Source organism: Paraburkholderia sp. Cpub6 (assembly GCF_014201065.1).
In the GTDB taxonomy this organism is placed as follows: Bacteria; Pseudomonadota; Gammaproteobacteria; order Burkholderiales; family Burkholderiaceae; genus Paraburkholderia; species Paraburkholderia tuberum.
The window spans coordinates 112,908-170,578 of sequence record NZ_JACHDM010000001.1 but is presented as its reverse complement, the minus strand read 5'-3'; the positions used below and the strand labels follow the sequence as shown (position 1 = coordinate 170,578).

Genomic DNA, 57,671 nt, shown 5'->3' with positions numbered 1-57,671 from the left:
TTACCCAGGCCTGTGGCTGCCTGGGAAGTCCCTAAATCCATGAACAGGACGGCCTGCCAGCATGAGTGCTTACGCCGCTAGACCGGCCTCAAGAGAAATGGCTGGTGTTGAAATGGATACGCATCCTCTACCGCTGCTGGCCAGACTGGGACACGATACGACGAAAGCGTCTATCTAAACGCATTGAGGAAGCGAGGCTCGCCCCTTCTTGCAAACCTCATGCTTCCCCCTTCTAAAACCTTGACGGACCGCCTCAAGGCGTGAAGCGCTCGATCAGTGTCCGAAATCAAACGTCCGCTGTCGGTACGATTTCGACCCATCAACACAACCTCGTTGAACATTGCCTCCTGGCCGAACCTTGGCCGATGATGAACTGCATAGCGGCCCGGCATGAACAACCCGCCGCGCCTCGAAACCGTCGTGGCACGGTGTTCCTTTTGCGCAAAGGTGATTTCGATGTCCGGCACTTCCGGCGCCAACGCCCCGCGCCTAAAGTCAGGTCAGCCTTCGGATGCGGATCCTCACAAATGGAACCGCGCGAAGCCCCCTCAAAACTCAAAAGGAGCAAAACCATGCTGACCAGGACATCCTCCGCGCTTCTCACCAAACCGAATGTCGCCACGGAAGACGCGCAATACTTCGAATACACTTCGTCCGCCAATCCGATTGGTGCGAAGCTCATCTCGCGTGTGCCGTTCTGCAGCTTCTCGCCTTCGCTTTATGCAGACGGCGCAACCCGAGTCGTGCCGCTTGACCTGTCTGCGGAGTTGGGCTGCCCGGGTCCCGCGACCGGTCCCGGCTTGAGCGCCAACTTCCTGCGCATCAATGCGGGCGACGCGTTGACACTCGATCCCAATGCGACCTCGCAGGTCTGCTACGTCATTAGCGGAGCGGGTAGCGTGCAGCAGTCCGAAACGAGCTTCCCCTTTTCGATGGGCGATTTCTTCACGCTCCCAGGCGGCCATGCCACGGTGCTGTCCGCTGCTGCGACGGCCACGCTCTATTACGTCAATGACGCGCCACTGCTCACCTATCTTGGTACCACCGGGGTACATGCGCGCTTTGCGCCGACACGCTATCCGGCCGCCGAGGCGCAGGCAGCACTGCGCGCGGTCGCGGAACAAGCGAACGCGGATCGTCGCAACCGCATCAGCGTACTAATGGGCAACACCAACTTTCCGCAGACGCGCACGGTCACGCATGTGTTGTGGGCGATGTTCGGCATCGTGCCGCCCAACTCGGTGCAGAAGCCGCACCGGCACCAGTCGATTGCACTCGACTTCATCGCCAGCGGCAAGCCGGGTGTCTATACGCTGGTCGGAACGGAACTGGACAGGGATGGCAATATCGTGAACCCGACCCGCGTCGATTGGAAAACGGGGATGGCATTCGTCACGCCGCCGGGACACTGGCATGCGCATTTCAACGAAACGAACGAAAACGCCTATGTGATTCCGATCCAGGATGCAGGCTTGCAGACTTACCTGCGCACGCTAGACATCCGCTTCGCCCATCAAGGCTGACGCTCCAGTGCGAGTCCGTCGTCCCAGTACGGCGGCTCGCCAAACGCCTCGGCATAGAAATCCACGAAGGCGCGCACCTTCGACGAGACGATCTTCTTCGGTGGGTAGACCGCCCAGACCGCGGGTTCGGCTCGTCCGGTGCGTGCTTCCCATTCCGGTAGCACGTGCTGCAAGCGTCCTCCGCGCAGGGCCGTAGAGGCGAGCCATGTCGGCAGGAGCGCCACGCCACAACCGGCCACGGCGAGCGCGAGCACGGCTTCGGAGTCGTCAGCGCGCAAGCGCCCCTGCAACTCCACCAGCACCTGCTCCTGTTCTTGCGACGCCCGCGCGTCCGCGGTGACCAGCGTGAAATACCATTTGTCGTCCGGGACCAGGGACACGCGAAGCGCATCGCGCGCGGCCAGATCGCCAGGCACACGCGGTGTGCCGCTACGCGCGAAATACGCCGGGCTGCCACAGACGATACGACGATGCGGTGCCAGGCGCCTCGCCATCAATGACGAATCGGGCAGCACGCCGGTACGGATCGCCACATCAATGCCCGCATCGATCATGTTGAGCGTTTCGTCCGTAGAGACGATGTCGAGGTCGATATCAGGATAGCGCGCCATGAAGGCCGGCAGATGCGGCACGATGTGCAGGCGGCCGAATGCCGGTGGCATTGTCACGCGCAGCACGCCTTGTGGCGTGCGATTTAGCGACGACGTCACTTCGCGCGCGTCATCGAGTGCTTGCAACGCTAACAATGCGTGTTCACGAAACAGCCGGCCGCCTTCTGTCAGGACGAGGCCGCGCGTCGACCGGTTGAATAGGGCGATGCCCAGATCTCTTTCGAGTTCGCTTACGTAGCGGGAGACAGTCGAGGTCTTGACTGACAGTGCATTGGCCGTCTTGCTGAAGCTCTGCAGTTCCGCTGCGCAAACGAAGGCCCGTACTGCGGCGAAGTAGTCCATAAACTGTCTGACGTGGATGGGATTACCTGGCTTTTGCCGAGACCGGTAGTGTACTGCCCCGGCGCGGCCAGCGTGATGAGGAGTCGATCACGTCGTGAAAGCTACCGCGTTTAGATGCAAGGTCCGCTTCATGAGAACCGCGGTCGTTTGTTGCAGGTCCGCGAGTGTCGCTCGTTCCCCGGCTGCAGCCCGGCAGCGATTGGCAGCACTTATTGGCGGATCAGTCATACCTTGCCGGGATTTAACGGCATCGGGAGCACCCGTCAAAAAATGTTCATGGTCAAGCGGCCCAGATGGACTATATACAAACGAGGGGCGGCGAATGGCTGTACGTCCAACGAAAACCGCCCTTGACTCAGGTCCGCGAGAGCCGCAGTCAAGCCGAACGGAGATGTACGACGCCGAATAGTCGCGACCCGTCTTTTCCCACATAGACCGGTCAGTGGATCGCAGCGTTAGCGTCATTGCCGGGGGCGATGCGCTCCCGGCCAATCCACCGCTGCCCGATGTTCCCTGTTCGACCTCCTTAACCACCGTGTAGTAAACGCGACAAGGGGTGAAGTAATGAAACAGCTCGCGAACTGGGTAACGCTCTTGCAGGTCTGCCTGTAGACCAATTTATCAAGGAGGTAACGTACAGCTACCTGCTCTGCCCACTCGTCCATCCGACGTCACCCATTCGCTCGTCGCTCACGCAAGGAGTACGCCATGTCATTTATCACGTGCCGTTTAACGTTTCTATTGCGAATCATCGCGTTCGCGACGGCGTTAGGATTCGCTTCAATCAGCATTGCGCAAGCCGATTCGGAGGTCGATCCGCCAGGAGCGGTTTACGTTCTGTCAAACCAGCCGTCCGGGAACTCGGTTCTTGTCTATTCGCGCGCTGCCAACGGAATACTGAACTACGAGGCCACGTACTCAACTGGCGGTAAAGGAGCAGGCACGGGAGCCGATCCACTAGGCTCGCAGGGTTCCCTAACGTTGGCAGCGGGCTTTCTCTTCGCCGTGAATCCGGGCAGCAATGATGTTTCGCTGTTCGCGGTCGACGGCAGCAAACTGACGCTGCTCGACAGAAAACCATCGGGCGGTCAAATGCCCGTCAGCGTGACAGTGAAGGGGCCCATCGCGTATGTGCTCAATGCCGGAGGCACACCGAACATCAATGGCTTTATCGTCGACGCGCTCGGCAAGCGTCTCGTTCCATTACCAGGCTCACAACGACCACTTGCCGGCGGAAACTCCGCCCAGCCCGCGCAAGTGAAGTTTGCGCCGGAAGGCAACGAACTGCTCGTGACCGAAAAGGGCACACAACTCATTGACACGTATTATGTCGGCTTCACCGGCTACGCCTCGAAGACTCCAACCCCCCATGCGTCAAACGGCGTCACGCCGTTCGGGTTTTCCATCACGACCCGGGGTTACGCGATCGTCTCAGAGGCCGGGTCTGGTTCTGTTTCCTCATATGAGGTCGAGGACAGCAAACATCTGACTTCGATCAGTGCAGCAATTCCCTTGGGCCAGAGCGCCCCTTGCTGGCTTGTCACCACGGGCGATGGACGTTTTGCCTACACGGCCAATGCCGGGAGCGACTCGATCAGCAGTCTGCGGATCGCGGCGGACGGTACAGTGCGCTTGCTCAATCCGACTGCAGGCACACTCAGCGCTCCCCTTGACATGGCGCTCAGTGGTCACAGCAAATTCCTCTACGTTCGTGAAGGTAACGGCGCTGTAGGTGGCTTTCGCGTGATGCCAGACGGAACACTCGAGCCAGTTGGCTCAGTCACCGGCGTACCGCCGGGGGCACAAGGGATCGCGGCGCGCTAGACACATCTCCCCCCGCGCGGGGAGATGTGCACGCGGGATCATGCTTTCGTATCCCTGTATCGGCAGCCTTCGCGCAAGAACGTTGCCGGTACCGCTGAGCACCCGCCGTCCACCTTGATCCGATTGAAATCGAGGCTCCCGGTCAAGCAGGTGTTAGGTGAGTCCAAACGGGCGACGGTGCGCGAGTCGAATCCCATCACTTTCTTCAAGGCTTCCGGGAGTCACATTGACGCCCGGCCCTCCCATGGCGGAGCTCTGGGAAGTGGCCGCGTGGGCCGCGGCGCTGAGCAACCTTTGGCCGCCGTCCGCGACCGGCCGGTATGGCGAAATCAAAGGCGATTCGCCTGCGGTTCGCGACTGTCCCTTCATGGCCGAACCCGGTCCGATAGCTGAATTGAGAACCGCTTGCCGGCCCGCAGCGAATGATCGTCGCAAGTCGACCCCGATCCGGCCGGTTGGCACGGGTGCGGCCAAGAGGCCGCTTTTGAGTGCCCAACCGACGCTCGAACGCCATTGACCCGCTTTCGATCACGTTCATACGGGTAGCGACACGCTGCGTCTATCTGGCGGTCATCCTCCAGCCAGATCAGTACCATCCGATTCGGCGAGCGGCGCAACGCATCCTACACTTAAGTTGAACCGCGCAGGCTTGCACGTGGCTGCGCCACAAATTGGGCCGAACGCATATTGCGCTGATGGCCATCGATAGCGAGCATGGCGCGGTCGCGTTCGGCGGCGACCGAGGGATTGGTATCGCCTCCGGATATGTCTCAGAGGCTAACCACCAAGGAGGCGGTTTATGAACAGTAAGTTAGCCAACCCGGCGCCGCTCGGGCTCGCTGGATTCGCATTCACCACATGGATGCTCAGCATGGTGAACGCCGGCTGGTTCGACAAGGATGCCTTGGGGCTCGTGCTGGCGCTAGCGTTCGCTTTCGGCGGCACGGCGCAGATGATCGCGGGCGTGCTCGAATTTCCACGCGGCAATACGCTAGGCACAGTGGCGTTCCTCAGTTACGGCGCCTTCTGGTGGTCCTTTGCGCTGTTTGTCGCGTTCCTGGGCACCAAGGTGCCTGAGGCCTTCATCGGCTGGTATCTGTTTGTGTGGGGGGTCTTCACGTTCTACATGTGGTTCGGCTCGCTGCACACGAGTACGTCTGTGCAACTGGTGTTTCTCTCGCTGTGGATCACTTTTCTACTGTTGGCGATCGGCGCATGGACAGGTATGGGCGTTGCCACGCGGGCCGGCGGCTATGTAGGCTTGATTACCGCTCTACTGGCGTTCTATGCTTCGGCGGCGATGGTGATCAACGAAAGCTTCGGACACACCGTGCTTCCGACACACGACTGGGCACAAGCCCATCCGCGAGCGGCCTAGCCACTCGGCGCGGGTCGGCCGGCGTGCAGCAAGCGCGCCGGCCAGTCAGGCCTGCGGTGCTCCATGGAGACGGAGACCAAGTCTGAGTCGAGGCGATGGATCGCCGTTCGATGGAGGTACTCTGATGTTCGAACGAATACCCCTGACAATTCGCGCTATCGGCGGGCGTGATCACTGGCCGGCTCTACGACGTCGTAAACGTGTCAGGGCGCTGCTCTAATAGCGTCCCACGGCCGGCGCGGCACGCAAGCACTCCTTTTGGCAACGAAACGCAAAAGGTGCTAACACACAGCAAGATACCAGCGCTGGTATATCGGGGCCGGTGAACAAATTCGGGGCGTCGGCAGCATGTCGCCTTCGTCTTGTCTGAGAAGTGGGCCATGCCGAGCACACGGCATTGCGGCACCCGCTGCTGTCGCGGCGGCGCAACGTCCTACGCCTGCTGCAAAATCTCCATTGCACGAATCGTGTCGCCCAGCGCGTCCATTGCCAGGTAGGCAACGAACTGTGTGCCGATAGCGGCAGCCGAAACGCCGCGAAGGTTGATTCCCCCGGTAGCCAACTTTTGGGTCAACTCTGCAATGATGCCCGGCCGGTCGGGGCCCATCACCCGCACCGAGTGAAGACTCGGGAGGACGTTGAACCCCACCTGCGAGGCGGCACGAATTTCTCGGTCGTTCTGAAGCGGCGCGAGAAACACGACTGCCTTCCCCGGTGCTTCCTCAGTTCGACGGGAGATGATGAATTGCAGGTTCGCTCCGGCATCTCGCAGGACACTTAACACTTCGGCGAGACCGCCGGGCCTGTCCTCGATTGTGGCCGCCCATACATCGACACGTTCAACGAGCAGATCCATGGCGCCTCTCCCGTTTGATGAACCCCAATGAAAATTTAGTTCAGGGTTGACCGACCGGCAAGTCAACGCTCGTCGTCGCGCTAACACCATTGGCCCTCGGGATGCAGCTCTTTGACAGGGAATACGTTGCTTGGCATTGCATCCGCCCTGGCCTTAAATTCGTTATGCAGCGCACGGACTGTCGCGCCTGGTGTCCAGACCCATGAGACAAGTCGAAAGACGCGCTGCCGCGGGTAGCGTGGGACACTTCGTGTCCTTGGGCACCTAGAAGCAAGGAGGAACTGTCATGTCACGAGACAAGTCATCGCGCCGCGCTTCCGCAGAGCAACAAGCGGCCGAGGTTTCCGAGGCGCAAATCGCCGTGCACTGGCCTGAAGAGGAATATTTCCCGCCGCCCGCCTCGTTCATCGCCCAAGCCAATCTGACAGACGCGGGAGTGTTCGCACGTTTCTCTCTCGACAAATTCCCCGAGTGCTTCAAGGAGTTCGCGGACCTTCTCGACTGGTACAGGTACTGGGACACGATGTTCGACGCGAGCAATCCTCCGTTCTGGCGCTGGTTCGTCGGTGGTCGGATCAATGCCTGCTACAACTGCGTGGATCGTCACCTCGCCGCCTACCGGAACAAGGCCGCGATCCATTTCGTGCCAGAGCCCGAGGACGAGACGGTCCAGCATGTCACCTACCAGGAACTTTATGTCCGCGTAAGCGAGTTCGCGGCCATGCTACGCGACTTCTGCGGTCTAAAAGCCGGTGACCGGGTTACTCTCCATATGCCTATGGTGGCGGAGCTGCCCATCACGATGCTCGCCTGCGCCCGGCTCGGGGTGATTCACTCGCAGGTATTTAGCGGCTTCAGCGGCGCGGCCTGCGCCGACCGCATCCTGGATTCCGAGAGCCGTCTGCTGATTACGATGGACGCTTACTGGCGTGGCGGCAAGTTGATCGATCACAAGGAAAAAGCCGACACCGCGTTCGCCGAAGCTGCGGGGAAGGGTCACCAGGCCGAGAAGGTTCTGATCTGGCAGCGGTATCCGGGCAAGTATTCGAGTCCGACGCCGCTGGTGGAAGAACGCGATGTCATCGTCAACGACGCCCTCAAGGCGTTCCGCGGCAAACGTGTCGAGCCCGTGCAGATGCCCGCTGAGGCACCGCTATTCCTCATGTATTCGAGCGGTACCACGGGCCGCCCCAAGGGGTGCCAGCATTCCATTGGAGGCTATCTCGCCTACGTCGCCTGGACATCGAAATACATCCAGGACATCCACCCCGAGGACGTGTATTGGTGCATGGCCGACATCGGCTGGATTACCGGTCACTCCTACATTGTCTACGGCCCGCTCGCGCTCGCGGCCTCGTCGGTCGTGTACGAAGGCGTGCCCGTCTACCCCGATGCCGGGCGACCTTGGCGAATTGCCGAAAACCTCGGCGTCAATATCTTCCACACGTCGCCGACTGCGATCCGCGCACTGCGGCGCAGCGGACCGGACGAACCCGCGAAGTACAGCTATCACTTCAAGCACATGACGACCGTGGGCGAACCCATCGAGCCCGAAGTCTGGAAGTGGTATCACCGGTCTGTCGGGAAGGGCGAGGCCGTCATTGCCGACACGTGGTGGCAAACTGAAACGGGCGGGTTCCTTTGCAGCACGGTGCCGGCGTTGCACAAGATGAAGCCCGGCAGTACCGGTCCGGGAATACCTGGCATTCATCCGGTGATTTACGACGACGCCGGTAATGAACTTGCAAGCGGTTCCGGCAAGGCGGGCAACATCTGTATTCTCAATCCGTGGCCCGGCGCGTTTCAGACCATTTGGAGAGCCCCGGAGCGCTACGTGAAAACGTACTATGCCCGCTACTGCCGGGATCCCAAGAGCAAGGACTGGCGCGACTGGCCCTACATGGCGGGAGACGGTGCTGTCGACGCTGCGGACGGCTACTTCCGGATTCTCGGTCGTATCGACGACGTGATCAACGTCGCCGGCCATCGCCTCGGTACCAAAGAAATCGAGTCAGCCGCCCTGCTTGTCCCCGAAGTCGTCGAAGCGGCTGTCGTGCCGGTCGCCGACGAGATCAAGGGCAGAGTGCCCGAACTGTATGTTTCGTTAAAGCCCGGAGTGGAAGCTTCGGAGGAGCTTGCAAAGCGGGTCACAAACTCGGTGGTCGATCGGATCGGAGCCATCGCGAAGCCGCACCGGGTGGTCATTGTTCCGGACATGCCCAAGACCCGGTCGGGCAAGATCATGCGGCGCGTGCTCGCAGCACTTTCAAACCATCAAGACCCCGGAGACGTATCCACGCTGGCTAACCCGGAGGTCGTTGACAGTCTGCGGGAGCTCGTGAAGTAATGGGGGCTACGTCCATGATCATCACGCGACGCGCGCGGCGGGCGGGCGGCCATCGGGCGCCGCAGCCTTCGTCACCCATGTGACTCGACTCATAGGGAAAACTGGCCGGTCACCGCGGCCATTATCGATTGGTCCTGCGAAAACTCCCGCGTCAATCCTTTTCCGCCACCCGCCCCGGCTGCACAGCCGGCATCCTGCGATAGATCGTGTTCCGCGAGACCCCGAGCGCACGCGCCGCGGCAGACACGTTTCCGCCGTGGCGCGCCAGCGTCATCGCAACCACAGAGGTGGCAACCTCCTGCAGCCGAGCACCGTCGGGCAGCGACGCATCGCCAGCAGCAGGGGCATCCGCAGCCGAACCGGCCGAAATGGCTGAAGAGCTCGAAGCGGCCGACGCAGCAGAGTCGCCCTGTCCAACCTCGCCATCGCCGCAACCCGCGCCCCCCACATCATCCAAAAAATCATCCGGCAAATGCTCCCACCGAATCAGCCCATCCTCATCCACCATCGCCGCCGCAGTCCGCAGCAGATTAGCCAGTTGCCGACAGTTACCCGGCCACGCATGTCGCCCGAACACCGCCATCACATCAGCCGCAACGCTGAGCGCCTGGCGCCCCCCGCTTTCGACTGATTCCCACCGCAACATCTTTTGAACGACGACCGCGAGATCGCTCCGCTCACGCAACGCCGGCAACCGAACCGCAAGCCCGTTGATCCGATAGTAAAGATCCTCACGAAACTGGTTCTGCGCGATCATCTCGCGCAAGTTGCGGTGGGTCGCGCAAATAATGGAGACATCGACAGAAACCGCCCGCGTCGCCCCAAGCGGCGTCACAACCCGCTCCTGCAAAACACGCAGCAACCGCACCTGCAACGAATACGGCATATCCCCGATCTCATCGAGAAACAGCGTGCCTCCATTCGCCTGCATCAGCTTGCCGATCGCCCCTTTACGCCGCGCGCCGGTAAACGCACCCTCTTCATGCCCGAATAGCTCAGATTCGATCAGCGACTCCGGAATCGAAGCACAGTTAACCGCAACAAACGGCCCATCACCTCGCGGCGAATCGTTATGAATCGCCTGCGCGAGCAACTCCTTGCCGGTACCGGTCTCGCCGGTGATCAGAATCGGAATATCCTTGCCGAGCACCTTGCGAACCTTCGCGATCAGTGCGGACACACGAGCATCGCCAGTATCGAGATCGCTGAGCCGCGACAGTCCCGCAGCCGGCTGACGCGCGTTTGCACATACCGGTCGCGGTGCGGCGACACCTTGCACATCCACCGCCCCACGCCCCAGCCCAAACGACGCCCGCCTGAACTGCCCGCGCGCGCAAACCACCGCACCGTTGTGCAGATTCAGCATCAGATGCGGCGCGACGCCATGCGTCAACCGGTCGATCAATTGCGCATACGAGATCTGAAATAGCGACGACAGCGTATGCGCGCGCAACGCAGCAAGCGACAAGCCCAACTGAAACTGCGCACTCCGATTGGCAGACAGAAAGCGACCATCATCGGTAAACGCAATGATCCCTTCCATCAGCGTGCCGAGAAATTCCGGCCGGCCGTGGAAAGACACTTGCAGGACATCGCGAAACGCAGTCGAAAACAGATGGTTTTCGATCATCTGCACCGACATCTTCGCGAGTGCCGTCGTGTGCTGGTGATAGCTGCGGTGGTCGCCCGTCACGTCGAGCACGCCGATCAGATCGCCGTACGGATCGAGAATCGGCACACTCGAACAGGTCAGGAAGCGGTTCGCCGCCAGATAGTGCTGATCGCCATGAACGACCATCGCACACCCCTCGGCCAGCGAGGTACCGATCGCGTTGGTCCCCTGACGATCCTCGGCCCAGTTCGCGCCAGGCCGCAACGCCACTTTTTCCGCGCGATGCAGAAAGTCGTCGTCGCCGATCGAATGCAGGATCAACCCTTCGGCGTTGGTCAGCACGATCATGCTTTGCGTGTTGACGATCTGCTCGCGCAGCGTCTCCATGACCGGCATCGCATGCGCGCACAGCACCAGGTTCTGTTCGCGCTTCAGCGCGAGTCCCGTGTCGGACAGGATGTCGTAATCCGGCCGGATCGATGCGCGCAGGCCGAACGTCTCGGAGCGTTCGTGGGCTTTCTGGATCGCCGGTGCGGGCCAACCTTTGGAGCGGTTAGCCGCCGCCACGCTGAGCGGATGAACGTCGTCGCGCATTGTCTCCTCCTGAATGCGCCCGGGTCGTGCCGGACGCTTTGATGCGTGTCAACAGAATACTCCCTTTGCCAGTCCGCCCGACGCGTGCGGCGACCCCGCGCGGGCCCGCATCCTTGATCTGCGTCAGCGTCGGCCGGATCTGCGGCGTTTCTGAACACCGGCAGCCCGCGCAACTGTTCCGAAACTGAACACTTCCGCCATGCAGCTCACCGCAATCCCTGAAATATCCCACTTCGATGCATTGGTACGGTTCGTGCCTGATGTGGTCCCGCGCAGTCACCCGATCACCATCACAAAACGGAGACAAGTGATGAATCCATTTGACCTGAAAGCCCTCGGCATCGACATCGAGTATCCCTATCGCCAGCGTTACGAAAACTACATCGGCGGCAAGTGGGTACCGCCGGTCGGCGGCGACTATTTCGACAACGTGTCGCCGATCAACGGGCAGCCGTTTTGTCGCGTGCCTCGTTCGAACGCTGCCGATATCGACCTCGCCATCGACGCCGCGCACGCAGCGCGCCGCAAATGGGCGAAGACGTCGGTGACAGAGCGCGCGAACCTGCTGCTGGCGGTGGCCGAGCGCATGGAGAAGAATCTGAAGCTGCTAGCGGTGGCCGAGACGATCGACAACGGCAAGCCGCTGCGCGAAACGATGGCCGCGGACCTGCCGCTCGCCGTCGATCATTTCCGCTATTTCGCGGGCTGCATCCGCGCGCAGGAAGGCGGCATCTCGGAGATCGACGACAACACGGTCGCTTATCACTTTCACGAGCCGGCTGGGGTGGTCGGTCAGATCATCCCGTGGAATTTTCCGCTGCTGATGGCCGCATGGAAGCTCGCGCCCGCGCTCGCGGCCGGCTGCTGCGTCGTGATGAAGCCGGCCGAGCAGACGCCGGCTTCGATACTCGTGCTGATCGAACTGATCGGCGACCTGTTCCCCGCCGGGGTCATCAACATCGTCAACGGCTTCGGCAAGGAAGCGGGCGAAGCGCTCGCCACCAGCAAGCGCATCGCGAAGATCGCGTTCACCGGCTCGACGCCGGTCGGCAAGCGCATCCTGCACGCAGCCGCGGACAACCTGATCCCGTCGACGGTCGAACTCGGCGGCAAGAGCCCGAACATCTTCTTCGCCGACGTGCTCGATCGCGACGACGCGTTCCTCGACAAGGCGCTCGAAGGTCTCGCGATGTTCGCGCTGAATCAGGGCGAAGTGTGCACGTGCCCGTCGCGCGTGCTGGTTCAGGAGTCGATTTACGAGCGCTTCATCGAGAAGGCGATCGCCCGGGTGGAACGCATCAAGGCTGGCCATCCGCTGAACCTCGAAACGATGATCGGTGCGCAGGCATCGCAGCAGCAGCTCGACAAGATCCTGTCGTATATCGACATCGGCCGGGACGAAGGGGCGCGGTGCCTCGTCGGCGGCGAGCGCGCAACGCCTGGCGCCGGCCTCGGCGAGGGTTTCTACGTGAAGCCGACGATGCTGTTCGGCAACAACGATATGCGTGTGTTCCAGGAGGAGATCTTCGGGCCGGTCGCCTCGGTGATGACGTTCAAGGACGAACAGCAAGCGATCGAACTCGCGAACGAAACGTACTATGGCCTGGGCGCGGGCGTGTGGACTCGCGACGGTACCCGCGCTTACAAGATGGGACGCGAGATCGAGGCGGGACGCGTGTGGACCAACTGCTATCACCTGTATCCGGCGCATGCGGCCTTCGGTGGCTACAAGCAGTCGGGGATCGGGCGCGAAACACACAAGATGGCGTTGTCGAACTATCAGCAGACGAAGTGTCTGCTGGTCAGCTATCAGGCGGAGGCGCTGGGATTCTTTTAAGCGAAGGGCGCGTCGTCTATGGACGGCGCGTGCCGAAGAATGCAGCCGTGCGGCGTGGTGGCCGCTCCGGCTGCATCAATCGATGCGAAATCACGAAGTCCCCTCAGACCTCAGCCCGCCTCGACTTCTCCCCCAAAGCCGCATTCCGTCATCAGTCTTTCTAAAGCCGGAAGCATCCGCTCGCGAACCCACGAAAGCACTTCAACTAGCGACTCGCCTTTTGCGTCGTTCTCGGCGTCAATTGAATAGGAGTGCGTGTACATAGTGGGGATGCTTCTTCTGGAAGCTGTCAGATCTCGTTCGCCCGACAAATCAAACAAATTGCCTATATAGGCTAAAAATTCATCCAATTCCGAATGCTCCTGGTTGCCCCGCTCCCGATACTGTCGTTTGCACATAACAGGGGATGACCGATGAAGAACGGCAACGGCCAGCCGATGATCCGGCTCGCAGACAAGACGACGCACGACGGCACGGTCATCGAGGCCGCGACAGACCTCATGCACATGGGCATCCCGGTTGCACTCGATGGACACGGCGTCGAGTGTCCGAGGTGTGGCGGTGTCTATCCGATCATCGCGACCGGCCAGCGAACCCACAACGGCAAGCGGGTCAGCCAAGGCGGCGACAGGACGGGCTGCGGCGCGATCCTGATCGCTTCATGATCGCTTCCCGATTGCCACGAAACACCGAGCTCCTTGCACGCATGGTCGAACCCGCACAGGACCGCACGCTAGGTCTTTCCAGTGACGCACTACCCACGTGGGGCAATGAGCCTTTGCTGGCTCCGCTGCGCCTGCGCGGCACCGAATCCCTGGGCAAGCTCTATCGATACACGCTCGATGTGGCGACGATCGAAAGTCCGACGCTCGGATTGTGGCAAGCACAGGAACTGGTCGTACCCGATAACCTGATTGGCAAAGTCATCGACATTTCGATCGCGTTCGACGGGAACGGATTGTTCGGTCAACAGGAGTTGGAATCCGGTGACGTGGCACACGCGGGCGCGGGCCCCCGCACGATTTCGGGCCTCGTCACAGGCATGAAACAGACCGGCACCGACGACCGGCGCGCCCATTACCGCTTCGTCGTGCGCCCCTGGCTGTGGCTGGCCACGAAGAACCGCGAGAGCAGGATCTTTCAGGACGCGAGCGTGGTGGACATCACCGACCGGATACTCAAGGAGCGTTATCACTTTCCGGTCGTGATGGAGTTGGGCGCGACCGGTCTGTGCGAAGGCTACCCAAAGCGGGACCATGTCCGGCAGATGTGGGAATCCGATTTCGAATTCCTCACGCGGATCTGGAGAGAATGGGGAATCTACTATCTGTTCGACGGAATGACGCTGGTACTGTGCGATTCGCCCGGCTCGCACAAACAGCACGACAACGGCTACGACACTATCCGCTATCACGCGCCTGACAGCCGGCACGTCGACGAAGAACACATTCACACGCTCGAGGTCTCGCGTCGGATCACGACGGGCAAGGTCAGTCTGATCGACTACGACTACACGCGCCCCGGCATGCACTTCGAGGGCGAGTACGAGAGCTTCAGCGAACGGGCCTTCGACAACATCGAGCAACACGGCTGGGGCGACTACTCGCAACCGCTCGCCGGCGCGACGGGATTGTCGGGTAGGCGAAACAACTTCCGCAATGAAGCCGAACACCTCGCGAGCGTGCGCGTCGACGCAATGCGCTGCCACCGGCTACGTCTGAAGGGCCGAGGGAATCTGCGCGGCCTGACAAGCGGGAAGACATTCTGGCTCGACAACCATCCGCAATGCGACATCAACGCCGAGTACCTGGCGGTATCGACCACACTCGACATTCGCAACGCGCCGCAGAACACACAGCCGTCCGGTAACGACACGAACGACGCGTTGCGCCAGTGCGTGACCAGCTTCGTGCTTCAGCCTGCCAATACATTCTTCAGAAACCGCCCGAAGAAAAAGCCGCGCTGCGCGGCGGAAACGGCGATCGTGGTTGGGCCCGAGCACCAGCCGATCTGGGTCGATGGATACGCGCGCGCCAAGGTGCGTTTCGTGTGGGACCGGCTTGGCCCGAAAAACGAGAACGCCAGTTGCTGGGTGCGCGTGTCGTCGCCGTGGCAAGGCAATGGCTTCGGCGCGATCTATCCGCCGCGTGTCGGTCAGGAGGTCATGGTCAGCTACCACGAAGAGGACCCGGACAAGCCGTACGTATCGGGCCGGATGATCAATGGCTGGAACCAGCCGCCCTGGAAGCTACCGGATAACCAGGCACTTTCAGGCGTCTTGAGCAGTGAGCTCAAAGGTGGCTGCGACGGCCAGACCAATCACGTCGTACTGGATGACACGCCGGGCCAACTCCAGGCACAGCTCGCCAGCGATCACGCACGCTCGCGCCTCGTGCTGGGCTACAACACGCGGGTCGTGCGCGAGGCCGGCCGACAGCAGGCACGCGGCGAAGGCTGGGAACTGGCCACCGACGCATGGGGTGTCGCGCGCGCCAACAGAGGCATGCTGATCACCACGGAGGCGCGTCGCGGCGCGACCGAGCCGGCAAAGGATCTCGGCGAGACCGTGGCGCGCCTCACGCAGGCACGCGATATCCACGAGAACCTCGCGGGTCTCGCGCGGCAGTATGAGGCACAGGAGCAACAGACCAGTCAAAGCGACGTATCGCGAGCCATCAAGGCGCAGAACGAGGCGATACGCGGCGTCGCGGCGCGTGCGGACCTTCCCTTCCCGCAACTGGGCGCGCCCGACATGGTGCTGGCCAGCGCGGCGGGGGTCGGTCTCACCGCAGCGCAAAGCACGCACGTGGCGAGTATCGAACACATCGCGCTCACAGCGGGCGGTCACGTCAGCATGGCGGCGGCGAAATCGCTGCTGGCGTCGGCGGTCAACGGCGTGCGGGTGTTCACGCAGAATCTCGGCATCAGGCTCAAGGCCGCGTCAGGCAAGGTGCGAATCGACGCGCAGAGCGATGATGTCGAGGTCATCGCGCAGCGGGTCGTCAGCATCATCAGTAGAACCGATTCGATCAATCTGATGGCCAGCAAAGAGATCGTGCTCCATGCGGGAAGCACGAAGGTGGTCATCAATTCGGAGGGGTACCGGGTCTATACGGATGGAGAGCATCGGGTCCATGCGCGTGGTCATCAAACTGACAGGCCAGCGGCGCGGCCTGTCAATGTGCCGGTAACGCCCGGAAAGCCGGGCAAGCTGGCCGCGCATCATGTTCTGATCGAACACGATACGGGCTTTGCACTGCCGAACCAGCCGTACCGGATCACGCTCGACGATGGTCAGGTGATTCAGGGCGTGACCAATGCGCGTGGAGAAACGAGTCTCGTCACGAGCAATCTGCTTGCATTCGCGACGGTTGAACTGTTCGCCGCGAGTGAACCGGACAAGGTTATTGCGGTGAGCAGAGGCGCGGTGATCAGGGAGACGAACAAGCCGTTTGCGGGCGCAGTGCCCAACGCCGAGAAACGCACCGCCAGGGTCGCAGGAAAGGCCGTGGCCTCTCCCAATCAAAGCGCGACGACGGAAGACAAGCCGCCCGAATTCGTTTCATGCGATCCGATGAACTTCGGTCTGCGCTTTCATCACTTCATCAACGGTGCGACCGAGGCTGATGCGCCGGCTGGTATGTCGATGCGCAAGGATGTTGAATATCCGGTGACCAAGGCTTATACGGCTGCGATTAAAACCGCGTTGCAGGGAATCGATTGGGCCGGGGTAAGGTGGCCGTTGACTTCCAGTTCGATAGAGACGATTCAAAACGCGGTCACGCCGCAACTGGAAATCGCGCTTGGTGCCGGGCCCTTTGGATTGCCACGACGCGATGCCGCCAACTCGGAAAAAGGTGGTGCCATGCCAAAGCTTGTCATTGTCGATCCACAGCGGGCGACGGAGTACGCCTTACGACAGGATGTCAGCGCCGCGTTCATCGGGCAGTACTGGGTTATCGCCGTCAACGAGAGCGAGATCGCGCACATCGTCGAACTCAGGGACCAGCCGGCCTCGCTGGATAACCGTCTCAGGGCATTCGCCGACACGCTATATCACGAGTCTCGCCACTGCCAACAGTACTTCTGGATGGCTTCTTTGCTTCAGCACTTTCCGGACGACTACAGAGACCTGCCGAATATCCAAACGTTGTATCGGTCGACGATGCTGAGCGAAGTCTTTGAAGTGACAGGAATCACGCCGCTACCCGACGATCATCGCGTTCACATCGGTCTGCACAGGATGCTTGTATTCCATTACTACTGGCTGATTTCCTACATGCAGGACAAGCGGGGCTGGGAGTACGTCAGGCGAGATCTCCCGAGTGCTGAAAGGAAGGTATGTGAACTGCTGAACGTCTCTGCTGAAACAGCACAAAAAATGGCGCAATTCGAAACCGGCTATAGGAGCCAACTTCATGAGGAAGATGCCTACGCCTGTGCGGAAGTGGTTCAGGCCTACTGGCGCAATCCTGGTGATCCTCTCGTTCGCAACCCCGGTACATGCACGGCTCAGTACGCCGACGCTCTCAGGACCGTCGGGGCCAGGAGCTGAGATGAGACCGACTGTGACCGACGCCCAGCGCGACATGGCCTTCAGGATATTGACCACGGCAATGGCGATCCTGCGGGACGACCAGCCCTTCGATCCCGCGCATACGATTTTCGGCCGCATTCTTGCGGCGCGGCCTGAGCGCGGCGTGGTTGGTGTTACGGAGTATTCCTTCGAGAATTCGGCATTCCCACGGACTGACATCACCGTAGTTGTGATCCCCGATCCGCTCGACCCCTCGGTCGACCGCACGAAGGTCAAGCAAGTCGTGCTGAACTTCACGATCCGTTTCAGTCCGCTATTGACAGACATTAGCCGCTCGACGCTGGAAGATCTCCTCCAGGTCGATATCGGTTACTGGGTCGACGGCAACGGCGAGCGGTGGCCCGGCAATGATATGGGAACGGCGCCACCGCAGATTCGGCTGCATAGCTATCGCTATCGTGCTTCGAATCTGCCGACGAGCCGATTTCCGGTGGATGTCGAATTTGCTTTCGGCGACCCCGACCCGAAGAATCCAGCGCCGGACGAATCGAAAACGCCGGTCCTGATGGACGTTCTCCTCAAACGCGGCTATTCCGCGATGAAACGGCAACACCGTGAATAGAGCCCGACTTGAACAGCAGGTGGCAAAGCGCCACGGCGCGCGGAAGTGGTTCAGGCCTACTGGCGCAATCCTGGTGATCCTCTCGTTCGCAATCCCGGTACATGCACGGCCCAGTACGCCGACGCCCTCAGAACAGTCGGGGCCAGGAGCTGAGATGAGACCGACTGTGACCGATGCCCAGCGCGACATGGCCTTCAGAATATTGACCACGGCAATGACGATCCTGCGGGACGACCAGCCCTTCGATCCCGCACATACGATATTCGGCTGCATTCTTGCGGCGCGGCCTGAGCACGGCGTGGTAGGCGTTACGGAGTATTCCTTCGTGAATCCGGTGTTGCCGGACACGCAAATCATCGTAGTTGTGGTACCCGATCCGCTCGACCCCTCGGCCGACCGCACGAAAATCAAGCAGGTCGTGAGGCGCTTCACGATCCGCTTCAATCCACTATTGACGGACATCAACCGCTCGACGCTGGAAGATCTCCTCCAGGTCGATATCGGCTACTGGATCGACGGCAAAGGCGAGCGGCGGCCCGGCAATGATATGGGAACCGTGCCTCCACAGATTCGTCTGCATCACTATCGCTATCGTGCTTCGGATCTGCCAACGAGCCGATTTCCGGTGGATGTCGAATTTGCTTTCGGCGACCCCGGCCCAAAGAATCCAGCTCCGGACGAACCCAAAACGCCGGTCCTGATGGACGTTCGCCTCAATCGTGACTATTCCGCGTTGAAACGGCAACACCGTGAATGAAGCCCGTCTTGAACAGCAGGTGGCAAAGCGCCACGGCGCGCGGAAGTGGTTCAGGCCTACTGGCGCAATCCTGGTGATCCTCTCGTTCGCAATCCCGGTACATGCACGGCTCAGTACACCGACGCTCTCAGGACCGTCGGGGCCAGGAACTGAGATGAGACCGACTGTGACCGACGCCCAGCGCGACATGGCCTTCAGGATATTGACCACGGCAATGGCGATCCTGCGGGACGACCAGCCCTTCGATCCCGCACATACGATATTCGGCCGCATTCTTGCGGCTGATCCCCTGCGCGGTAAAGTTGGTGGTACCGAGTATTCCTTCGTGAATCCGGCTTTCCCGCGGACGGTCATCATCGTATTTGTGATACCCGATCCGCTCGACCCCTCCGCCGACCGCACGAAAGTCAAGCAAGTCGCGACGCACTTCACGATCCGTTTCAATCCACTATTTACAGACATTAGCCGCTCGACGCTGGAAGATCTCCTCCAGGTCGATATCGGCTACTGGGTCGACGGCAACGGCGAGCGGTGGCCCGGCAACGATATGGGAACGACGCCACCGCAGATTCGGCTGCATGGCTATCGCTATCGTGCTTCGAATCTGTCAACGAGCCGGTTTCCGGTGGACGTCGAATTTGCTTTCGGCGACCCCGACCCGAACGATCCGGCGCCGGACGAACCCAAAACGCCGGTCCTGATGGACGTTCTCCTCAAACGTGGCTACTCCGCATTGAAACGGCAACACCGTGAATAGAGCCCGTCTTGAACAGCAGGTGGCAAAGCGCCGCATGTACAGAGACGACATCCGCATTTTCAGCTTTGCATGGACTCGCTTGCCACCACCCTGTTTCGCCCACCCGCCTTCGCGGCGTACAGTCGCTGGTCCGCGACCGCAATCAACCCCTCGAGGTCAAAGCAGTTATCCGAAACACTCTCCGCCACCCCGATCGATATCGTGAACCATATCTCACGGCCCGGCGCGGTGCGGGTTAATTGCGTCTCCTGAAGGACGCAGGCGTTGCGGGCGACGGCCTCGCGCACGCGCTCCGCAATCCGGGCCGCGTCGTCCGCGGTCGTATCGGGCAGCAGCACACAGAACTCCTCGCCACCCAGACGTGCCATCAGATCCCCCGGGCGCACGGCAATCCTGACCACGTTGGCCAGGTGCTTCAGGGTCTCGTCGCCGGCAGTGTGCCCCCAGTTGTCGTTGATCACCTTGAAATGGTCGATATCGATCATCAGCAGCGCGATGCGGCGCTCGTCGTTGCGCCGTGAAAGTGCGTCGAATTCCTCATTCAAACGGCGGCGGTTCGCGAGACCGGTCAGGGGGTCCGCGAGCGACAATTCCCGCAGCCGCCCGTTGAGTGCCATCTGCGTGGAAAGAAGCTGGTCGACGACAAAAAGAGTGGCCCAGAGAAGCAATGCCATCAGTATCCACACCCCGGCAAACAGCGCGCTGCTCAAGCGAACGACCGAGAAGAATACGGTCGCAGCGGATACGTAATCGGTCAATACGAGATCCGCCGTATCCAGCTTTCTGAAGAGCAGGAAGTCCTGTCCCGCACTCAACGTTCCGCTGGGTGTCCGAAACAGCGTGGAAGCAGAGAGCGTGTTCCACTGCGCCGGCAGAGTCTTCAGCCAATTCTCATCATTGACCGAGAAAGTACTTCCGCTCGTTGCAATTGGCATCCCGCTCGGGTCTATCAGAGCGTGAGTTTCATCCGCTGTGGTGTTGTTCCACAGATAGTCCTGAACGATGCGTTGCGGGACCACGAAGAATATGAGGCCGCGAACCACGTCATTACTCATCACCGCTGTCCCAAACAGCAGGCGAGGTCCTGCCGGGTTCTTGCGCCCGCGAACCGGATCGAACGTGACGTCATAGTCGAGCGGGTTCTGGTTGGCCAGCTGTAACAGGCGCGAGCTGCCGTACATTTGCAACAGCCGGACTACCTCGTCGTCGTCAATGGTTGGGTGAGCGACCACGATACCGGTCGGCGAGACATATACCGCGCGTTCGAGACCCGTGCCCATCTGGAATTGCACAGCAAACAGCCGGCTCATCATTTGGGCGAGCCGCAGGTCCTCGACAAATGTGGGTTCGTCACGGTGCAAACCAGGAGTCACCGCGAGTTGCTGTGTGCCGATACCCCGAATGGGGGCGTCGATATCGCGGACTTGAAGATTCCAGACGCGCTCGTCCTGCGCCCGGAGTACTGCCTGGAGCGAGGCATCCGGTGTTCGATCGAGCTGTGCTGTCCGGTCCGCAAGGAGCCGCTCGGCACTCTCGCGAAGAAACTGCAAGTGCTGCCTGTTATTGCGGACCGCGACATCGAGAACCCTGGCCTGAATCTCGAGCCGATGCGAACGGTTATCGAGCTCCCGGGCACGTACGAGAAAATATTGGTGTACAGCAAGAATCAACGTGACAACGAATACCACGCCGAAACACAGGATCACGGTATGCCGCGGACGTGAACTGACGCGGTCCCAAACCGTTTTCGCAGGCGTTTTAGAAGCGGACGGCAGGCGCATGCCGGCTCTCCGGTGATCCAGCTCCAGGTCCAAATACTATTCCTTCCCAACCCCCTCGACATAGCTATCAACCGCACTGCTCACCGTCGGATGAAAGCACGCATCGCCAATCAGATCCGTCAACTCGAAGCGTCTGAGCTTGTCGCGAACCGGATCCTTCACCTCTGCAAAGTGCAGCGCAATCCCGCGCTCGTCGAGCGTGCGCGTCAGTTCCCGCAGCATGTCGGCGGAGGTGACGTCCACGCTCGTCACCGGTTCGGCCGCCACCACCACACGCCGCACCGGTGCCGGCGATTCGGCGACGGCTTCCAGCAGGCGCTCCTGAAACTGCTCGGCATTCGCAAAGAACAGCGGTGCATCCCAGCGAAACAGCACGAGCCCGGGGATTCGCTGGGCATGCGGATAGCGCTGCAAGTCGTGATAGCCGCGCAAACCTTCAACGCTTCCCAGCACCGCGTAGTGCGGTCGCCAGCCGTCCCACAGAAATTCGATGACCGCGATCACCACCGCGAAGCAGATGCCGGGAATCGCACCGAACACCGCGACGCCGGCAAAGCAGGCCATCGACAGCCAGAACTCCCATTGCTGGATGCGGAAAATCCGCTTCAGGTCCGTGATCTCGAACAGACCGATCGCCGCTGCGATGACGACCGCGGCGAGCGCACTGTTGGGCAGGTAGCGCATCAGATTGGGCGCGGCCATCAGCAGCGCCGCGACCGCCAGCGCGCCGACGACGCCCGTCAGTTGCGTCTTCGCACCCGCCGCCTCGGCGACCGGCGTGCGCGACGAACTGCTGCTGATCGGGAAGCCGTGGAACAGGCCGGCCGCAAGATTGGCCGCGCCGAGCCCGACCATCTCCTGATTGGGGTCGACGCGGCTGCGAAAACGTGCCGCGAAAGTTCGCGACAGCACGCTGGTATCCGCGAACGAGATCAGCGCGACCGCGCAGCCGCCGAGCAGAATCTTGACCAGATCGGCGTCGGTGACCCACGGCAGCGCAAAGGTCGGCAGGCCTTGAGGAATCTTGCCGAGCACTTTCACACCGAGGCTATCGAGGTGCAATGCGGTTACGCACAACGTCGCGACGATTACGGCGATCAGGATGCCCGGCAGCTTTTCGAAGCGCTTGAGAAACAGGATCAGCACGAGGCTTCCAGCGCCCACCGCGAAGCTATACCAGTTGGATTTGCCGTCGGCGATGGCCTGCACGAGGCTCACGATGTCCCGCAATGGCCCGCGCTCTTCGATTGAGATGGCAAACAGTTTGGGCAGCTGACTGATCAGCACGGCGAGCGCAATGCCGTTCATATAGCCGTATCGAATGGGTTTCGACAACAATTCAGTGATGAATCCCAGCCGCAGCAAGCCCATCACGATACAGAACAGGCCGGACACGATCGCCATCATGCTGGCCGCCGCAATCGCGCGCGACGGGTCGCCCGCAGCGATTTGCACCACGACCGCCAGAATCGGAGCGGCGAGCGCGGAGTCGGGACCGAGCACGAGAATCCGGCTCGGACCGAACAGCGCATAGGCCAACAGCGGAACGATCGTCGCGTAGAGGCCGTACACGCCAGGGACGCCGGATGCCGCCGCGTAAGCGATCCCAACCGGCACCAGCATCGTGGTCAGTACCAGTCCCGCCGTCAGATCGTTCGGCAACCAGCTCAGCCGGTACGTCTTGAGCACCGTCAGTCCCGGCAGCCAGCGCATCCAGCGGCGCGCGCTGCTTACAGCAGTCTGTTCTTTGTGAGGAACTGGCCTGTTCGCTTCCATTTTTGGAATGTTCGTAGTCGAGGACGCCGCACCACGGTTTGTGGGCGGTACCGTCATTCGAAGGATAGTCCAGACATCCCGTCGGCGACAGGGATGAGGCCCACCGGCCGCGCATCAGGGGCGCTTGCGCCTCAGCAGCCACGCGACGCCCCCCGCCAGCGCCATCACTGCTGCGCCGTACACCGCATTGCGATGCCGATCGGTGAACATCTGCCCGCAGTACGCACGCGCTTCATCATCGAATCGACCATGCGAAGTGTAGTGGCCCGGCACCGGCTCGTAGAGATTCGCGGGCGCATCGGCGGGCAACGGTTCATCGGTCAATTGACCGTCGTAACCCGCCCGCGCGAGATAGCGATCGAGCAGCGCCGGCGCGATCCGGTTCGCGAGGATCGCCTTGACCGTCGACCACCCGACCCACACCTGCCGCCGTCGATGGGTGGCCGCAAAGTAGATCGCCCGTGCCGCCACTTCCGGCTGAAACACCGGCGCCACCGGCCGTGCCCTGCGCCCCGTGCGATTGAGCGCCCAGTCGAATTGCGGCGTATTGACCGCGGGCAGATCGACCATCGTCAGATGGATATCGACTCCGTCGTGCAGCAACTCGGAACGCAACGAATCGGTGAAGCCGCGCACGGCAAACTTCGCGCCGCAATAGATCGCCTGCAACGGCACCGACCGGTACCCGAGCGCCGAGCCGACATTGACGATCGTCCCGTGCCCGCACGCGCGCATCACGGGGAGCGCCGCCAGCATGCCGTTGACCTGCCCCAGATAGGTCACCTGCGTGCCGCGCTCGACATCGCGCGCGCTGAGCGCCGACACCGGCGCAAACGCGGTCGCCATCGCGACGTTGACCCAGACGTCGATGCCGCCCCACTCGCGCTTCACGCGCTGCGCCGCGCGCTCGATCGCGTCGGCATCGGCGACATCGGCCGGAATGGCGAGTGCGCGCACGCCATAGGACGCGGCGATCTCCTCGGCGGCACGAGCGAGCCGTCGCGGCTCGCGCGCGATGAGCCCAACGTCATAGCCCTGCCGCGCGAATTCGGACGCGCTCGCGCGCCCCACGCCGGCACTTGCCCCTGTAATGACGACGACGCCCTTGCGCTCGACGTCGCCGCTGCGGGTCTCGGTTTGCACCGTCACAGCGTCGCTGGCCACTTTGAACACCTCCGAGGTTGCACATCCAGTGAGGTGGTGAAGCAAAGCGCAGTCCCGACGATTCGAGCTGGGGATCTACGAATTGCGCGCGAGTCCAGCGCACGCTCGGCCGCCGGAAAAACAAATGGCCGCAGCGCGGGCTGCGGCCATCAGGTAGCGGTTTCCGAGGCTTGCGCGCATTAGCGCATGGCCGAAAACGCCGAACTCAAGTCACGTTCATCGCCAACGCACTCTCGCGATAGTGCTGGCTCGCCTTGTCGGTATCGCCCAGCTGCTCGTGCAGACGCGCGAGCGCGCGATGCGAGCGGATCTTCAGCGTCTCGTTGTCGGCAAGCTTCAGCGCGCGTTCGAGGAACGACTGCGCCTTGCCCCACAACTGCTGATGCAGACATAGACGCCCCAGCGCGAACATCAGGTCCGCGTCTTCCGGCCGATCCTTCTGCCACGCCTCGGCCTTCTGGATCAGCGGCAACGCGTCGCCGCCGGCCGTGTCCGGATAGCGTCGCAACAGGCGCGCATCCCAGTTCTGCGCGAGCGCCTCCTCGACGATCTTGCGCGCCTCCTGCGGCCGGTTCAGCGCGACCAGCAGTTCGGCGGCGGTGTCGGCGAGGCGCGGCGAATGACGCTCGGTCGCCGACAGCGAGTTCCACAGTTCGAGCAGCGCGTCCGCATTGTGGCGACGATCGCGCAGCAGATTTTCCGCCGCCAGTTGACGCAGCCGCACCGCGACCGCCGGATGGATCGCCTCGCGCTTCTCCAGCGTCTTCACGAGCTTCAGCACTTCGCCCCAGTTCTTCAGCTGCTGCTGCGCACGCAGCATGATTTGCTGCGCGTGAATGCGCCGCGCGCCCTGCGATTGCATCTCGGTCAGCGCATTGAGCGCGCCGTCGGCATCGCGGCCGTCGGCGCGCATGTCGGCGGTGGCCATCAGGCGCGCGTCCTGCCAGTCGGCTTCGTCGATCTGCGCGAGCCATTCGTCGCGCCGCGCGTACTCATGCATGCGATGCGCGGCGGTCGCCGCGATCAAACCGGCCGCGCCCTTGTTGTCGCCATTCGTGAGCGCGTCCTTGGCGGCCTTTTCCGCGCGCGAGAAACGCCCCGCGTACAGGTTGCCGATCGCATCGCGCAACGCCGCGTGCGCCTTCGCGACACGCGCGCGTGCGCGGTACGCGGAGACGCGCTGCGGCATGCGCCAGATATTGCGGATGATGCGCAACAGCGCATAGAGCAGGATGAACAGCACCACCAGCCCGACGACGAACAGGTTCAGCGACATGTCGACGCGGTACGGCGGATAGATCAGCAGCACTTGCCCAGCGTCGAAGCGCCCGCCCACCGCGAGCACGACCGCGACGGCGAACAGCGCCGCGAGCCATAGGAGTCCCCGGATCGCCATGATTAACCCCGGTTCCGGTATTGATTGACGGCCTGCAGGCTCGTATCGAGGTTCGGCAGCTCGACCGCGGCCGAACCGGCGTCCACCTGCTTGACCAGATCGATGACCGTCTGCGTGTCTTTCGACGACGCGTCGAAGTAGCGCGTCAACGCGGACTGCGCCGCCTGCAGGTCGGACTTCAGCGTGGTCTGGTTGCGCGACAGCAGCGCGAGACGCGCCGACAGCAGACGCAGCTTCAGGTTCTCGCGCACGAAGTAGCCTTGATCCGGCGTGACCAGCATCGCGTCGGCGTTGTCGATACGGCGCACCTGCACAAGGCTCGTCAGCTGTTCGGCGATGCCGTGCGTGACCTCGTCGATCCACACTTCCCAGCGCGGCTTGCCGGTGGCCGCGGCCACCTTCGCGGTGTCGGCCCACGTGGCCGCATGCGGCGTGGCACGCGGAATCGGTGCTTCACCCGACAGCGGCAGGCCGTTCACGTGATCGATCGCGTTGTCGAGCTTGATCGCGAGGCCGGTCAGATCGGTGGACGGCGCGGCCTTCAGCTTGTCGATGTCCTGCGCGATCGCCTTGCGCACCGCGACCGCCTGCGGACTGTCCGACGCCGCGAGGCGCGTATCGGCGCTTTGCAACGCGAACAGCGCGAGCTGCGTATTGCCGGTCAGCTGCAACTGCTGGCTCGCCGCCGACAGCATCTGCCCGACTTCGGCGAGCGTCCAGTCGTCGCGATTGCGCGCGAGATCCGCGTATTGCTGTTGCAGCGCCTGCTGCGCGGCCTGCGCATCGGCGAGCTTGCCTTCGAGCTGCGCGACCTGCGAGTCCGATTGATGCACGGTGGCGAGCGCCTGGTCGATCTTGATGCGCAGCTCGTTGGTCTGCGTGTCGTTGGCCTGCTGACGCTGCGCGAGTTCCTGCTCGGTGCGCACCAGCTTGCGGTTCATCGCGAAGCCGCCCACGCCCGCCGCGCACGCGATGACCACGATGACCAACCACAGCAGCGGTCCGCTCGCGCTGCGGCGCTTTTGCGCTTCGTACGGCGTGAAGGGTGGGTTCGGCGGCAAGGCGGCGCTTGCTGGCGGCTGAGGTGAGGCGTTCGTGGATGCGTTCGTTTCAGTCATGCGTGGTTGAGCCGGGTTGGACGATACCGGTTGGACAACGGGAGGCACGGCGGCCGCGGCAACGAGGGCTCGGACTATGCGCTCGTCGCCCGCGCCGGACACCGTAATCCTATCAAAACCCAATGCCCGCGCGGTCTGCGCGATGCGCGGATGCGGCGTGACGAGGGGCGCGTGTTTGAGCTGCTCGATCTCGCCGGCGGTCAGATGTTCGTGCGCGAGTTCGTGCAGATTGCGTACGCCTTCGGAGCTGGTCAGAAGCCATGCGTGCGGCGTGCCCGCGAGCAGTTCGTGCACGCGCGCCCATGCGCCGATCGACGGCTCCGGCACGATGCGCCGGTAAGCGGCCACCGCGTCGACTTCGGCGCCGGCTTCACGCAGGCGCTCGCTCAGCCATTCGCGGCCGCCGTCGCCGCGCACGATCAGCACGCGCTTGCCTTCGAGGCCCGCGGCACCGAGTTGCGCCTCCAGCGCGGCAAACAGGCTCTCGGAGTCGAAGCTCGTCGATTCGTCGTCGGCGCCCGCCGCGGGGCTGATCACGCGATGCTCGGGCGCGCTGACGCCGTGGCGCGCGAGCGCTTGCACGCTGCCCGGGCCGACCACGCCGATCGGCAGCGCATGCGGCCAGATATCGTCCTGGCGCGCGAACGCGTGATCGACTGCGTTCGGCGACACGAACACGACGAGCGCGTAGCGTTCGAGCGACGCGAGCGCGGCGCACAACGGCGCGTCGTCGATGACGGGCGCGATGTCGATCAGCGGGAAGTCGAGCGACGCGAGTCCGGCTGCTTCGAGCTGTTCGACGAGTTCGCTCGACTGGCCGGCCGGCCGCGTGATCACGACCGTGAAGGGCGCCTTCTCGGGCGAGACGGCGGCCATCACTCGCTGGCCGCCGCGCCGGGCGCGGCCGCGGGACCGCTCGCCGTACTGAGCGCGCGGACGATGTCGAGGGCGCCCTGCTGCACGAGCGAGTGCGCCACTTCCTCGCCGAGCGCGAGCGCGCGCTCGACGGTGGGCGCCGGCGCCGACGCCTGCGCGCTCAGCACGCGCTGGCCGTCCGGCGTCGCGACGATGCCGCGCAGATGCAGCGCGCCATCGCCCCAGGTTGCGTAGGCGGCGAGCGGCACCTCGCAGCTGCCGCCGAGCACGCGCGATACCATGCGCTCCGCTTCGACGGCCGCCGCCGTGTGCGGATGATGCAGCGGCGTGAGCCATGCGGCGAGGTCCGCGCGATCGGAGCGAATCTCGATGCCGAGTGCGCCCTGGCCCGCCGCGGGCAGACTGTCCTCGGGATCGAGCAGCGCGCGGATGCGATCGGCGAGACCCAGCCGCTTCAGCCCGGCCGCGGCCAGAATGATCGCCGCGTAATCGCCGCGATCGAGCTTGGCGAGTCGGGTATCGAGATTGCCGCGCAACGGCCGCACGTCGAGATGCGCATAGCGCATGCGCAGCATCGCCTCACGCCGCAGACTCGAGGTGCCGACCACGGCACCGGCCGGCAGCGCGGCGAGCGAGTCGTACTGATTGGACACGAACGCGTCGCGTGGGTCCTCGCGCTCCATGATGGTGGACAGCGCGAAACCGGCGGGCAACTCCATCGGCACGTCTTTCAGTGAATGCACCGCGAGGTCGGCGCGGCCATCGGCGAGCGCGGCTTCGAGCTCCTTCACGAAGAGCCCCTTGCCGCCCACCTTCGACAGCGTGCGATCGAGAATCTGATCACCGCGTGTCGTCATTCCGAGGATTTTTACGTCACAAGATGGATATAATTTGTGCAGCGCACATCGCACATGCTCGGCTTGCCACATGGCAAGGCGGCTCTCTCGCGACGCAATCACAAGCGTGTGGGGTGGCGTGGAAAACGTCTCGGTGTTCATTAGCTTGCTGCTGGATGTCGGGATGGAATAACAATCAATGTTAGCACGCGCCCTCGTTCGCGCCCTTTGGTTCCAAGGCACGGCGAAGCGCCGTGCGCAAGCGGCATCGACGGAGGAGACGGGCTTCGCGTCATGCGCGAAGGCCCCCATTGCGCGTTGTCACGTACGGTCGTTCGCGCACTGCGCGGCGGCTTGCGGGATGATGCAATGCGGCGAACATGCTGAGGCGATGCCTGACGCGTGTTCGGTCCCAGCGCGGGCTGGCAGCCCGTGGCTCCTCTCTCCCTCGTCGGCGTCGCGCGATTCGGCAGCGCTCGTGTCGTTCCGCGTACGCGGTGCGGCACGCGCGGGCCCCGCTTCCAGTGGGTCGAGCAATCGCCGTGTACAGTCGCCGTTTCAAGTCTCCGTTGCAGTTGCACTAGCAGTCCGTCTTGTAGTCCGTTGCGTAGTCCCTGTTGCACGCAGTTCACGTTGCACTTGCTGGTTGCAGTTCCGCAGTCGCAGTTCATCAATCAACAGACCCTGGCTTCCCCGAGGAAACTCATCGTGACGTCTTCCGGATCGGCGCGCCCCGCCCGCCGCAACACTGCCTCGCCCACCGCTCGCCCGGCCGACGCCGCGGCGCCTGACGCCCTGTCCGACGTTGCCGCGCACGCCATCTCGTCGAGCGTCGGTCAACATGGCGACACGCGCGCCGACCAGCGCGCCAGGCGCCGCGCCCTCGCCGCTCGCGCCACCAAAGCCCCGAAGGCCGCGCAGACCTCGGTGCCCGTCAAGCAGGACAAGGCGCAAAAAGCGTCGAAAGCCGGCAAGGCCAGCAAGGCTGAACAGGCCGCGACGTCGGCCACCGCGCGCAAGCCGGCCAAGGCCAAGGTCGATGGCGACGCAACACCCCCGCGCGCCGCGAAACCGTTGAAACCGAAGGACCTGCCGCCGGCTGAGTCCGCCGCCGCGACCACCGCGAAGAGCGGCGGCCGCACGCGCGAGGACAAGGACCACCCGCTGTTCCAGGACATCCGCTATCTCGGGCGTCTGCTCGGCGACGTGCTGCGCGAGCAGGAAGGCGAGGCGGTGTTCGACATCGTCGAGACGATCCGGCAGACGGCAGTGCGTTTCCGTCGCGAGGACGACAGCGCCGCCGCGCAGACGCTCGACAAGAAGCTGCGCACGCTGACGCCCGAGCAGACCGTCAGCGTCGTGCGCGCGTTCAGCTACTTTTCGCATCTCGCGAACATCGCCGAGGACCGTCACCGCAACCGCCGTCACCGAATTCACGCGCTCGCGGGCTCGGCCTCGCAGCCGGGCACGATCGCCCATGCGCTCGAGCGGCTCGCCGCGGCTGGTGCCGCCGCGACACCGGTGCTGCAGCGGTTTTTCGACGACGCGCTGATCATGCCGGTGCTGACCGCGCACCCGACCGAAGTGCAGCGCAAGAGCATTCTCGACGCGCAGCACGACATCGCGCGGCTGCTCGCCGAGCGCGACCAGCCGCTGACGAACCGCGAGCGCGCGCACAACGAAGCGATGCTGCGCGCGCGCGTCACGTCGCTGTGGCAAACGCGCATGCTGCGCGACTCGCGTCTGACGGTCGCCGACGAAATCGAAAACGCGCTGTCGTACTACCGCAGCACCTTCCTCGAAGAACTGCCGGCGCTGTACGCCGACATCGAGGAGGCGCTGAAGGAGCATGGTCTCGAAGCGCGCCTGCCGCCGTTCTTCCAGATGGGCAGCTGGATCGGCGGCGATCGCGACGGCAATCCGAACGTCACCGCCGAAACGCTCGAAAACGCGATCACGCGTCAGGCCGCGGTGATCTTCGAGCACTACCTGGAGCAGGTGCACAAGCTCGGCGAGGAGCTATCGATGTCGAATGTGCTCGTCGGCGCGAGCGATGCGCTGAATGAGCTCGCGGCCATCTCGCCCGACCATTCGCCGCATCGCACCGACGAGCCGTATCGTCGCGCGCTGATCGGCATCTACACGCGGCTCGCGGCAAGCGCGCGCGTGCGCCTCGGCGAAGGCAGCGTGCCGCTGCGCAGCGCCGGCCGCGGCGTCGCGCCGGTCCGCGCGATCCCCTACGACGACGCCGCCGAGTTCGTGCGCGACCTCCACGTGCTGATGGATTCGCTCGCCGAGCATCACGGCGCGCCGCTCGCCGCGCCGCGTCTCGCGCCGCTCGCGCGCGCGGCCGAAGTGTTCGGCTTCCATCTCGCGAGCATCGATCTGCGGCAAAGCTCCGACATCCACGAAGCGGTGATCGCCGAGCTGCTCAAGCGCGCCGGTGTCGAGGACGATTACGCGGCGTTGCCGGAAGCCGACAAGCTGAACGTGCTGCTCGCCGAGCTCGCGCAGCCGCGCGCGCTGCGCGTGCCCTCCGCCGACTACTCCGAGCTCGTGAAAAGCGAACTCGCGGTGCTCGAGGAAGCGCGCATGACGCGCGAGAAGTTCGGCGCGCGCGCGGTGCGCAACTACATCATTTCGCACACGGAGACCGTCACCGATCTGGTCGAGGTGATGCTGCTGCAGAAGGAAACCGGCCTGTTGCGCGGACGCCTCGGCGACGAGCACGACCCCGCGCGCGCCGGCCTGATGGTGATCCCGCTGTTCGAGACGATCCCCGACCTGCGCAACGCGCCGCACATCATGCGCGATCTGATCGCGCTGCCGGGCATTAGCGCGCTGATCGAACATCAGGGCAACGAGCAGGAAGTGATGCTCGGCTACTCGGACAGCAACAAGGACGGCGGCTTCCTGACGTCGAACTGGGAGCTGTATCGCGCGGAGCTTGCGCTCGTGTCGCTGTTCAACGAACGCGGCGTGACGCTGCGTCTGTTCCATGGGCGCGGCGGCACCGTCGGGCGCGGCGGCGGCCCGACCTACCAGGCGATCCTGTCGCAGCCGCCGGGCACCGTCGACGGTCAGATCCGTTTGACCGAGCAGGGCGAAGTGATCGCGAGCAAGTTCGCGAATCCGGAAATCGGCCGGCGCAATCTGGAAACCGTCGTGGCCGCGACGCTCGAAGCGTCGCTGCTGCCGCACGACCACACGTTGGCCGAGCTGCCGGTGTACGAGGAAACGATGCAGCAGCTGTCCGATACGGCGATGGCCGCGTATCGCGCGCTCGTCTACGAAACGCCGGGCTTCAAGGAGTATTTCTTCGAGTCCACACCGATCGCGGAGATCGCCGAGCTGAACATCGGCAGCCGCCCCGCGTCGCGCAAGCTGCAGGATCCGAAGCAACGCAAGATCGAGGATCTGCGCGCGATTCCGTGGGGCTTCTCGTGGGGTCAATGCCGGCTGCTGCTGACCGGCTGGTACGGCTTCGGCAGCGCGGTCGCCGAGCACCTCGACAGCGCGCCGTCCGACGCCGAACGCGCGCGCCGTCTCGCGCTGCTGCAGAAGATGCACAAGAGCTGGCCGTTCTTTTCGAACCTGATGTCGAACATGGACATGGTCATCGCGAAGACCGACCTCGCGGTCGCGTCGCGTTATGCCGCGCTCGTGACCGACAAGAAGCTGCGCAAGCATGTGTTCGAGCGCATCGTCGCCGAGTGGGAGCGCACGTCGAAGGTGTTGTCGGAGATCACCGGCAAGAGCGACCGGCTCGCCGAGAATCCGCTGCTCGCGCGCTCGATCAAGAATCGCTTCCCGTACCTCGATCCGCTCAATCACCTGCAGGTCGAACTGCTCAAACGCTATCGCGCGGGCGACACGAATGCGCGCGTGCGGCGCGGCATTCATTTGAGCATCAACGGGATCGCGGCGGGGTTGCGCAATACCGGTTGAGGTTGCCGCATTGGCAGACAAAAGCCGGGGGTGGCCGACGCAGGTCACACCCGGCTTTTCTCATTGCGCGAACCCTGCCGCTACAATAGAGCCCGCCATGTACCAGTACAAGTCCGGCAATTATTCTGGTATCTCTATTACCCCCTCCACGCGCAGCCGATAGCATGACGACGCCGTCTTCCGCCGATCACCCGCCGCCGCTCGACGCCACCCCGGCCCGCGCGCTCGGCGACTTCATCCGCGCCCATCGCGAGCGGCTGTCGCCGCAGGCGGTCGGGTTGCCGCCGGGGCCGCGTCGCCGCACGCCCGGTCTGCGGCGCGAGGAAGTCGCGCAGCTGTGCGGCGTGAGCCCGACCTGGTACACGTGGATCGAGCAGGGCCGGCCAGTGTCCGCTTCCGCCGATGCGCTCGCGCGCATCGCGGTCGCGTTGCAGCTGTCGCGCGCCGAGCGCGCGTATCTGTTCGAGCTGGCCGCGCAACGCGATCCGGCCGAGCCCGACCCGGCCGCCGCCGATGCGCCCGCTACGCTGCTGCAAACCGTGCAGCTCATCGACACGCCCGCCTACGTGCTCGACCGGCAGTGGAATGCGCTTGCGTGGAACGAGCGCGCGGCCGATCTGTTCGTCGGCTGGCTCGACGGCGCGCACGACCGCAACCTGCTGCGCTACACGTTCACCGAGCCGGCCGCGCGCGCGTTGATCGTCGATTGGGAAACGCGCGCGCGGCGGCTCGCCGCCGAATTCCGCGCCGACTCGATCCGCCATCTGAACGATGCGCCCACACGTGGGCTGATCGATTCGCTGTCGGCCGCGAGCGACGAGTTCGCACGCTACTGGGCCTCCCAGGACGTCGGCGGGCGCGAAGGTGGCAGGCGCGAGTTCAACCATCCGCGCGACGGGCGCATCGTGTGTGACCAGATCACGTTCAAGCCCGCGCATCGCGAGGATCTGAAGCTCGTGGTGCTGGTGCGCGAATAGGCCCGCGATGGGCGGCAGCGCTTTGGCCGCCCTCACCCGGTGTTAAAATCTTCGTCTTTCTTCGCTGCGGCGGCGCTCTTGCACGATTCGCGCACTCGCGTTGCCAGCCTCTTCACCGCTCGTTTTTACCGCCCAACACCATGACGTCCCAACTGCACAAAAAAGGCGAAGCCTGGTCGGCCCGCTTCTCGGAGCCGATGTCGGAACTCGTCAAACGCTACACGTCGTCGGTTTTCTTCGACAAGCGTCTGGCGTTCGTCGACATCGAAGGGTCGCTCGCGCACGCGTCGATGCTCGCCGCGCAGAAGATCATTTCCGCCGACGACCTCGCCGCGATCCAGCGCGGCATGGCGCAGATCAAAGGTGAAATCGAGCGCGGCGAGTTCGAATGGCAGCTCGATCTCGAAGACGTGCACCTGAACATCGAAGCGCGCCTGACCGCGCTGATCGGCGACGCCGGCAAGCGCCTGCACACCGGCCGCTCACGCAACGACCAGGTCGCGACCGACATCCGCCTGTGGCTGCGCGGCGAGATCGACCGCATCGGCGAGCTGCTCACCGAACTGCGCGTGGCGCTGCTCGAGATCGCGGAGAAGAACGCCGCGACCATCATGCCGGGCTTCACGCACCTGCAGGTCGCCCAGCCCGTCACGTTCGGCCACCATCTGCTCGCGTACGTCGAAATGTTCTCGCGCGACGCCGAGCGCATGATCGACTGCCGCAAGCGCGTGAACCGTCTGCCGCTCGGCGCGGCCGCGCTCGCCGGCACCAGCTATCCGATCGACCGTCACGCCGTGGCGAAGACGCTCGGCTTCGACGGCATCTGCGCGAACTCGCTCGACGCAGTCTCCGACCGCGACTTCGCGATCGAATTCACGGCCGCCTCCGCGCTCGTCATGACGCACGTGTCGCGCTTCTCCGAAGAACTGGTGCTGTGGATGAGCCCGCGCGTCGGCTTCATCGATCTGGCCGACCGTTTCTGCACCGGCTCGTCGATCATGCCGCAGAAGAAGAACCCGGACGTGCCCGAACTCGCGCGCGGCAAGACCGGCCGCGTGAACGGCCATCTGATGGCGCTGCTCACGCTGATGAAGGGCCAACCGCTCGCGTACAACAAGGACAACCAGGAAGACAAGGAGCCGCTGTTCGACACCGTCGATACGGTCGCCGACACGCTGCGCATCTTCGCCGAAATGGTCGCCGGCATCACGGTCAAGCCGCAGGCGATGCGCGACGCCGCGCTGCAAGGCTTCTCGACCGCGACGGACCTCGCCGACTATCTCGTCAAGCGCGGCCTGCCGTTCCGCGACGCGCACGAAGCAGTCGCGCTCGCGGTGCGCGTGTGCGCCGATCGCGGCTGCGATCTCGCGGACCTGACGCTCGACGAAATGCGCGGCGAACTGCCGAACGTCGCGCATCTGATCGGCGACGACGTGTTCTCGTATCTGACGCTCGAGGGCTCGGTGGCGAGCCGCAATCATCCGGGCGGCACCGCGCCCGAGCAGGTGCTGGCCGCGGTGAAAGCGGCGCGTGCGACGTTGAAGTAATCGACGCCCGGGCAGCGCCGTGAGCCTCAGCTTGCGGCGTGGCTGGTTGAACCGGATCGAAAAGGCGGACCCGTTTGGCGGGTTCGCCTTTTTTATTGCCGCGTTTGAATGGCGAATCGAAGGCAAAAGAAAGCCCGCCAGAAGCGGGCTGAAAAGACTTCCACCGATACCTCAGCAAGAGGCCATCAAAGTGTAGGCGGGTTTCGCTCGCCGACCAATGCGCGCACATTTCCGGCCATTACAGCGGAAAGCAAAGCGCCTCAGCGGGGCACGCACGATGACATCCGGCGGGCGAACGCCAATTGAATCCCGGCAGTTTTTGACTACCATTCAATCAGGTTCTCCTCGCGGTTCGTCGACGATGCTCTCTCGCACTTCTCCCCCTCCTGTTTCTCACCGTGTGGCTCTGCGCTCCTTCACGGCCGCTCGCATGCATCGGCTATCGCTCGCCGCGCTCGGTGTTGTCGCCGTGGCCGGTTGCACGATCACACCGCTGACGCCGCACGAAACCGTCAGCACACCGGTGGCCGCGATCAACAGCGCGACGCTCGATCAATATCGCGACGCGGTCGCACGACGGATCGTCGAGCGCAATCCGTCGTATGTGCTCCAGGGCAGGCCTCAGCCGATGCTGCGCTCGCTGGTGGTGGTGTCGTTCACGGTCGATCGTTATGGACACATCGTCGAGTCGTCGGTGTATCGCACGAACGGCGACGACGAAGCCGAAAGCACCGCGCTCGCGACGCTGCGCCGCTCGGCGCCGCTGCCGCTACCGCCCGGCAAGCTGCTGAACGGCCGCGGCCAGCTCGAGCTGTTCGAAGACTGGCTGTTCAACGACAACGGCAAATTCCAGCTGCGCGAGCTCGCTTCGCCGCAAGCGGAAACGTACGACTGAGCGCGGTTGGCGCGTGCGCTGACACGCACCGCCCAGCGCATCCGCGCATGGGTCGGCCACGCGCGAGCTACCCGAGTCATCGCGCATAACTCATAAAGCCGCCCTCGTTGCCGCGCAAACTTACGCCGCCATTGCTGCGCGACGAGCGCGCTCGCTATAATTTTCCGATTCCCCGCGCCGGAGCCTTCCGGCATGGCTCACGCCGTCCGCACACCCGCCGGCGCGGCGCATGAGCCGACTGCAGTGCCGCGCCGCCACCCCGCGTGCGGCGCCCAAACCTATACCTCAACGAGAATGCCGCCCTTGCGCGCCGCCTGTCTGCGAAGCACGGCTCAGCGCGCCGCGGCCTCATACAATTGGAGACCCTGCATGTCCACTTCGCCGATTTCCGCCGCTCAGCCCGCAAGCGGGCAAAACAGTAGGGCGCGGATCATCTTCGCGAGCTTCATCGGCACCGCGATCGAGTTCTACGATTTCTATGTCTACGCGACCGCCGCGGCGCTCGTGATCGGACCGGTATTCTTCCCGCATGGTTCGGCCACCGCGCAGGCGCTGTCGGCGTTCGTCACGTTTGGCATCGCGTTCGTCGCGCGACCGATCGGCTCGTTCCTGTTCGGCCACTTCGGCGACCGCATCGGCCGCAAATCGACTCTGGTTGCGTCGCTGCTCGTGATGGGCCTGTCGACCACGCTGATCGGCTTCGTGCCGGGCTACGACGCGATCGGCAGCGTCGCGCCGATCCTGCTGTGCGTGCTGCGTTTCGGCCAGGGTATCGGCCTCGGCGGCGAATGGGGCGGCGCCGCACTGCTCGCCACCGAAAACGCGCCGGCCGGCAAACGCGGCTGGTTCGGCATGTTCCCGCAGCTCGGGCCCTCGATCGGCTTTCTCGCGGCCAACGGTCTGTTCTTCGCGCTCGCAATGTCGCTCTCCGACGAGCAGTTCCGCAGCTGGGGCTGGCGCGTGCCGTTCATCGTCAGCTCGGTGCTCGTCGCGCTCGGGCTGTACGTGCGGCTGAAGATTGCCGAAACGCCCGCGTTCCAGGTAGCGATCGAGCGCAAGGAGCGCGTGCGCGTGCCGATCGCGACGCTGTTCTCGCAGCACTGGCGGCCAACCGTGCTCGGCGCGCTCGCGATGGTGGTCTGCTACACGCTGTTCTACAACGCGACGACGTTCTCGCTGTCGTACGGCGTCGGGTCGCTGCATATTCCGCGGCAGACGTTCCTCGGCCTGCTATGCATCGCGGTCGTGTTCATGGCAATCGCGACGCCGCTGTCGGCCCGTGCGAGCGATCGCTTCGGGCGTAAGCCGGTGCTGATCGTCGGCATCATCGCGGCGATCCTGTCGGGCTTCACGATGGCGCCGCTGCTCGGCAGCGGCGAGCCGTTGCTCGTGCTGCTGTTTCTCGTGATCCAGCTGTTCCTGATGGGCGTGACGTTCGCGCCGATGGGCGCGCTGCTGCCGGAACTGTTTCCGACCAACGTGCGCTATACGGGCGCCGGCGTCGCGTACAACCTCGGCGGGATTCTCGGCGCGTCGGTCGCACCGTATATCGCGCAGGTGCTCGCCGCGCACGGCGGCTTGGCGTGGGTCGGCGCGTACGTGTCGGTCGCCGCGGCCGTGAGCCTTGTCGGCGTGCTGTGCATGCGCGAGACGCGTGATGAGAGTTTGATGAAATGACGCAACGCGCATCGACGGAACAACGCTTTCGTCGATGCGCGTTTGCCGAGATTCGATCGATGCTGCACCCGCGCAGTTTTTACGCGTCTGCGGCAGCATGCAGAGAGCATTATTTCCTCGCTGTTTCCGCGGCCCGGCCCGGGTAAAACCCCCGCCTTGCGGGTCCTTTTGACTTGCCTATACTCCCTGACATAACCCTATAAAAAACGGGGAGATCCGCATGAACGTCCATCTTCACAATGCCGATATCGTGACGATCATCGCGCTGGCCTTGCTCGGCTCGCTGCTGCTCGCGCTGCGCTTCCGGCCGACGACATGGAGATCCATCGTCGTCGAGGCGCTGGCCGCGAACGCCGCGGCCATTGCCGCGGTGGTCGCGTTCGAAATGCTGGTCGCCTGAGGCTGGTGCTCCGGGCCTGAGCACGGCGCGCGGCTTAGCGGTAGTAGTAGCCGTGATGGTAGTAGCCACCGCCGCCGTAGTAATAGCCCGGCGCCGGCGCGATAACGCAGCCGCCGAGTGCCGATGCGAGCAGCGTGCCGGCCACGAGAGTCAGGATCAAGCGTTTCATGTTGTTCTCCATCGAGTCAGATTGATTCGAGCGCAAACCCCGAATGACCCGATTGGACACGATGCGCGCCGCAGCGAACGTTGCCATTTGTAAGGGAACATCACCGAGCTGTTACAGGACCGGCGCGCTGGATCGGCGCGTTCGATCGACCGCCCCGCTGCCGCCAGATCGCGCCACCATGGCGGAAAACACCGGCTATACTCCGTTGAGCGCACTGTCGCGATAGAAACCTTGCTGGCCGCGCCAGCGTCGCCGCAATCGAGCGGTTCGACGCGCGCCGTGCGAGCCTCGACGCACCGCGGCGTATCAGCTTGCCGCCCAGGCGCCCGCGCATCGGACGCTTCGGCGTCCAACGAAAAGCGACAGTTTTAACAGACATGTAATCGATTCCTCTCCGCCCGCTGTTCCCCGACACGGGCGTTCTTTGAGGCGCGACGATGCAGTCCCCGCCAGCAAGGGTGGACTACGCATCGCGCCTCTTTTCTTTTGCGCAAACGATTGCGCGAGCGCGCGAACGAACTCAGGCGGCGGCTGATCCTTGCTGCATCGCGAGCACCGGCTCTGCCGCGTACACGTAGTCGATCGCTTCGAGCGCCGCGCTGATGGGCGGCACCGAGTCGCCGTCGCCGATCGAGGTCGAGCGATACGGCGCCTCGACGCCGCAATGCGATGGCGACGTCGCGACGAAGATCATCACGGTGCGCTTCTGCAGCGCATGCGCGAGGTGCACGAAACCCGTATCGGTACCGACCACGAGCGCGCACGCGCCGATCATCTGCGCAACTTCGGTCACACTCAATGGCGGCAGCACGGTCGCGCCTGGCACCTGCGCGGCGATCTGCCCGGCTTCGGCAAGCTCACCGTCCGAACCCCACGGCAGCACCACACGGAAACCGCGCTCGCTCAACTCGCGTCCAAGCGCCGCCCAGTGCGTGAGCGGCCATTTCTTGTCGGCTTTCGAGGTGGCGTGAAAAAGCGCCGCGACAGGCGCGTCCTGCGTCGCGAACGGCTGCGGGACGGTTTCGGGTAGCTGCAGGTCGTAGATGGGCGGCCCTTCCACTTCGTAGCCGAGCGCCTCGCTGGCGCTGATGCGCATGCCGTGCCACGCGCTGCCTTGCGGACGTGGGCCGAAACGCCCGGTGTAGGCGAACGCCGCGCCACGCTCGCCCAGATCCAGGGATTGATAGCCGATGCGCCGCGACGAGCGCGCGAGGAAGGCGATGATCGCGCTCTTGTAGACGCCGTGAATGTCGATGATGTAGTCGTAGCGATACGCGCGCAGCTCGGCGATGGATGCCCAGATCGCCTTCAGATCACTCCAGCGACGCGCCTTCTTGAAGCGGCGCAGCGGCGCGCACAGCACGCGATCGACGCCCTGGCTCCAATGCACGACCTGCGCGAATGCTTCGTCCGCCGCCCAATCCACCTGAACGCCAGGAAATGCGCGTTTGATGTCGGCGACGACTGGCAACGCCTGCACGATATCGCCTAGTGACGTGACCTTGACGATAAGTATTCGCTTCATTGAGGGTCTGTTCGTTGTTCGAAGTTGAACTATTCTAGCTGACGTCTTTACCGATCCCCGGCCAAACGGCCGTTGCGCGCGGTGCGATTCTCAATACGGCACGTTACAGCAAAAAATATCCGCCTGATGATTCACTTCACTTCATTATTTCAAACATCTTTCACGTATTCTTGTCGGTCCCGCGCGCTTTATACTTGCCCCTTTGCACGAATCTAATTCATGTCCCGGCCCTTCCCTTCCCGTTCGCCAGCTGTCATGCGTCGCGCGAAACGCCTGTGGCGGCAATACGGCATCTTCTGGCTCGGTGCCATCGCCGTCGGCCTGGTCGCGGTGCTGTACGCGCGTCTGATCGACTGGGGGTATGACGCGTTTCTCGATGTCCGGCAGCGGTATGTGTGGGCGCCGCTCGTGATCACGCCCGCGGTTGCCGCACTCGCGGTCTGGCTCACGCGCAAGTTCTTTCGCGGCTCCGAGGGCAGCGGCATCCCGCAGGTCATCGCAACGCTGCACACGAAACAGCGCGGATACGGCACGCGGCTGCTGTCGCTGCGAATTCTGCTCGGCAAAATCGGCGTGTCGTTTCTCGCGATTCTCGGCGGCTTTACGATCGGCCGTGAAGGACCGACCGTGCAGGTCGGCGCCGCGCTGATGTTCAATCTGCGCCGGTTCTATCCGCGCTCGAATGCGCAGATCGAACGGCAGCTCGCGTTGGCGGGCGCGGCAGCGGGTTTGTCGGCGGCGTTCAATACACCGCTCGCGGGCGTCGTATTCGCAATCGAGGAATTGACGCGCAGCTTCGAGGCGCGCACGAGTGGCGTGCTGATCACGGCGATCATCATCGCGGGTGTCGTCGCACTGGGCCTGAACGGCAACTACACGTATTTCGGCACGATCCAGATCGGCGCGCATTTTCCTGATCTGCTCGCCGTCGCGGTGGTGCTCACCGCGATCGTCACGGGAATCGCAGGCGGTATCTTCTGCTGGCTGCTGCTCAATACCGCGCGCTGGATTCCGGAGCCGCTGCGTCAGTTGCACGGCGAGCGGCCGGTCGCGTTCGCCGCGCTGTGCGGCTTCGCGATCGCGGTGGTCGGCGTGATCTCGGGCGGCACGACGTTCGGCAGCGGCTATACGGAAGCGCGCGGCCTGCTCGAGGGACACGAGCAGTTGTCGGTGTTCTATCCGTTCCTGAAGATGATCGCGATGGTCGGCTCATACCTGCCGGGCATTCCGGGCGGCATCTTCGCGCCGTCGCTGTCGATCGGCGCGGGCTTCGGCAATCTGCTGCACATGGTGTTCGATTCGATGCAATTGCCGATGCTGATCGCGCTCGCGATGGTCGGCTATCTGGCCGCGGTCACGCAGTCGCCGATCACTTCGTTCGTAATCGTGATGGAGATGATCGACGGCCACGCTCTCGTGATTTCGCTGATGGCCACCGCGTTGATCGCGAGCCGAGTGTCCCGCCTGTTCGCGCCGCCGCTCTATGAGTCGCTCGCCGAGCGCTACGTGGCGCCGCTGCCGCAGCCCACGCCTGCGCCAGTGCCGGAAGTGCCCGAGGTCGAGGTGCCGGAAGTGGAAAGCGAGGACGGCGAGCCGAGCGCCGACGATGCCGCAGACGACATCACGACGGATACCTCCGACTCGCCGCGTCAGTAGATGCGCGAGGGCGACGCGAGGCTGACGTTGCGCGGGTAACGGCACCGCTGGAGTGCAACGGTTCATTTCGACCGGGAAATGGCGAGCGCCGTGGAGATGCGAAGAGACGGCTTCAGACAGAAGCCAGACGACGAGCCGAACGTCGCACCGCATCACGTCGCTGCGACGCGACGCCCTGCGACGTCCTGCACATGATGCGAGATGGACCGCGGTCCATCCGAAGCTCAGGCCTGGGGTATTTCGATCTTGACTTCGAGCACTTCGAGATCGTCCTGACGCTCGAGACTCACGCGTATGTCGTCGTCGGAAATCTTCACGTACTTCGAGATCACGGCCACCAGTTCGCGTTGCAACGCAGGCAGATAATCGGCGGGCGCATGGCCGCCGGCGCGCTCGTGCGCGATGATCAACTGCAGGCGTTCCTTCGCTACCGACGCGGACTTCTTTTTCTCGCCCAGCAAAAACGAAAGAATCGACATTACGTGCGCTCCCCTTACTTGGTGCCGAAGAGGCGCTGCAGCAGCCCGGGCTTCTGGTAATCGACAAAGCGAAGCGATTTCTGCTCGCCGAGGAAACGCGACACGACGTCCTTATAGGCTTCGGCCACATCGGTGCCGTCCATATGCACGGCCGGCAGACCCTGGTTCGACGCGTGCAGCACCGCTTCCGATTCCGGAATCACGCCGATCAGATCGATGCGCAGAATTTCCTGGATGTCGGTCAGCGACAACATTTCGCCTTCGCTGACGCGCTTCGGGTTGTAGCGGGTGATCAGCAGGTGCTCCTTGATCGGCTCCTTGCTTTCGATCGCGCGCTTGGTCTTCGACGACAGGATGCCGAGAATGCGATCGGAGTCGCGCACCGACGACACTTCCGGGTTCGTCACGATCAGCGCTTCGTCGGCGAAGTGCATCGCAAGCAGCGCGCCCGACTCGATACCGGCCGGCGAATCGCAGACGATGTATTCGAAGTCCATCGCGATCAGATCGTTGATGACCTTCTCGACACCTTCCATCGTCAGCGCGTCTTTATCGCGCGTTTGCGAGGCCGGGAGGATGAACAGGTTCTCGCATTTCTTGTCTTTGATCAGCGCCTGATTCAGATTCGCTTCGCCCTGGATCACGTTGATCAGGTCGTACACGACGCGGCGCTCGCAGCCCATGATGAGGTCGAGGTTGCGCAGGCCGACGTCGAAGTCGATCACGGCGGTCTTGCTGCCGCGCAACGCGAGGGCCGACGCAAAGCTCGCGCTCGTGGTCGTCTTGCCCACGCCACCCTTGCCCGAAGTCACCACAATGATTTTTGCCATTACCCTTACCTTGTGTTCGTCAAATGCGTCAATTGGTGCGCGGCCCGCCTCGCCGTGAAACGCCGCGTGCCGCAATCGCTCGGGGCAGCGCGCGTTTCGCGGCGCTTTACGTGAGCCGCAGCGGTTCGATCATCAGCTTTTCTTCTTCGAGCCAGATCTGCACCGGCTTGCCGAGCACGTCGGCCGGCAGCGGGTTCTCGGTCGTTCGATAGATGCCCGCGATCGAGATCAGTTCCGGTTCGAGACACGTGCAGAAGATGCGCGCGTCGTGATTGCCCTGCACGCCGGCCAACGCCCGGCCGCGCAGCGGCGCGTAAATGTGGATGTTGCCTTCCGCGATCACCTCGGCGCCATAGCTGACCAGACCGAGCACGACCAGATCGCCTTTTGCGTAAATACGCTGACCCGAGCGCAACGGCTTGTCGACCACCGTCGTTTGCGGCGACGTGGCAAGACGCACCGGCTCGGCGGCGGGCGTGGGTTCGACGGCGGAGGCAGCGGCCGTGCCCGTGGCCGCGCTGGCGGTTGCGGATGCAGAGCTGGCGGCCGCGCTCGTGCCCGCGCTTGCCTCGGTGCCTGCTGCCGCGTTTGCCGTGCTGTCCTCATCGGCCTGCTTCGCCGGCGCGCCGCGGCGATCGCGCGCTTCGAGCAACGGCAATCCCGACTCCGTCACCCACTGTTGCTCCGCATTCGCGACCACGCCGACCGGACGCATGCGCACGCTGTCGAGCAGTTGCGCGATGTCGGCGAGCGGCACGCGCTCGTTGCCGGCGAGACGCCGCACGTCGATCGCGACGACGTCGTTAGCGAAGAATTCGGGGGTCGCCTCGAAGCGTCGCGTCAGCTCGGCACGCATCGCATCGAGGTCGGTCGTTTTGACCACGAACATCAGCGTGTCGACAGAGCCGCTGCGCAGTTCGAAAAAGGGCGATTTCTTGGGCGACATAGCGTTCGGCGAAAAATTTTGCGTATTTTACAGGCGTACAAGCGCGCGGCCACTATTTTTCCCGGGAGAATCGGTGCTCGCGCGCGCGAGCGCAACGCGTGTCGTCGATGCGATCGACGCGCGACGGTGCGAAAGAAACGTTGGCGGGAAAAAGACCGTGATGAAGGGACGGCGAAGACGAGCGGCGCGCGCGACGCGCCGCTTGGGCGATCACTGCTGTAACACCTGCGAAGTAGTCGGCACGTGCCGCACCAGCAGACTTTCGACCTGCTCGGGTGCGCGCTCGACGCGCCGGTGCTCGCCGGTCGGGCCAAAGCCGAGCGCTTCGTAAAAGCGCATCGCGTTGCGGTTCGCGTCGGCCACCCACGCGTAGATTTCCGTGGCGCCCGCATTCGCGAGCCAGCTGCTCGCGGTATCGACGAGCAGCTCGCCGCCGCGCAGATGGCGCACGGCCGGCGCCACCCACAACTCGCAGACGAACGCGCGGCGCGCCGCGGTGTCGTCGAAATGCGCCTCGATCAGCCCGGCCGGATGACCCTCGGTATAGAGCAGGAATGCACCGACGGACTGCGAAACCGCGTGATTCGCCGCGGTCGCGTCGAAACTGGCGGCATCGGCCGACAACGCGTCCTCGAGCGTCGCGCCGAAGGCGTACGGCGCCTCCCGCAGCGAGGCAGTGCGGAGTTCGCGAAAAACGGCGCCCTGATCAGCAGTGATGCGGCGAACGGTCAATGACGGACTCATGCAGACGAAACCCCTGGAAACCCTAACGCGTAGCTTTAACCGAACCGGCCGGCGAGTCAAATTTATTATTGACCGGAATATGCGGTCCCGCTCACGGCGCGTCGTAGTCGCCCGTGCCGTCCGGCCACGGCGTCAGCAGTTCATAGCCGTCGTCGGTCACGGCGACCATGTGCTCCCATTGCGCCGACAGCGAGCGGTCCTTCGTGATCACGGTCCAGCCGTCGCGCTGTACCGACGTGCCGGCGCGGCCCGCGTTGATCATCGGCTCGATCGTGAAGACCATGCCCGGCTTCAGGCGCACCCCCTGCCCCGGCTGCCCATAGTGCAGCACCTGCGGGTCCTCGTGATAGACCTTGCCGATGCCGTGCCCGCAGTAGTCGCGCACGATCGAGAAGCCCTCGCGCTGCGCGACCTTCTGGATCGCGTGGCCGACGTCGCCGAGCGCCGCGCCCGGCTTCACCTCGCGGATGCCGGCCACCATCGCCTCGTAGGTCGTGTCGATCAGCGCACGCGCGACCGTGCTCGACTGGCCGACGCAGTACATGCGGCTCGTGTCGCCGAAATAGCCGTCCTTGATGATCGCGACGTCGATGTTGATGATGTCGCCGTCCTTCAGGATCTCGTTGCGATTCGGGATGCCGTGACACACGACATGATTGACCGACGTGCAGACGGTCTTCGGAAAGCCCAGATAGCCGACATTGGCCGGAATCGCTTTCTGCGTGTGGACAATGTAGTCGTTGCACAGCGCGTCGAGGTCGTCGGTGGAGACGCCTGCCTTGACGTGCTCGCCGATCATTGCCAGCACATCGGCCGCGAGGCGGCCCGCAATGCGCAGCTTCGCGATATCGTCGGGAGTCTTGTAGGTAATGGCCATGAATTCAGTCGATGTAAGTCGCGGGTCAAGCGCGAGATGACCCGCCGCGCCCGAAAGCCCGGCGGCCCGCAACCGCCGCTCGATTGGGCGATTTCGGGCAATTGTACAGAGGATCGCGGATGGACCCCGCGCAAATCGGCTGAAGCGGTGCGCGGGAGAAGGCGGTGGCGCTAGCGGAGCTATGCCGTGGCGCGCGCCCGAATCATAATGACGGGCTTTTGCTCGGCCAGCTTGCGGGCCTGCTCGTTCAGATGGACTGGCGGCAAAGGGACTCGAACGATCATCGAGCCGGACATCGTGATCGTTCAGTTTCCCGAACTAAAATTCGGGCGTCCCGTCATGCCGCCCGCTCCGTTTCGCCCCTCGCCATATCGTACGGATCACGCTGATTGCGGGCGTACTGCTTCGGCGCCATTGCCGACCAGCGCCGGAACGCGCGAATGAATGCCTTCTCCGACGCATAACCGACGCTCTCGGCGATTTCGATCAGACGCCGCCGCGGATCGCGCAGCGCGACGCTCGCAAGGTACATGCGATAGAAGGTCAGATGCCCGATCGGCGTATCGCCGACCAGCTCGACGATTGGCGCGCTGATCGCCGATTCGACGTCAAGCGTCGAACGCGGCGCGGGACTCGTCGAAGACGCGGGCGGCACGATGCAGCAGATCGAAGCGGCGATCGCGCGCGTGACCAGCATCGTCGGTGACATTGCGCAGGCGTCGCGTGAGCGGAGCGATGCGATTCAGCAGGTGGGCATCGCGATCACGCAGATGGACGAGGTCGCGCAGCAGCATGCGGCGCTCGTCGAGGAAAGCGCGGCGGCCGCCGCGTCGCTCGCGGAACAGGCGCGGGCGTTGAGGGAGGTGATGGAAGGGTTTCAGGTGGGATGAGACGCCCGTCCCCTCGCCTCGATACGCTGAAGGCAAGGGTTGGGCGCCGCTGTCAGGCCCGGCGACGTGCTGCCCTTGACACCGGGCGGCATCGACCACAGACGTGCGGGCCTGCTTACGTCGATATCCGCGGCTCAGTTGTCGGGATGGGCCGCCGTGAAGCTTTGGAACGCACTGTACGACGGATTCAACGGCGAGCCGTTCATCATGATGCCGAAGGTCTCGTTGCCGCTATCGAGCACGTAATACATGACGGCCTGGATATTGTGCGTCTTGCGGTTCTGATAGAACTCGCCGAGCTTCGTCGTGATGTAGTTCCCACGATAGGTCTCGTTTTGCTCCGGTCCGGTGTTCCACTCGGTGATGATGAACGGCACGCCATACCGGGCCTTGCAATAGATCGGCAGATCGAAGCCAGGTTGGGCGCCGTCCGCACCGAGGGAGAACACATCGCCATACACCTCGTAGTTGTGCCACGTGGTGATGTCCCAGCGCACGGTCGGGTGACCGCCGCTGCCATCCGGCTGATTACCGTCCCACAGCGCGTCCGCCGCGCCGACATCGTTCACGCAGAAATTGATGCCGCACTTCGCGTTCGACTGAACCGCTTTCACGCCGTCGATCATCCCGCGCATCACGCCGCGCATCACCGGCCAGTTCGCGTTGTTGAAGTCCGCTGCCTTCGTGCCCGCAGCGTTGAAGTCGAGCACGGTGGCGTTCGTGCGCGTCAACTCGTTGCCGCATTCGTAAATGGTCACGCCATAAGGTTTCAGTGCGTTCGCGACCGACTGCGCTACCGCGTAACCCTGGCTGTAAGCGGCATTCTCGCCAGCCAGCAGGTTGCCGCTGGAGTCGTAGACGCCCTGGTCGATCAGCGCGACCAACGTCATGCCCGCCGCCTGGAAAGCCTGTGCGAGCCCGATCGCCGCGTTCAGCTGGGTCGCATTGTTGTTGACGCCGACGCGATAGCTCGTGCAGCCCATGCCCTTCAGGATCGAGACGATCTGCTGGGGCGTGTACGTGTAGTCGAAGTGGCCGTTCATGCCATAGAACATGCCGGCCTGCGGTGTGATCGCGATGCGCGGATCGTTGCAATGCAGCCATAGGTTGGGGACGTCCGCAGTGACGTAGAACTCGCCCCCCGTGCCGCAATGCCAGATCTTGCCGCCGTAGAACAACACGAGCGACACGTTGTACGTGATGCCGAACGTCGCGCCGTTGCGATAGATGACGCCGTTGGAGAGCGTCCACGTCGCGCCGAACTGGTCGATGATGTACGGCGCGGAAGGCAGTGAGGTGCCATCGGGCGACATGTTCGGGACACTCGCCTTCGCGACCGGCGACGTATTGTCCGCGGTGCTGGAGGTAGCGGACGCACCCGAAGCTGCCGCGGCACCGGAAGCACCGGTCGCAGCGGCTGCCTTGCCACTCGCGTTCGATGACCCACTGCCCCCACCACACGCGGTCAAAAGATAACTTGCGCTCAGGGCCGTCAGGCCCCCAATGAATTGACGTCGTTTTATCATCGCGGAGTAATTCCAAATGTCGGGAAAATTCCCGATAAAAAGACCAAAAGGTGGATTCGCTGTGATTCGACGGACAATGAATAAGGATTCGATGCAAATGAATTTGCAGGCCTTAAAGACTATTGTCCCGAAGTGCTTTGAACGCACGTCTGTGTTGTCCGATTGAACCGAGGCGCGCGAAGGTGCTCCTCGCGGTGGTTCAGATTGACAGGGCTGGGTGCGCGTTGGTTCGCAAACGTTTGCGGTGCAAACGTCTTACTGATCAATTGCCGAAGCTTTCATTTTCAGGAAAATTCTTCCTGTAAAAGCTTCTGACGGCGTAAATCGTACCCTGAACGAATGACCGAGCCCAACCAAAAATCGTATTTATTTGTAAAAAAGGGCAGATCTTGCGGAGATCCGTGGGGTCGGCGAAGATTCGCACTTTCAGAAGTCGATCGGGGGGCGGGTCGCCCGCAAATTTTCTGACTTCGACCCCTTATAGCGTGCAATAGCCACGCCCCGAATATGTCCCGTATATGAATTAGGGGACAGTGCAGCACGGATGACTTAAGATATTTGTATGGAAATGAGATGAAAAAGACCACGAGCAACGAATGGCTTATGTAAAAAATTGAAACAAAGGATTTCGCCAAAATAGAAATGATGCTTGAATAATTTCGAATTGCCTTGGCAAAGCCATTCGAGAACTCAAAGCAAAAACCCCTTGATCTCGGTGAAATCAAGGGGTTTCAGAATTTGGCGGAAAGGGTGGGATTCGAACCCACGGTACGGGGAAACCGTACGCCTGATTTCGAGTCAGGTACATTCGACCACTCTGCCACCTTTCCGGGTATTCCAACTCGCTACTGCATCGTCGGATCCAAGCGGGCCGTTGCTTGGGAGAAAAAGATTATAGAACAGCTCGAATCAGTTTTCCAAGCCCCCTCGTCCAAAAAATTTCTAAAAAATTTTCGCGGGACCTCGATGCCGTTCGCGGCATCCATCGTCAGACACGCGACGACACCGCGCCTGCGCGCGCATCGGCGACGCTCATCAGGCCCCCGGCACTTGCAGCCGCTCGACGCCGCCGAGGTAAGGCCGTAGTGCCGTAGGCACCGTCACCGAGCCATCGGCGTTCTGGAAGTTCTCGAGCACCGCGACGAGCGTGCGGCCCACCGCGAGACCCGAGCCGTTGAGCGTATGCACGAGCTCCGGCTTGCCCTGCGCGTTGCGGAAGCGTGCCTGCATGCGTCGCGCCTGGAACGACTCGGTATTCGAGCAACTCGAAATCTCACGATAGGTGTTCTGCGCGGGCAGCCACACTTCCAGGTCGTAGGTCTTCGCTGCGGAAAAGCCCATGTCGCCGGTGCACAGCGTGATCACGCGATACGGCAGTTCGAGCTTTTGCAGAATCGCCTCCGCATGGCCGACCATCTGCTCGAGCGCGTCGTACGATGCGCCTGGCGCTACGACCTGCACCATCTCGACCTTGTCGAACTGATGCTGGCGGATCATGCCGCGCGTGTCGCGGCCATACGAGCCCGCTTCCGAGCGGAAGCACGGCGAGTGCGCGGTCAGCCTGATCGGAAGCGCGTCCGCTTCGACGATGCTCTCACGCACCGTGTTCGTCAGCGAAATTTCCGAGGTCGAGATCAGGTACTGCGTGACCGTGTGTTCACCGCCGCCCTTTTCGACGCGGAACATATCGTCCGCGAACTTCGGCAGCTGGCCCGTGCCGTACAGGATGTCGGGATTGACGATGTACGGCGTGTAGATCTCCGTATAGCCGTGCTGCTGCGTGTGCGTGTCGATCATGAACTGCGCGAGCGCGCGATGCAGCCGCGCAATCTGGCCGCGCAGCATCGTGAAGCGCGCGCCCGACAGCTTCGCGCCGGTCTCGAAGTCGAGGCCGAGCGGCGTGCCGACGTCAACGTGATCCTTGACCTCGAAGTCGAACTGGCGCGGCGTGCCCCAGCGGCGCACTTCGACGTTGCCGGCTTCGTCGTTGCCGACCGGCACGCTTTCGTGCGCAAGATTCGGCACGTCGAGCAGCAGATCGGACAGACGCTTCTGGATGTCTTCGAGCTTGACCGCCGACGCCTTCATCTCGTCGCCGATGCCGCCGACTTCGGCCATCACCGCCGACGTGTCTTCGCCGCGTCCTTTCATCGCGCCGATCTGCTTCGACAGGCTGTTGCGGCGCGCCTGCAGTTCTTCGGTACGGGTCTGGGTATCGCGGCGTTCCGCTTCGAGCGCGGTGAAGGCCGCGACGTCGAGGGTATAGCCGCGGTCGGCGAGGCGCTTTGCGACGCCGTCGAGGTCTTTGCGCAGCAACTGGATGTCGAGCATGGGATGGGACGGATGTTCGTTGTATGAAAACGCGATTTTAGCGCACCGGCAAAGGTGAAACGCCTCAAGCCTTCTTCGGCTTGTTCTCGGCGCGCCACCGCGCATCGAGCTCGCCAAGGCGCGCGAGCTTCTCGCCGATCTTGCCTTCGAGACCACGCGGTGTCGGCTCGTACCAATGCGGCTCGCGCATGCCGTCGGGCAGATAGGTTTCGCCCGCCGCGTACGCATCGGGTTCGTCGTGCGCGTAGCGGTAGTCGTGGCCGTAGCCGAGTTCCTTCATCAGCTTCGTCGGCGCGTTGCGCAGATGCACCGGCACCGCGCGCGACTGGTCCTTGCCGACGAAGCGCCGCGCCTCGTTGTACGCGTTGTACCCGGCATTCGATTTCGGCGCGACCGCCAGATAGATGATCGCCTGCGCAAGCGCGAGCTCACCTTCGGGCGAACCGAGACGCTCGTAGGTTTCGGCGGCGTCGAGCGTGATGCGCGCGGCGCGCGGGTCCGCGAGGCCGATGTCTTCCCACGCCATGCGCACGATGCGACGCGCGAGATAGCGCGGGTCCGCGCCGCCGTCGAGCATGCGGCAGAACCAGTACAGCGCGCCGTCCGGGTTGCTGCCGCGCACGGATTTATGCAGCGCGCTGATCTGGTCGTAGAAGGCGTCGCCGCCCTTGTCGAAGCGTCGCAGATTCTCCGCGAGCGCGCTGCCCAATAACGCGCCGTCGATTTCAGTGGTCTTCTGCCGGGCGGCCGCGCGCGCGACGATCTCGAGGTTGTTCAGCAGCTTGCGGCCGTCGCCGTCGGCGGATCCGATCAGCGCGGCGCGCGCTTCGTCGGTGAACGTGAGGCCGCCGAGTTCCTTCCGCGCGCGCTCGAGCAGCTCGCGCTGTTCGTCGTCGGTCAGGCTCTTCAGCACGTAGACGGCGGCGCGCGACAGCAACGCGCTATTGACCTCGAACGACGGATTCTCGGTCGTCGCGCCGACGAACACGAACAGGCCCGACTCGACGTGCGGCAAGAACGCGTCTTGCTGGCTCTTGTTGAAGCGATGCACTTCGTCAACGAACACCAGCGTCTGATGGCCGTTCGCGCGATGGATCTGCGCGGTTTCGACCGCCTCGCGGATATCCTTCACGCCCGACAGCACCGCCGACAACGCGATGAACTGCGCGTGAAACGCATCGGCCATCAGCCGCGCGAGCGTGGTCTTGCCGACGCCCGGCGGGCCCCACAGGATCATCGAATGGGCCTCGCCCGATTCGAACGCGACCCTGAGCGGCTTGTTCGGACCGAGCAGATGCGACTGGCCGATCACTTCGTCGATATTGCGTGGCCGCAGGCGTTCGGCGAGCGGAACATTGGCACGGGTTTCTTCAAACATGACGTTTTGGGGATAATCTCGGCTTTCCGGGGCACGCACCGCTTCGGAGCAGCGCCTCGCGGGACAAGCGCAAAGCCCGCGTCCGGCCGGAAACACAGGCACGAACGCGGGCAACGTCCTGCATTATGACAGTGACGGCGGCCAGGCGATGGCCGACCTGGGGCGCCGGCAACGCAAAGAATCACAGCACCACCAACAGGAACGAACATCAGATGGCTCAAGATTCCGTCGCCGGCGACGCCGGCTCCACCTACGCGCCGCTCACGCCGGTGCCCGACGCGCGCCGCGCGTTTCGCACCGGCGACGCGTTCGCGCTGTGGTTCTCACTCGGCATCGGCCTGCTCGTCGCCCAGGCGGGCGCGCTGCTGGTGCCGGGACTGTCGCTGCAGCATGCGCTCGTCGCGATCGTGCTCGGCAGCGTGATCGGCGTCGTTCTGCTCGCGCTCGCGGGCGTGATCGGCACCGACACCGGGCTCGCGGCGATGTCGTCGCTGCGTCCGACGCTCGGCGTGCGCGGCGCGTCGGTGCCGGCCGTGCTGAACATGGTGCAACTGGTCGGCTGGGGCTCGTTCGAGGTGATCGTGATGCGCGATTCCGCCGATGCGCTCGCGAAACAGGCGTTCGGCCTGTCGATGCCGCTCGTGTGGACCGTGATCTTCGGCGTGCTCGCGACGCTGCTCGCGATCAGCGGCCCGCTGTCGTTCGTGCGGCGCTTTCTGCGCAAGTGGGGGATCTGGCTGCTGCTCGCGGGCGCCGCGTGGCTCACGTGGAACCTGCTCGCGCGCCACAATCTCGCGGACCTGATGCGTCGTCCCGGCACCGGCGAGATGTCGTTCGGCGGCGCGGTCGACCTCGTGGTCGCGATGCCGCTGTCATGGCTGCCGCTGATCGCCGACTACACGCGCTTCGGCCGCCGCGCCGGCGAGACGTTCCGCGGCACGCTATACGGCTATGGCATCGCGAACATCTGGTTCTATGCGCTCGGCGCGGTCTACGGGCTCGCGGCCGGCGGCGGCAATGCATTGCTGACCGGCGCGCTCGCGCAAGCGGGCGGCGGGTTTGCGCTGCTGCTGATTCTGATCGACGAAATCGACAATGCGTTCGCCGACATCCACTCGGCCGCGGTATCGACCGGCACGTTCTGGACGCGCGCGAGCGTGCCGTTGCTGTCGGCCGCGTTCGGTGCGCTGTGCACGCTGATCGCGCTGCTCGTGCCGATGGCGAAGTACCAGAACTTCCTGCTGCTGATCGGCTCGGTATTCGCGCCGCTGTTCGGCGTTGTGCTGATGGATCACTTCATCGTGCGCAAGCGTCGCGTCGACGCCGCGGTGCTCGCCGATGTGCGCGGCCGCTACGGCTTTTCGGGCGGCTGGCACCTGAGCGCGTTCGTCGCCTGGGCGATCGGCATCGCCTCGTACCAGGTGATCAACCAATGGCTACCGAATGTCGGCGCGACGCTACCGTCGCTTGCGATCGGCGCGGTGTGCTATTACGCGTTCGTATCGGCGCGCAAGACCGCGTATGCGTGAGCGCGTCACCCTCAGCGCGTTGCATTAGACGCAGCTGTCACAAAATAAAAAAGACCTGCAATCCAAATGCAGGTCTTTTTTTGTGACCGTCGAACGGCCAATCACAGTGCGCGCCGCGGGCTATTTTTTCGCCGCTTTGCGCCGACGCGATTCGGCCTTGCGACACAGATCCGTGAGCAGCCAACGGGCGACGGTCTCCGGCCGATTCGGCGCGTACGAGGCGAATTTGCTCTCGTTCGCGAAATGGACGACGACGGTGCCCGTCATGACGCGATACGTTCCGGCGTAGTTTACGCCGTCCAGTTCCACGCTTAGCGCGTGGGTGGTTTCATATTCCGCGAAAGTCAAAATAAATGCGATATCTCGAAACGAGACATTATCGCTACGATTTTTCGGAAGTCAAAAAAATATGCAATTGGTTGCATATTAAATTATCACCGGCGGTAATTCTTGCGTTTCCCGCTCGAAAACCCAAATAACGGGCTGCCGGATACGTTAGATAACCTGACTGCCTTACTGCCGTTCAAGCCGAACCGCCGGCGTATCGGCGAAACGCTCAAGCGCGCGATTGCCTTCCCGATGGGCTTCGGCCTCATCGATAAAGGTTTTTTCACTATATGCAACGACCTTGAAACCACTTCCGGCCGCGCGCGGCACCGTTATTCCCCAATGCCACCCGCCCTCCTGCTGGAACACATGGAGGGATGGGGACAAGCGTGAATCGTGTGAAGAAGACAATCTCATGACATGCCTCACCTTTCCAGACATCTGAAGCGACAACCAGATTCGATCAGTTTAGGCGTTATTTTGTTGCGTTGCAGCAAAAAATTGTTAGAGATTGCGTACCCAATCCCGGAAAATGATCGGACGCGCGAACTCCAGCCCATGAGCAATGCCGCTCTTTCCAGTCTCGCACTAAATCATTACGTCTGCCTGTACGACGATTTAATGTTCGTCGCGGCGCCGGGCGCGCATCCCTAAGCAATCCACGCACCGCGTGAAATAAAAAGCCGCGCCCGACAAGCGCGGCTTCGCGGGCGTTTGCACAGGCGCGACGTGTCGGCGCCTACCGCGCGGTTTATCCGTTGATCACATCCGCGCCCTTCGGCACCGTGAACTTGAATGCATCGGGCGGCAGTTGCGGATTTTTCTGGATGTTCGAGAACGTGAGCAGCGTCACGTTACCGAACACGTCGTGCAATTCCATCGCTTCGAGATTACCGTCCTTGAAACCGATGCCGACGCGCTCGAACTGCGTGTCCTTCGCCTTCGGCGTCAGTTCGAGCCAGTCGATGCCGGCCTTCACGCCCGCGTCGCGCAGCGAGAAGTTCTTGTCCAGATCGTTGCTGCCGAACAGGATCGCCGCCGGGCTTGCGCCGAGCGCGTTGCCGAGCGGGCGCACCGTCACCTGGTTCAGATCCTTGTCGTAGACGTAGAGCTTGTCGCCGTCCGCCTGCAGCAATTGCGAGTAGGGCTTCTCGTATTGCCAGATGAACTTGCCGGGCCGCGCGAACATGAACGTGCCGCTCGACGTGGTCGGCTTGGCCGGGTTCGCGGTGGACAGCGCGCCGCTCGCGCCCTGCGCCTTGCTCGGCGCGCGCACTTCCTGCTGCACGAAGGTGCCGCGCGCCGAATGGACCTGCGCGATGAATGCCTTCAGTTGCTCGGTGCCGCTCGCGAACGCGTGCGAGGCGACGAGCAGCGACGCACCGATCGCGACACTGCCCACGGCGCGCGCGATCTTGCGCATGCCGCGGGACACGCGCTCGCCGAGGCGCCCCGCTCGCCGCTGTCGGGCATCCTGCTGCGCGATTGCTTGCATAGGTTTTTCTCCCTTGAATGAATTCGGTGATGGGCTGCGCCGGCTCGATGCACTCGCTGAACACAGCGTGACCGGCCCGGCGTCGAGCCGCAATGGCGCACCCGACGGTGCGCGCGGCGTCGCTCGCGATGGCCGCCATGGCTCGTTGCGGCTATTCCGCCTCGCGCGCCGGCGCCAGGATCTCGCGATTGCCGTTCGACGACATCGCCGACACCACGCCCGAATTCTCCATCTGTTCGAGTAGACGCGCCGCCCGGTTGTAGCCGATCCGCAGATGCCGCTGCACGAGTGAAATCGACGCGCGGCGATTCTTCAGCACGACGTCGACCGCCTGATCGTATAACGGGTCCGACTCGCCTTCGGTGGACGCGGTTCCCGCCGAGCCTTCGTCGCCCTCGCCGCTCACGCCGCCTTCGAGAATGCCCTCGATATAGTTCGGCTCGCCCTGCTCCTTGAGCTTGTCGACGACGCGATGCACTTCATCATCCGACACGAACGCGCCGTGCACCCGCACCGGCAAACCGCTGCCTGGCGGCAGATAGAGCATGTCACCCATGCCGAGCAGCGACTCGGCGCCCTGCTGGTCGAGAATCGTGCGCGAGTCGATCTTCGACGACACCTGGAACGCCATACGGGTCGGCACGTTGGCCTTGATCAGGCCGGTGATCACGTCGACCGACGGACGCTGCGTAGCGAGAATCAGATGGATGCCGGCCGCGCGCGCCTTCTGCGCGATCCGCGCGATCAGCTCTTCGACCTTCTTGCCGACGACCATCATCAGGTCGGCCAGTTCGTCGATGACGATCACGATGTTCGGCAAACGCGTCAGCGGTTCCGGATCGTCCGGCGTCAGGCTGAACGGATTCGGCAGCTTCTCTTCGCGCTTGGCCGCTTCGTCGATCTTGTTGTTGTAGCCGGCGAGGTTACGCACGCCGACCTTGCTCATCAGCTTGTAGCGGCGCTCCATTTCGGCGACCGCCCAGTTCAGCGCGTGGCCCGCCTGGCGCATGTCGGTGACGACCGGACACAGCAGGTGCGGAATGCCTTCGTAGACGCTCATTTCGAGCATCTTCGGATCGATCAGGATCATGCGCACCTGCTCGGCGCTCGCCTTGTACAGCAGCGACAGGATCATCGCGTTGATACCCACGGACTTGCCCGAACCAGTCGTGCCGGCGACGAGCAAATGCGGCATCTTCGCGAGATCCGCGCACACGGGCTTGCCGCCGATGTCCTTGCCGAGACCCATCGTGAGCGGCGACGCGGCATCCGCATACACGGCCGAGCCGAGAATTTCGGACAGGCTCACGGTCTGACGGCGCTGGTTCGGCAGCTCCAACGCCATGTAGTTCTTGCCCGGAATCGTTTCGACGACGCGAATCGACACGAGGGACAGCGAGCGCGCGAGATCCTTCGCGAGATTAACGATCTGACTGCCCTTCACGCCCGTGGCCGGCTCGATTTCATAGCGCGTGACGACGGGCCCCGGATACGCGGCGACCACGCTCACGTCGACACCGAAGTCCTTCAGCTTCTTCTCGATCAGGCGCGACGTGAATTCGAGCGTGTCCGCGGAAATGGTTTCCTGCGCGGCTGGCGCGGGATCGAGCAGCGCGATGGGCGGCAGCGTGGAGTCGCCGGGCAGATCGGTAAAGAGCGGCACCTGGCGTTCCTTCTCGACACGCTCCGACTTCGCCGGCGTGGCGAGCGGCGGCACGATCACTACGGGCTCGTGCTCCTCGATGCGCACGCGGCCCTTCTCGACCTTGCCTTCGCGCTTCACGGCGGCCGCTTCGCCGAGCTTGCGATCGAGCCCGGCCTCGCGGCGCAGCTTCGCGAACGTCACCGCGGAAATGATCGATTCGCCGACCTTCTCCGCGACCGACAGCCAAGAAAAACGGAAGTACAGCGACAGCCCGATCCCGAGACCGAGCAGCAGCGCGAGCGTGCCACCGGTGAAGCCGAGCGCATGCGAGATGCCGCGCGCGACAGCCTCGCCGATCACGCCGCCAGGCGCGCGCGGCAACTGCACCTTCAGCGACCACATGCGCAGCGCCTCGAGGCCGTTGCACGACAGCAGCACGAGCATGAACGCGAACGCGTCCGCGAGCCAGCTGACGCCGCGCGGCGCGTCGTCGTCCTGCGGCTCTTCGTTGCGGGTGATGCGCTTGTAGTTCGCGGAGATGTGGCGGCCGAGCAGCACGATCCACCAGTAGGCGGACAGGCCGAACAGCAGCAGCAGGATGTCGGAAGTCCACGCGCCGACGCGGCCCGCCCAGTTCGAGATATGGTCGACCTGCGCGGCATGGGTCCAGCTCGGGTCGTGCCTGCTGTAGCTGACGAGCGACATCAGCAGGAACACGCCGAGGGCCACCTGCAGAATCCAGCGGATTTCGGTGAAGAGGCGCGACATGCGGTGCGGCAATGCCTGCGCGCTCGCGGTATAGGGAGCTTTTGCCATTGATCCTGTTGCCTGGGGTAGCCGGTTCAGGCTGAAACTGCCGCCGGGAACGCGGCCCGAGCCTCGCCGCGCACGGCTTCGGGCCCGATCCCGGCTAACGGAAACTTCGATCCGGGCTATTGTAAACGCTGTGTCCCGCGCGAGGCTGTAAATGACGGTAACCTGGCTGTTTGACCACAGATGCATGCGCGAGGCGCGTTGAATTCGCCGTATCGCGCCGCGGGCTCGCCCCGAGCGCCCACGCCGCCACGCTATCGCGGCGATCAGAAAGCTTGATGGCGCAGCGGCACGCCCCGCCCTTTATAATGCCCGACTGATACCCATCTACAGTTTCAGCTCAAAAACGCACGGCTACGCAGCGGCGAGCCGCGCGCCGTACAAGGATTCGATCATGCCCGCAACTGCAACGAAACACGCCAAGGTTCTGATTCTCGGTTCCGGTCCCGCCGGCTACACGGCGGCGGTTTACGCGGCGCGCGCCAACCTCGCGCCGGTGCTCGTCACCGGCATCGCGCAAGGC

General features: G+C 63.4%; 45 protein-coding genes and 1 tRNA gene (1 of these 46 only partly in view). 21 read left to right on the top strand and 25 right to left on the bottom strand.

From position 1 onward, the window contains the following. The first annotated feature begins 572 nt into the window (after window positions 1–572). Complete coding sequence (locus HDG33_RS00780; protein ID WP_184022813.1) at window positions 573–1,523, top strand: cupin domain-containing protein; 951 nt, start codon at window positions 573–575, stop codon at window positions 1,521–1,523. Here the strand turns inward: HDG33_RS00780 and HDG33_RS00775 are convergent. Continuing rightward, window positions 1,514–2,476: a LysR family transcriptional regulator gene (locus tag HDG33_RS00775; RefSeq protein ID WP_090803531.1), complete on the bottom strand. Its 963-nt coding sequence runs from the start codon at window positions 2,474–2,476 to the stop codon at window positions 1,514–1,516. The two genes, HDG33_RS00780 and HDG33_RS00775, sit on opposite strands and share 10 nt — an antisense overlap. A gap of 708 nt (window positions 2,477–3,184) precedes the next feature. Here HDG33_RS00775 and HDG33_RS00770 point away from each other — a divergent pair. Continuing rightward, window positions 3,185–4,300 carry a beta-propeller fold lactonase family protein gene (locus HDG33_RS00770; RefSeq protein WP_184021262.1) on the top strand — a complete coding sequence of 372 codons (1,116 nt, stop codon included), beginning with the start codon at window positions 3,185–3,187 and terminating at the stop codon, window positions 4,298–4,300. Window positions 4,301–5,099: 799 nt separating this feature from the next. Further along, the gene (locus HDG33_RS00765; protein WP_184021258.1) at window positions 5,100–5,678 is read left to right on the top strand and encodes an acetate uptake transporter; all 579 of its coding nucleotides are present in this window, start codon (window positions 5,100–5,102) and stop codon (window positions 5,676–5,678) included. Between the two features lie 433 nt (window positions 5,679–6,111). Here HDG33_RS00765 and HDG33_RS00760 read toward each other — a convergent pair whose 3' ends face one another. Beyond that, the gene (locus HDG33_RS00760; RefSeq protein ID WP_184021255.1) at window positions 6,112–6,534 is read right to left on the bottom strand and encodes an ACT domain-containing protein; all 423 of its coding nucleotides are present in this window, start codon (window positions 6,532–6,534) and stop codon (window positions 6,112–6,114) included. Between the two features lie 286 nt (window positions 6,535–6,820). Here HDG33_RS00760 and acs point away from each other — a divergent pair, with 286 nt between their 5' ends. Beyond that, window positions 6,821–8,881 carry an acetate--CoA ligase gene (gene acs / locus HDG33_RS00755; protein WP_184021252.1) on the top strand — a complete coding sequence of 687 codons (2,061 nt, stop codon included), beginning with the start codon at window positions 6,821–6,823 and terminating at the stop codon, window positions 8,879–8,881. A gap of 151 nt (window positions 8,882–9,032) precedes the next feature. Here the strand turns inward: acs and HDG33_RS00750 are convergent, their stop codons facing one another. Beyond that, the gene (locus tag HDG33_RS00750; RefSeq protein WP_184021249.1) at window positions 9,033–11,087 is read right to left on the bottom strand and encodes a sigma-54-dependent Fis family transcriptional regulator; all 2,055 of its coding nucleotides are present in this window, start codon (window positions 11,085–11,087) and stop codon (window positions 9,033–9,035) included. 310 nt (window positions 11,088–11,397) lie between these two features. Here HDG33_RS00750 and HDG33_RS00745 point away from each other — a divergent pair, with 310 nt between their 5' ends. Beyond that, entirely contained in the window at window positions 11,398–12,924 is a 1,527-nt protein-coding gene (locus HDG33_RS00745) for an aldehyde dehydrogenase family protein (RefSeq protein WP_184021246.1), read from the top strand. A gap of 110 nt (window positions 12,925–13,034) precedes the next feature. Here the strand turns inward: HDG33_RS00745 and HDG33_RS00740 are convergent, their stop codons facing one another. Then, window positions 13,035–13,274, bottom strand: coding sequence for a hypothetical protein (locus tag HDG33_RS00740; RefSeq protein WP_184021243.1), 240 nt, complete (start codon window positions 13,272–13,274; stop codon window positions 13,035–13,037). Window positions 13,275–13,337: 63 nt separating this feature from the next. Here HDG33_RS00740 and HDG33_RS00735 point away from each other — a divergent pair, with 63 nt between their 5' ends. The 5 genes from HDG33_RS00735 to HDG33_RS00715 all read left to right on the top strand — a co-directional run bounded on the left by HDG33_RS00735 (window position 13,338) and on the right by HDG33_RS00715 (window position 19,597). After that, window positions 13,338–13,589, top strand: a complete 252-nt coding sequence (locus tag HDG33_RS00735; RefSeq protein WP_184021239.1) for a PAAR domain-containing protein — start codon at window positions 13,338–13,340, stop codon at window positions 13,587–13,589. After that, window positions 13,478–17,479: a type VI secretion system tip protein TssI/VgrG gene (locus tag HDG33_RS00730; protein WP_311548188.1), complete on the top strand. Its 4,002-nt coding sequence runs from the start codon at window positions 13,478–13,480 to the stop codon at window positions 17,477–17,479. Before HDG33_RS00735 ends, HDG33_RS00730 begins: the two co-directional genes overlap by 112 nt. 1 nt (window position 17,480) lies before the next feature. Beyond that, window positions 17,481–18,083, top strand: coding sequence for a hypothetical protein (locus HDG33_RS00725; protein ID WP_184021237.1), 603 nt, complete (start codon window positions 17,481–17,483; stop codon window positions 18,081–18,083). 154 nt (window positions 18,084–18,237) lie between these two features. Then, a complete protein-coding gene (locus tag HDG33_RS00720) occupies window positions 18,238–18,840 on the top strand; it encodes a hypothetical protein (RefSeq protein WP_184021233.1) in 603 nt (200 codons plus the stop codon). Window positions 18,841–18,994: 154 nt separating this feature from the next. Continuing rightward, window positions 18,995–19,597: a hypothetical protein gene (locus HDG33_RS00715; protein ID WP_184021230.1), complete on the top strand. Its 603-nt coding sequence runs from the start codon at window positions 18,995–18,997 to the stop codon at window positions 19,595–19,597. A 59-nt stretch (window positions 19,598–19,656) separates the two neighbouring features. On the opposite strand, the gene HDG33_RS00710 is transcribed toward HDG33_RS00715, so the two are convergent. The 6 genes from HDG33_RS00710 to hemC form a co-directional block, all read right to left on the bottom strand. Beyond that, window positions 19,657–21,411, bottom strand: a complete 1,755-nt coding sequence (locus HDG33_RS00710) for a diguanylate cyclase (protein WP_184021227.1) — start codon at window positions 21,409–21,411, stop codon at window positions 19,657–19,659. Window positions 21,412–21,414: 3 nt separating this feature from the next. Beyond that, the gene (locus HDG33_RS00705) at window positions 21,415–23,154 is read right to left on the bottom strand and encodes a SulP family inorganic anion transporter (RefSeq protein ID WP_184021224.1); all 1,740 of its coding nucleotides are present in this window, start codon (window positions 23,152–23,154) and stop codon (window positions 21,415–21,417) included. Window positions 23,155–23,268: 114 nt separating this feature from the next. After that, window positions 23,269–24,297 (bottom strand): SDR family oxidoreductase, encoded by a 1,029-nt coding sequence (locus HDG33_RS00700; RefSeq protein ID WP_184022811.1) that lies wholly within the window; start codon window positions 24,295–24,297, stop codon window positions 23,269–23,271. A 226-nt stretch (window positions 24,298–24,523) separates the two neighbouring features. Further along, a complete protein-coding gene (locus tag HDG33_RS00695) occupies window positions 24,524–25,714 on the bottom strand; it encodes a heme biosynthesis protein HemY (protein ID WP_184021221.1) in 1,191 nt (396 codons plus the stop codon). Between the two features lie 2 nt (window positions 25,715–25,716). After that, window positions 25,717–27,708, bottom strand: a complete 1,992-nt coding sequence (gene hemDX / locus HDG33_RS00690; protein ID WP_184021219.1) for a fused uroporphyrinogen-III synthase HemD/membrane protein HemX — start codon at window positions 27,706–27,708, stop codon at window positions 25,717–25,719. Then, window positions 27,708–28,706, bottom strand: a complete 999-nt coding sequence (hemC, locus tag HDG33_RS00685) for a hydroxymethylbilane synthase (protein WP_184021216.1) — start codon at window positions 28,704–28,706, stop codon at window positions 27,708–27,710. Before hemC ends, hemDX begins: the two co-directional genes overlap by 1 nt. Window positions 28,707–29,252: 546 nt before the next feature. Here hemC and ppc point away from each other — a divergent pair. The 6 genes from ppc to HDG33_RS00655 all read left to right on the top strand — a co-directional run bounded on the left by ppc (window position 29,253) and on the right by HDG33_RS00655 (window position 37,988). Next, window positions 29,253–32,492, top strand: a complete 3,240-nt coding sequence (gene ppc, locus HDG33_RS00680) for a phosphoenolpyruvate carboxylase (protein WP_184021213.1) — start codon at window positions 29,253–29,255, stop codon at window positions 32,490–32,492. Window positions 32,493–32,656: 164 nt separating this feature from the next. Then, window positions 32,657–33,469, top strand: coding sequence for a helix-turn-helix transcriptional regulator (locus tag HDG33_RS00675; RefSeq protein ID WP_090803503.1), 813 nt, complete (start codon window positions 32,657–32,659; stop codon window positions 33,467–33,469). A gap of 140 nt (window positions 33,470–33,609) precedes the next feature. After that, window positions 33,610–35,016, top strand: a complete 1,407-nt coding sequence (argH, locus tag HDG33_RS00670; RefSeq protein ID WP_184021209.1) for an argininosuccinate lyase — start codon at window positions 33,610–33,612, stop codon at window positions 35,014–35,016. Between the two features lie 361 nt (window positions 35,017–35,377). Next, window positions 35,378–35,911 (top strand): TonB C-terminal domain-containing protein, encoded by a 534-nt coding sequence (locus HDG33_RS00665; RefSeq protein ID WP_184021206.1) that lies wholly within the window; start codon window positions 35,378–35,380, stop codon window positions 35,909–35,911. Between the two features lie 369 nt (window positions 35,912–36,280). Continuing rightward, window positions 36,281–37,588, top strand: coding sequence for an MFS transporter (locus HDG33_RS00660; RefSeq protein ID WP_184021203.1), 1,308 nt, complete (start codon window positions 36,281–36,283; stop codon window positions 37,586–37,588). 220 nt (window positions 37,589–37,808) lie between these two features. Continuing rightward, the gene (locus tag HDG33_RS00655) at window positions 37,809–37,988 is read left to right on the top strand and encodes a hypothetical protein (protein ID WP_184021200.1); all 180 of its coding nucleotides are present in this window, start codon (window positions 37,809–37,811) and stop codon (window positions 37,986–37,988) included. A 34-nt stretch (window positions 37,989–38,022) separates the two neighbouring features. Here HDG33_RS00655 and HDG33_RS37085 read toward each other — a convergent pair whose 3' ends face one another. Both HDG33_RS37085 and waaC read right to left on the bottom strand, forming a co-directional pair. Further along, window positions 38,023–38,157: a hypothetical protein gene (locus tag HDG33_RS37085; RefSeq protein WP_260321106.1), complete on the bottom strand. Its 135-nt coding sequence runs from the start codon at window positions 38,155–38,157 to the stop codon at window positions 38,023–38,025. A gap of 520 nt (window positions 38,158–38,677) precedes the next feature. Then, window positions 38,678–39,682, bottom strand: coding sequence for a lipopolysaccharide heptosyltransferase I (waaC, locus tag HDG33_RS00650; protein ID WP_090803495.1), 1,005 nt, complete (start codon window positions 39,680–39,682; stop codon window positions 38,678–38,680). Between the two features lie 219 nt (window positions 39,683–39,901). On the opposite strand from waaC, the gene HDG33_RS00645 reads away from it, so the two are divergent. Next, the gene (locus tag HDG33_RS00645) at window positions 39,902–41,338 is read left to right on the top strand and encodes a chloride channel protein (protein ID WP_260330276.1); all 1,437 of its coding nucleotides are present in this window, start codon (window positions 39,902–39,904) and stop codon (window positions 41,336–41,338) included. A 224-nt stretch (window positions 41,339–41,562) separates the two neighbouring features. Here HDG33_RS00645 and minE read toward each other — a convergent pair whose 3' ends face one another. The 6 genes from minE to HDG33_RS00615 form a co-directional block, all read right to left on the bottom strand. Next, window positions 41,563–41,817, bottom strand: a complete 255-nt coding sequence (gene minE / locus HDG33_RS00640) for a cell division topological specificity factor MinE (protein WP_008922443.1) — start codon at window positions 41,815–41,817, stop codon at window positions 41,563–41,565. 14 nt (window positions 41,818–41,831) lie between these two features. After that, complete coding sequence (minD, locus tag HDG33_RS00635) at window positions 41,832–42,647, bottom strand: septum site-determining protein MinD (protein ID WP_184021197.1); 816 nt, start codon at window positions 42,645–42,647, stop codon at window positions 41,832–41,834. A gap of 106 nt (window positions 42,648–42,753) precedes the next feature. Continuing rightward, window positions 42,754–43,593, bottom strand: coding sequence for a septum site-determining protein MinC (gene minC, locus HDG33_RS00630; RefSeq protein ID WP_184021194.1), 840 nt, complete (start codon window positions 43,591–43,593; stop codon window positions 42,754–42,756). Between the two features lie 210 nt (window positions 43,594–43,803). Further along, complete coding sequence (locus tag HDG33_RS00625; protein ID WP_090803490.1) at window positions 43,804–44,337, bottom strand: GNAT family N-acetyltransferase; 534 nt, start codon at window positions 44,335–44,337, stop codon at window positions 43,804–43,806. 91 nt (window positions 44,338–44,428) lie between these two features. Continuing rightward, window positions 44,429–45,214, bottom strand: a complete 786-nt coding sequence (map, locus tag HDG33_RS00620; RefSeq protein ID WP_184021191.1) for a type I methionyl aminopeptidase — start codon at window positions 45,212–45,214, stop codon at window positions 44,429–44,431. A 337-nt stretch (window positions 45,215–45,551) separates the two neighbouring features. After that, entirely contained in the window at window positions 45,552–45,869 is a 318-nt protein-coding gene (locus HDG33_RS00615; RefSeq protein WP_184022850.1) for a helix-turn-helix domain-containing protein, read from the bottom strand. Here HDG33_RS00615 and HDG33_RS00610 point away from each other — a divergent pair. Further along, complete coding sequence (locus HDG33_RS00610) at window positions 45,769–46,104, top strand: methyl-accepting chemotaxis protein (protein ID WP_184022809.1); 336 nt, start codon at window positions 45,769–45,771, stop codon at window positions 46,102–46,104. The two genes, HDG33_RS00615 and HDG33_RS00610, sit on opposite strands and share 101 nt — an antisense overlap. A gap of 134 nt (window positions 46,105–46,238) precedes the next feature. On the opposite strand, the gene HDG33_RS00605 is transcribed toward HDG33_RS00610, so the two are convergent. From HDG33_RS00605 to HDG33_RS00590, 4 genes are all read right to left on the bottom strand, one after another. After that, the gene (locus tag HDG33_RS00605; RefSeq protein WP_184021187.1) at window positions 46,239–47,630 is read right to left on the bottom strand and encodes a hypothetical protein; all 1,392 of its coding nucleotides are present in this window, start codon (window positions 47,628–47,630) and stop codon (window positions 46,239–46,241) included. 739 nt (window positions 47,631–48,369) lie between these two features. Then, window positions 48,370–48,460: transfer RNA gene (locus HDG33_RS00600), tRNA-Ser, on the bottom strand. A 205-nt stretch (window positions 48,461–48,665) separates the two neighbouring features. Beyond that, a complete protein-coding gene (gene serS, locus HDG33_RS00595; protein ID WP_184021183.1) occupies window positions 48,666–49,961 on the bottom strand; it encodes a serine--tRNA ligase in 1,296 nt (431 codons plus the stop codon). A 64-nt stretch (window positions 49,962–50,025) separates the two neighbouring features. Next, window positions 50,026–51,339 (bottom strand): replication-associated recombination protein A, encoded by a 1,314-nt coding sequence (locus HDG33_RS00590; RefSeq protein WP_184021180.1) that lies wholly within the window; start codon window positions 51,337–51,339, stop codon window positions 50,026–50,028. A 212-nt stretch (window positions 51,340–51,551) separates the two neighbouring features. Here HDG33_RS00590 and cytX point away from each other — a divergent pair, with 212 nt between their 5' ends. Continuing rightward, window positions 51,552–52,868 (top strand): putative hydroxymethylpyrimidine transporter CytX, encoded by a 1,317-nt coding sequence (gene cytX / locus HDG33_RS00585; RefSeq protein WP_184021178.1) that lies wholly within the window; start codon window positions 51,552–51,554, stop codon window positions 52,866–52,868. 120 nt (window positions 52,869–52,988) lie between these two features. Here cytX and HDG33_RS00580 read toward each other — a convergent pair whose 3' ends face one another. Further along, the gene (locus HDG33_RS00580; protein WP_244144826.1) at window positions 52,989–53,177 is read right to left on the bottom strand and encodes a hypothetical protein; all 189 of its coding nucleotides are present in this window, start codon (window positions 53,175–53,177) and stop codon (window positions 52,989–52,991) included. A gap of 141 nt (window positions 53,178–53,318) precedes the next feature. Here HDG33_RS00580 and HDG33_RS38190 point away from each other — a divergent pair, with 141 nt between their 5' ends. Next, window positions 53,319–53,588 (top strand): hypothetical protein, encoded by a 270-nt coding sequence (locus tag HDG33_RS38190; RefSeq protein WP_184021173.1) that lies wholly within the window; start codon window positions 53,319–53,321, stop codon window positions 53,586–53,588. A 358-nt stretch (window positions 53,589–53,946) separates the two neighbouring features. Here the strand turns inward: HDG33_RS38190 and lolA are convergent, their stop codons facing one another. Further along, window positions 53,947–54,690, bottom strand: coding sequence for an outer membrane lipoprotein chaperone LolA (gene lolA, locus HDG33_RS00570; RefSeq protein WP_184007847.1), 744 nt, complete (start codon window positions 54,688–54,690; stop codon window positions 53,947–53,949). 151 nt (window positions 54,691–54,841) lie between these two features. After that, window positions 54,842–57,151, bottom strand: a complete 2,310-nt coding sequence (locus HDG33_RS00565; protein ID WP_184021169.1) for a DNA translocase FtsK — start codon at window positions 57,149–57,151, stop codon at window positions 54,842–54,844. 391 nt (window positions 57,152–57,542) lie between these two features. Here HDG33_RS00565 and trxB point away from each other — a divergent pair, with 391 nt between their 5' ends. Next, a protein-coding gene (gene trxB, locus HDG33_RS00560) for a thioredoxin-disulfide reductase (RefSeq protein WP_184021156.1) crosses the window boundary here: on the top strand, window positions 57,543–57,671 show its 5' portion. Its footprint extends 873 nt past the window's final position; 129 of the gene's 1,002 nt are visible here — the first part of the coding sequence; it begins with the start codon at window positions 57,543–57,545; its stop codon lies beyond the right edge, outside the window.

What these genes read in the sequence shown, in the direction of transcription:
- HDG33_RS00625 (WP_090803490.1), bottom strand. Translation starts at nt 44,337, where the DNA reads ATGAGTCCGTCATTGACCGTTCGCCGCATCACTGCTGATCAGGGCGCC.
- argH (WP_184021209.1), top strand. Translation starts at nt 33,610, where the DNA reads ATGACGTCCCAACTGCACAAAAAAGGCGAAGCCTGGTCGGCCCGCTTC.
- HDG33_RS00780 (WP_184022813.1), top strand. Translation starts at nt 573, where the DNA reads ATGCTGACCAGGACATCCTCCGCGCTTCTCACCAAACCGAATGTCGCC.
- HDG33_RS00725 (WP_184021237.1), top strand. Translation starts at nt 17,481, where the DNA reads ATGAGACCGACTGTGACCGACGCCCAGCGCGACATGGCCTTCAGGATA.
- lolA (WP_184007847.1), bottom strand. Translation starts at nt 54,690, where the DNA reads ATGCAAGCAATCGCGCAGCAGGATGCCCGACAGCGGCGAGCGGGGCGC.
- map (WP_184021191.1), bottom strand. Translation starts at nt 45,214, where the DNA reads ATGGCCATTACCTACAAGACTCCCGACGATATCGCGAAGCTGCGCATT.
- HDG33_RS00720 (WP_184021233.1), top strand. Translation starts at nt 18,238, where the DNA reads ATGAGACCGACTGTGACCGATGCCCAGCGCGACATGGCCTTCAGAATA.
- minC (WP_184021194.1), bottom strand. Translation starts at nt 43,593, where the DNA reads ATGTCGCCCAAGAAATCGCCCTTTTTCGAACTGCGCAGCGGCTCTGTC.
- hemDX (WP_184021219.1), bottom strand. Translation starts at nt 27,708, where the DNA reads ATGGCCGCCGTCTCGCCCGAGAAGGCGCCCTTCACGGTCGTGATCACG.
- cytX (WP_184021178.1), top strand. Translation starts at nt 51,552, where the DNA reads ATGGCTCAAGATTCCGTCGCCGGCGACGCCGGCTCCACCTACGCGCCG.
- HDG33_RS00770 (WP_184021262.1), top strand. Translation starts at nt 3,185, where the DNA reads ATGTCATTTATCACGTGCCGTTTAACGTTTCTATTGCGAATCATCGCG.
- HDG33_RS00565 (WP_184021169.1), bottom strand. Translation starts at nt 57,151, where the DNA reads ATGGCAAAAGCTCCCTATACCGCGAGCGCGCAGGCATTGCCGCACCGC.
- acs (WP_184021252.1), top strand. Translation starts at nt 6,821, where the DNA reads ATGTCACGAGACAAGTCATCGCGCCGCGCTTCCGCAGAGCAACAAGCG.
- minD (WP_184021197.1), bottom strand. Translation starts at nt 42,647, where the DNA reads ATGGCAAAAATCATTGTGGTGACTTCGGGCAAGGGTGGCGTGGGCAAG.
- HDG33_RS00605 (WP_184021187.1), bottom strand. Translation starts at nt 47,630, where the DNA reads ATGATAAAACGACGTCAATTCATTGGGGGCCTGACGGCCCTGAGCGCA.
- HDG33_RS37085 (WP_260321106.1), bottom strand. Translation starts at nt 38,157, where the DNA reads ATGAAACGCTTGATCCTGACTCTCGTGGCCGGCACGCTGCTCGCATCG.
- HDG33_RS00695 (WP_184021221.1), bottom strand. Translation starts at nt 25,714, where the DNA reads ATGGCGATCCGGGGACTCCTATGGCTCGCGGCGCTGTTCGCCGTCGCG.
- HDG33_RS00715 (WP_184021230.1), top strand. Translation starts at nt 18,995, where the DNA reads ATGAGACCGACTGTGACCGACGCCCAGCGCGACATGGCCTTCAGGATA.
- hemC (WP_184021216.1), bottom strand. Translation starts at nt 28,706, where the DNA reads ATGAACACCGAGACGTTTTCCACGCCACCCCACACGCTTGTGATTGCG.
- HDG33_RS00765 (WP_184021258.1), top strand. Translation starts at nt 5,100, where the DNA reads ATGAACAGTAAGTTAGCCAACCCGGCGCCGCTCGGGCTCGCTGGATTC.
- waaC (WP_090803495.1), bottom strand. Translation starts at nt 39,682, where the DNA reads ATGAAGCGAATACTTATCGTCAAGGTCACGTCACTAGGCGATATCGTG.
- HDG33_RS00735 (WP_184021239.1), top strand. Translation starts at nt 13,338, where the DNA reads ATGAAGAACGGCAACGGCCAGCCGATGATCCGGCTCGCAGACAAGACG.
- HDG33_RS00745 (WP_184021246.1), top strand. Translation starts at nt 11,398, where the DNA reads ATGAATCCATTTGACCTGAAAGCCCTCGGCATCGACATCGAGTATCCC.
- serS (WP_184021183.1), bottom strand. Translation starts at nt 49,961, where the DNA reads ATGCTCGACATCCAGTTGCTGCGCAAAGACCTCGACGGCGTCGCAAAG.
- HDG33_RS00590 (WP_184021180.1), bottom strand. Translation starts at nt 51,339, where the DNA reads ATGTTTGAAGAAACCCGTGCCAATGTTCCGCTCGCCGAACGCCTGCGG.
- minE (WP_008922443.1), bottom strand. Translation starts at nt 41,817, where the DNA reads ATGTCGATTCTTTCGTTTTTGCTGGGCGAGAAAAAGAAGTCCGCGTCG.
- HDG33_RS00665 (WP_184021206.1), top strand. Translation starts at nt 35,378, where the DNA reads ATGCTCTCTCGCACTTCTCCCCCTCCTGTTTCTCACCGTGTGGCTCTG.
- HDG33_RS00655 (WP_184021200.1), top strand. Translation starts at nt 37,809, where the DNA reads ATGAACGTCCATCTTCACAATGCCGATATCGTGACGATCATCGCGCTG.
- HDG33_RS00660 (WP_184021203.1), top strand. Translation starts at nt 36,281, where the DNA reads ATGTCCACTTCGCCGATTTCCGCCGCTCAGCCCGCAAGCGGGCAAAAC.
- HDG33_RS00645 (WP_260330276.1), top strand. Translation starts at nt 39,902, where the DNA reads ATGTCCCGGCCCTTCCCTTCCCGTTCGCCAGCTGTCATGCGTCGCGCG.
- HDG33_RS00760 (WP_184021255.1), bottom strand. Translation starts at nt 6,534, where the DNA reads ATGGATCTGCTCGTTGAACGTGTCGATGTATGGGCGGCCACAATCGAG.
- HDG33_RS00705 (WP_184021224.1), bottom strand. Translation starts at nt 23,154, where the DNA reads ATGGAAGCGAACAGGCCAGTTCCTCACAAAGAACAGACTGCTGTAAGC.
- HDG33_RS00675 (WP_090803503.1), top strand. Translation starts at nt 32,657, where the DNA reads ATGACGACGCCGTCTTCCGCCGATCACCCGCCGCCGCTCGACGCCACC.
- HDG33_RS00775 (WP_090803531.1), bottom strand. Translation starts at nt 2,476, where the DNA reads ATGGACTACTTCGCCGCAGTACGGGCCTTCGTTTGCGCAGCGGAACTG.
- HDG33_RS00750 (WP_184021249.1), bottom strand. Translation starts at nt 11,087, where the DNA reads ATGCGCGACGACGTTCATCCGCTCAGCGTGGCGGCGGCTAACCGCTCC.